Genomic DNA, 57,671 nt, shown 5'->3' on the forward strand with positions numbered 1-57,671 from the left:
ACGACCAACACAAACGATACCTAAGGCGGGTCACTTCTCGGTGGAAATGCCGGGTCAGCTCTCAGTGGAAATCAACACAACAGGGCCCCTTAAAGCGATGCTGCCATCCGCATGCTCAGACCATATGGTCAGAGAGATAGAAAATCGTTTTCTCAAGGGATGCTCGATCCCGACAAAACTGGTTCAGGGTCTCGAGAAAAATCGATGAAGCGTGCTTCGGCAACAGATATTTGACCGCGGTCGATAATGTGCCGCTTGGCCCCACATCGATAAATATGCAATCCTGTCGAGCGACAAGGTTGCGGATGGTCGATTTGAAATCCACCGGCTGGCGGATGACGTTCCACAAATGCGTCTCATCGATGCGCTTGATCTCATGCCCTTTTTGCGCGGAGATGATAGGTATCCTTGGCGAGGCGAAATTGAATGATCCGCCCATCTGGAGAAAAAATGGCTTCAACGGTTCGACGACCGGCGAATGAAAGGCAAAGTTGACCGCCAGACGCTGCGTGACAACGCCGGCGCCGTCGAGATAGGCCTGCAGCCTCGTGATCTCTTCCGCCAGTCCGCTTACCACGAAATTGGTGTCGAAGTTCCGGCCGGAAATACTGCAACGGGCAAAGGCATCCGGGTGATCGTGAAGAATGCCTTCATCGCCAAGGATCGCCAGCATCCCTCCTGCCGGGCTCTTGCTTGTCAAAAGCGCCGCGAACTCCACCGAGAGCCGAATGCCCTCCTCCAGCGACAGGGCATCTGCGACGACGGAGCTTGTCAGCTCGCCCAGGCTGTAGCCTAAGAGATAGTCGGGAGATATTCCGGCTTCGCGCAAAAGCCTCGCCAGACAAAACTCGATGGAAAGCAGGGCCGGGTTGGTGAGGAGAATATCGTCGAAACGTTCCGTCCGGTCATGGTCGCCATAGAGTGTCGCCGTCAGGGACCGGCCAGTCGCGTCTTTGACCAGGGTGTCGCAATGGTCCATCCATAGCCTGAACCGGGGATGATGTTCATAGAGCTCGCGCCCCATTTGAAAATATTGCGAGCCCTGGCCGGAAAACATAAAAACAATCGGCTTTCGCATGATGCTACCCGAACCGGTCTATGCGTTCACCGGCACGATTTCGTTCAAATCGAAATAGCCGTTGTAACCCTTCATGTAGATTGCGGCGCGATGGCCAAAGAGAACGACGGCCTCGGTTCGTGTTTCAAGCTCGTCATAGTCATGAAGCGTGCACCGGACCTTTGTGCCGACGGGATATCGGGCGTTCCAGGCGCCGACCATATTGTTTGCGTCGCGGGGCGGGCGATTGCCGGAGGTATCTTGAACATGAACAGCCGAAACCGGCTTGGGTTCAATGTTAGCCCGGCGGTCGACGACCAGACTGGTGTCCTTCGGGATATGACGAAGCATCTTGGTCAACACCTCGCCGTGGCCGACTTCCTCGAACGTCATCGGCTCATCGGCATCGGCGCATGCCATCAGATATTGAATGCTGTCACACCAGAGCACACTGCCGGCAAGCTGGGCCGCAAGCGTGTCTGCGATATCCTGGTTCTTGTGAGGTCTAGCCGTGACGTTTGCAATCGCCGGGATCGCCAGCGGCGAGAATGTAAATTCGCCCAGGAATCTCCTGAACTGTTCGCTGCTCGGCTTCATCAAACGCGAATGAAACGCGCCGCTGGTGTTGAGCGGGTGATACATCATGTTTCCCTGCTGGAAAAATGCCTGCGCCCGCTCAATTTCATCGGCCCGACCGGAGATTACGATCTGCTGTGGGGTGTTGTAGTTCGCAACATCGATATTGTGCAGCGCATTGTCCCGCAGAATGGCGGCGACTTCCGCTTTCGTCGCATTCAGGATCGCCGCCATCCGGCCTTCGGGCGCCTGGGCCATCAGCTCGCCACGCTTCTTGACCAGCCTAAGGCCGGTTTCAAAATCAAAGCATTCCGCCGCCAGAAGCGCATTATATTCCCCCAGGCTGTGGCCCGCTACATAGTCTGGCTTGCGTCCGGTTTCATCCAGCTTCCGATAGTAGGACAGAGCGTTGACGACATAGAGCGCAGGCTGCGTGAACTGCGTCTGGTTCAGTTCACGCTGCGGATTCTCCAGGCACAGGGTCTTGATGGAATAGCCAAGAATATCATCGGCCTTTTGCGTCAGCTCTTTGAACGCATCAAACAGCTCGCCACCCATTCCTTTGGCCTGCGATCCTTGACCGGGGAATATAAATGCTTTCATAGGACACTCCTGTTCAAGATATCCGAGTGATTTCACTCATTGTTCATAAATGCAGAGCAACTGCTTTCTTGAAATACGCTGCTCTGAAGGGTAGCCGAACGCATTGTTGGTATATTCGATATTTTCTACTGTGACGCCGCGATTGACATGGCTGTGACCATAGACATGCAAATGCCTGCTGGCCTGTAATTGGCGGGCCTGCCTGTCCAGGCCAATGCTTCCTAAAACCGGATAGATGTAGCGGTAATGTGCGGGAATATAATCGGGCATCAAATCAATGCGCGGTACAAAATGCGAGAATGAAATAACCACTTCATTCTGCACCGACAGCACGGATTGATTGAGGTTCAAAAAATGAGCGGTGACATCTTCCGCGCTCATCTTGTCGGGCCAGAGGCACGCACGAAAATCGACCCATGTTTGCAGTAATTGTTCGCCCGGCGATCCGAAGGAATAGTCATACCAGCCCAATAACGGCACAATCGACAAAGGCCCGAAATGGTGGGCCTCCGTGCAAATGTCGTGCTCTCTCGCGAGTTGGCCCAGAAAACGAAATTTATCGAAGGACGTCATGCCTTGGTTTCGCGTTACCCATAGGTCATGATTGCCCGGGACAAAAAACACTTTCAGGAACTTGCGCCGCAGCGCAATAAAGCACCATTCCACCAGCCTTATTTCATCTGAAATATCGCCCGCCAGGATCAGGATATCGGACTGGTAATCGACATCGGACAAGTTTGAGAGCCAAAGCCTGTTCTCTTCATAGTCCAGATGGACATCGGACACCGCAAAAACTCGCATCGCGTCTATCGCTCACATTCTATCAGGCTATTGAAAATAAATGGATTTCTCACATTGTAGCCTTTGAATATGTTTCTCCATTTTCGATTTGAAAGAGCGTCACAACTTTTTTGTTTTCAAGAACCTTGAATTGCCCGGAAAAAACCGACCCCACACCGAAATGCGTTCCGAGCTGCTGGTTGACCTCGAATAGAACTGTCCCCTGTCCCCAATCGATGTGCGTCAGAGAAATGGCCGGAAAGTCGAAATAGAATTTGACGTGAGGATAGGCCGCTTTGAAGAAGCTTTCCTTCATCGAAAAGATCAGCGTGAAGACGATATCCGGTCGTGGAGATCCCGTGAGCAGAAACATCTCGTTCTGATTGACCACGGCTTTCTGGATATTGTTCCTTGTCTCCTCACTGACAACGTCTTCAACGTCGAGCCCTATAGCAAACAGATTGTCGGATCTTGCCGTTACCGCCAGAGCGTAGGCGTGACAATGGCTGATCGATCCGACGATGCCCGCCGGCCAGACCGGGCTACGTCCCTCACCGATACCGATGATGCCATCCGGCACCTCCCATGGCGCCAGTGACTGATGGGCGCAATAGCGCCCGGCAATGAACTCGGACTTCCGCTTCACGACGGCATTTTGGATGAATGTCTCATAGTCGGCGTTCAGGCGAGGGATTAACGCATCCGAATAGTGATTGGCGTCGAAATCCGCTTGGAAGACGGAGAGCGCCGGATTGGCAAACCAGGAAACCGGATTGGCGTTGGAAAGGAATTTATCCATGCAGCAGTTCCCGAATAGTGGACATGACAAGTGCTTCACTCTGATCCGGATGGATGAACAGATGATCGCCTGGGAAAACCGGCATCGAGAAGGAACCGGTGCTGAGCGTTTGCCAGGCTTGCATATCGCCGTATGAAACCTGCCGGTCATTTTCGCCGTGACACGCCACGAAGGGGATCGATAAGGGAACGATGGCGGCGGGGTCGAACGTGCTCACCGTTCGCATGATCGCGACGATGGCGTGCAATTGTGCCGCGATGAAATCTGGTGGTAAATCAATTAGCCCCATCTCCCTTGTTCTCTGGTGATGCAGCGCAATGATTTTTCCGACCAGGGCATCGTTGGCCGGGTCGAGTATCTCGCTCAAGGTCGGGATGTGATGAATCCCACCCTTTTCATAGTCCTGCGCAGCCATCCTGATCACCGGATTGGGCGTGATCGTCGGCGCCGTGAACGCGCTGACGATCAGTTTTTCCGGCAAGGGCTGCTTCGATTTTTGCAGATGCAGCGCCCACGCATAGGCAATCAACGCACCCGAGCTATGTCCGAACAGGGCAAAGGGATGATGCAGTTCCTCCCCCAAGATCGAGGTTAGTGTTTCAGCGATTTCAGCAGCCGATTCAAGGGGACGTTCATCAATCCGGTCGCCATGACCGGGCATTTCAACCGGTACGACCTGAATATGATCCGGGAATTGCCCGACCCAGTTCTTGAATACGACCGGCGAGGAAAGGTGCCCGTAAGGGAAACAGTAGAGGCGCAATCCGGTGGAGCCTCCGGCTTTACCCCGAATCCATTTATCCCTGTCGCGGGAATAGGGCTTTAGCGTCCGCCGCACCTGACGAACATGTTGATGATATTGCTGGAAATCTCTGTTCCGGTCGTTTTCGCGATCCTGCTCGTGGCCCGCTTCGCCGATCATGCCCAGGAGGTCGTCGACGGTCACGTTGAACAGGTCGTGGACGGGCTTGTTGATCTTGTCCATCATCGCCCGGATCCGCATCATCATCAGCGAATCCATACCCAATTCCGGCAAAGGCACGTTCGTCCTGACTTTTTCCGGACTCGTATCCAGCCTGTCGGCGATGAATTGCAGCAGTACCTCTGGCCCGGTTTCCTGAAGCAGGTTCTCCGAGGCCGCATGCGGCTCAGCCTTGTGCGCTATTTTCTGCAGCCGCGCGGTCTGGCAATCGATAGAGACATGGTTGTCGGAATCGTAGACGGTCCATGAGGTGGAAAAGTGACTGGCCTCTGCATCGCCCACCGACAGCAGTCGGTTATGCAGACCATATGTCTTGTCCCGACTTAACGGCCTGTAGATGGTGATACCTTTCAAGGCGGTCGTCATGTATGGCGCACCCGCGGACGCCTCAAGCATCATGAAAGCGGGCTGGATGACGGCATCGAGAAATCCGGGATGAGCGCCCAGCCTGTAAGCTGCGGGGTCAAAGCTCGGGGATAGGGCCGAATAGGCTTCCGAAGAATAGAGGCGGCTGTCTTCAATGGCCCGCGCAAACCCTCTTCCTGGCATTCCCATGGCTTCGTAGCGCCGGTAAAATTCTTCGTTGCTTATGTGGGCCAGTACCGACTTGCCTTGGTTCGTATTCACGAAAGATGGGGGAACCACATCGATTTTCGGATCGACCGTCGCCTGCGCAGCCAGTCCCCAGCCAGCTTTTACCGTCGCATACCTAAAATAGATATCCGCCTGGTATAGACGGCTATCCGATGATCTGACGATGATCTGGATCTCGGTGCTGACCTGCTGCGATATCTGCAACGGCTGCAAAAAAGCCAAGTGATCGATAAAGATCGCGCAGGCATTAAAGTGATCTGAGAAAACCTTGTAGAGGGCCTCGATATAGAAGCCGATATGGAAGTTTCCAGTATCCTCGATGCCGGTCAGTTGCCATCTATCGATTGTGAATGCGGCACGGAAGAGATCGGTGGGAGAGTCGATGCGTTGATAAGCCAGGAAGGCTTGCTGGTCTTTCGCGGCTGGCTTGTCTGACGGCGATTGTGGCGCGGCGGATCGATCGACCCAATAGGAATCGAGATTGAAATCGTAGAGCGGATAGTCTTTGAGGGCATGCACATCCGCCATGCCTGCCGGGGCGCTCGCCAGCAAAGTAAACCCATTCAGCCCGCCAAAGCCAAAGGAACTGACGCCGGCGGTTCGCACCTCCTCGGTCCACTCGACCGGCTGCTCCGGTAGCAGGAATGCATAATTGTCCATCTTCAGCAGCGGGTTCACCCTATTGAGATGATTGTTCCCCGGAACCTTGCCGTGGTAAATGCACAATGAGGCCTTGATGATGCTGGCGATACCTGCCGCGGGTTCCAGATGCCCGATGTTCGTCTTCAAGCAGCCAAGAATGCAGGGCGTTTGCGGATCCCTTTGCTTGCCGACAACATTTCCCAGAGCCTCGATTTCTACCGGATCACCCAAGTAGGTTCCCGTCCCGTGGGTTTCGATGTAACCCAGCATTTCCGGCCGAATATTGGCGTCAGCGCAGGCTCTTTGGATCACCGCTTCCTGTGCCAGACCATTGGGTGCTGTCAGCCCGTTGCTTCTACCGTCTTGATTGATGCTACAGCTTTTGATGACCGAATAGATTTTGCCGCCGGAGTATCGATCGTCCGCCAAACGCCGAAGCACGATGACGCCCACCCCCTCCCCCGGCACATATCCATCCGCCCGCTCGTCAAACGTTTTGCATTTTCCATCTCCGGACAACATATTCGCATGTTGCAGCAGCTTGGTGGCTTCCATATTGAGATTGAGGCTCACAGCCCCCACCAACGCGTAGTCGATCCGGCCTTCGTTCAGATACCGGCAAGCAATATCAAGGCTGGCCAGGGAGGAGGAGCAAGCCGAGTCCACCACAAAACTCGGCCCCTCTAGATCATAGTGATATGAAATTCTGTTTGCCGAGATGGAGCCGGCGTTCCCTGTAGCCATGAACAGGCTGTTTTCGGGATTATACTGGCGACCCATCGCGAGATACTGACTTGGATACTGGGAGATGAATACGCCGGTATTTTTGAAGTTCGCATGTTGCCGAATGCCGGCATCGGTCAGCGCCTGATGCACATTCATCAGTAGCAATCGCTGCTGGGGATCCATACATCTCGCTTCTCTCGGGGAAATATTGAATAAATCCGGATCGAATAAATCAATGTCGTCCAGGTAACCGCCATAGATATTCTCGATACCCACATCGAGTTCACGTTCATCCAACCCCAACAGGGTAAGCCTTGAACGGGGATAGTGGCTGACGCCATCGAACTGGTCCAGTAACCGTTCCCAAAACAGCGGCAAATTGGCTGCGCCGGGGAACTGGCAGGCCATGCCAATAATGGCGATGTCCCGATTGTTCGCTTTCACGCCGGATGCCAATACTTCCAGCCGGGCGTTGAGATCGTTAATCGTGATCAGGGCGTCTTGTAGCAGACTGTCTTTATTCATTATGCCGGCCTCTATTCGGTATGAGCAAGCAATTGTTCAGAGCGTCGCATGGCTGCCTGCAGTTCACGCGCGACCGAGAAGCCTGGATCTTCGGTCTTGGTATCCTTCTCCCGGCGTGCCGGCATCTGAGAGGACAGGTATTTGGCCAGTTTGGAAATTGTCGGATAGCGGAAGGTGAGCGAAGGCGAAATGTCCACGGACAGTTCTACGGACAACTCCTTGAAATACTGAATAGAATTGATCGAATCCAGGCCGAGGTCGGACAGGTTTTCCTCCGGTGATACCACTTCGAATTCCATCATCGCGGCCAGTTTTTCACTGAGGTACGTGACCAATTGCTCGCGGGTCATCTGCCCTTGCCGGATTGACGGCGCTTCGCTGTGGAGCTTCCCGACGTCTATTCCTTTGTCATCCCCCGTTTCCTTGGCAAACACAGGCGGCTGCGCCTTCGGTGCAGATCGCTGATCCATCGCTCGGACATAATCCGCAAAGAATGGCAGCTTGCCGAGAAGCCCGTTTGCCCGGGAGAACTTTTCCCAATCGACGTGGAAGACGGTGCTCGAGGGGATAGATCGCGCCAGTACAGCCTCCAGAATTCCGATAGCAGACGCTGGAGACAGCATGTGGATGCCCACGGCGTCCATGAACGCTTTGTGACCATGCGCGACTGCCATGCCGACTTCATCCCAGTCTGACCAATGGATCAGCTGAACGGGCTTCCGCCGCTGCCTGCGCAACTCCGCCAGGGCATCCAAAGATGCGTTGGATGCGGCATAGGCCCCAAGACCATTGACCTGCATCCCTTCAATGGCAGCCGTGGATGAAAACAGGCAGAAATAACGTAATGGATCTTCGGCAGTGATTTTGTCCAGCGCATATGCCCCGAAGAACTTGGGGCGAAGGACCTCCATGAGCGTGTCTTCGCTCATGTCGCCGAGGGGGATGGCATCCGTTGTCGTGCCTGCGAGATGAAAGACACCGGTTATTGGTTGCTGGAGCCTGCCTCTCACGGCCTCGAAAGCCTCCGCAAGCTGAGCGGACTGGTGAATATCCACCTGCATGTAATGGACGACCACACCCTGCCGGCCGAGTTTGTCGATCAAAGCCTGGATGGCGAGCGGAGCCTCGAGATCGGGATGTTGCAGGATTGCCGTGGCCGGCTTTCTGCCAATGACGATCAGCTCAGTGGTTCCCTTGTCGATCAACCATTGCAGGACCTTGAAACCAATCCCGCCAAAGCCTCCCGAAATCACCATGCAGCCGGAGGCATCCAACTCGTGCTCACCGTCAGCAAGCGCCAGCGGGATCAATCGCTGCACCTGGCGTTCTTGTCCATGGAACGCGACTTCCGTTTCATCGCTTCGGCTTCTTATTTCAGCATGGATCTGAGCCATCGTCTCCTTGCCGAGCCGATCCACCTGGATGATCGAGGCCTGAAATTCCGGATATTCGTAGCGCAGGAAGCTGAAATACTTGGACAGAAGCGCCTGGACGGGATCTTGCATCACGGACAGGAAAACCACTTTCGGAGGCGTCTCGACCAGATTGTTGATCAGAAACGTCATCCACCGATGGAGCTTGTGACTTTCCCACTGCAGATGTCGTTCCAGATCCTCGCCGCTGCAGGTTTCCATATCGATCCTGGACGGCACATAGACGATGCCGCCGATGCCGCCGGAGCGGATCTGTTCCCGCAGGATCTCATAGTCGAGCTGCTCTTTGCCGAGAACGATGTCATAACGACCCTCGGGCTGAACATCGTCCGCGATCAGGCAACTGCGGACCTTTGCATCGCCCCAACGGCGCGTTTCGAAGACAGCCGGATCTTCGGCAATCACCAGGAGAGTATCGACCGGGATCTGTGACCGTGTCGTGCCGCTATCCAGCGCCATGTCACGCCACTGAACGTCAAACATGGCGTCCTTGAGCATCACCCCAGCCGAAATATCCTGCCGGACCGGCTCGCGGTTTGCGGCAGTTTTTTTCAGGGAGTCCTGAGCGATCCAGTAGCGCTTCCTGGCGAAGGCATAAGCCGGCAGCGGCACGCATCGCAGGCCCGCATCATCCTCATAGAGATGCTCCCATGGGATGTTGGTCCCGTTGACCCAGAGCAGCGCCAGCTTTTCGGCCCGCCCCTTTTTCAGCAATGTGCGCAGATAGTCGCGGTCTTCCTCCGTACTCAGATCGAGATCAAAACCGCTGCTCTGCTTGATGGAGGTCTCGTACCAAGCTCGACCGGCTGGGCCGCCGGCATCCTGTTCAATATAGGCTTTCAGGGCTGCCAGCAGTTCTGTTTTTCCGGCTGCGACGAAAGCTAGACGATGAGAGAACACGGCGCGGCGGGTTTGCAACGTATAGGCGATTTCTTCGAACTGCCATTCCTGCTCCGTTCCGTCCAGCAGCCACTGGTACAGATTGGTAGCCAGATGCACCAGCTGTCCCGGCACATGGGCCGAAAGCGGAATCACCAAGGGCATGCCTGAATGGGGAGCGTCGGACTGACGATGATGCTCGGGCGCCTCTCCCACTATGACATGCACATTCACCCCGCCGGCGCCGAACGAACTGATACCGGCATATCGGGGATATGCCTCACCCTCCTGTACCGGCTGAGGCCAGGCCGATTTCTCCTGCTGCACGTAAAACGCGGTGCGTTCGAAATCGATGTTCGGATTGAGCTGGTCATGCAATAGGGACGGCACCAAGGTCTTATGCTGTAGCTGCAGGACCGTCTTCGTGAGCTGCGCGATGCCGGCGGCTGCTTCGCCATGTCCGATATTCGACTTCACCGAGCCGATGGCGCAATATTGCGTCTTGTCGGTATACTGCGAATAAACATCCATAAGCCCCTGGATTTCGATCGGATCGCCGAGCGCCGTGCCGGTGCCGTGGGCCTCGACATAGCTGATGTGTTCAGGGCTGATATCAGCCTGCCGGAGCGCCGCTTCGATGGCCTTTGACTGGGCGACGGGATTGGGCACCGTATAGCCCTGGGTCTTGCCATCGTGACTGACGCCAGTTCCCTTGATGATCGCCAGAATGGAGTCTCCATCGGCTATCGCCTGCGAATAAGGTTTCAACAATACAATTCCGACCCCTTCGCTTGGCACATATCCATCACCATTGGCGGCGAAGGCATGGCAACGGCCGTCGCTCGAGGCGAAACTGGTGGCGCAAAGGGTGATGTATTTGCTCGGGTGAAGGGACAGGTTAACGCCACCGGCGAGAGCAACGTCGCACTCTGCCCGCTTAAGGCTTTCGCACGCCTGGTGAATGGCCAGCAGCGACGAAGAGCAGGCGGTATCGACGGTAAAGCTGGGGCCGGTAAAATTGAAGAAGTACGAAACCCGATTGGCAATGGAGAATGTTTGCGAATTCGCCAGATAGGTCGGAGTTTCCGCAGCTTCGGCCATGATCAACTGATAATTATTGAACGTAACACCGGCGAAGACACCAATGTTTCGCGCTTTTCGCTGCCACTGTGCACCGATATATCCAGCCGTTTCCAGGCACTCCCAGGCAGTTTCGAGGAAAATCCGCTCCTGCGGGTCCATGAAACGCGCATCCTGGGGAGAGAGCTTGAAAAAGCCGGCATCGAATTGATCGACATCATCGATAAACCCGCCCCATTTGCAGTAGAGTGCATCCGGCCTGCCCTTGGCCGGGTGAAATAACGGGCGATAGTCAAATCGCTCTTGCGGGATTTCGCGAATACTATCTTTTCCCTCGGAAAGATTCTGCCAGAAGGCTTTCAGATTCTTCGCGCCCGGATATCGGCCGCTCATCCCTATGATCGCGATATCTTCATCCGCCGATGGCTGATGGCGGGACCGCTGCGGAGACTGCGCTACCGGTTTGGAAGATACCTGATCGGCTGCTGCGACGACGGATGGAGCCGGTCGTGACGTTTCTGGGCCTGCGTGTTCGATATGCCTCGCATGTTTGGCGCTTAGATAGCCAGCTAACGAAGAAAGCGTCTTGTATTTGAAAAACAGGGTGGCATCCGTATTCCCTGTCCATTTTTCCAGATGCTTGTTTAACTCCGCAATGAGGATTGAATCCAATCCCAGTTCCTCAAAATCGGCGTCCGCATCGATCCTGTGCGCGGGAATTTTGGTCGCTTCGGAAACCATCCCGGTCAAAACCGCCAACGTACGCTTGTGCAAATCCGGTGTGCCCGGAACCGCAACGGCGTCAGGCTTGCGTACTGGTGATGCAACCGCCGCCTGTGACACAGAAATTGCCACGGCCGGAGGATGATCGGATGATACTGGTTCAAGCCAGTACCGCTCGCCGACGAACGGATAAACCGGCAGCCGAATACGGCTTGGTTTCGGCTCGCCGTACAATCTCCGCCATTCGACCGGTTGACCGTTTACCCATAATTTCAGCAATTCGACCGAAGCTGCCGGACTTGTCCATTGCCCGATCAGCCGGTCCAGTTCGTAGGCATCGACCCCGCTGGATAGATCGCGAAGGTTTCCCTTCACGACCCCTCTATGGAGACCAGCAGGCTGGGCTTGCTCGTCGAGGCAGGCCTGAAGCATCCGCTTCAATTCCTCTTTCGAGCGAACCACGAAGCCCAGGCGCTCCTTCATCGCTTCGCGGCCCACCTGCAGGGTGTAGGCGATATCCGTCAGCGATTCCGACGTGTCCCGCATGATGAAATCGAGAAGATCGCCGGCTCTTGCCCTGAGCCGGTCTTTCGTCTTCGCCGACAGCACGATCAGATGCGGACCGGCTTCCTCATCCCGCGCGACCTGATGGACTGGCTGCTCGCCAACATATTCCTCAAGCACGACATGGGCGTAGACGCCTGAAAAGCCGAAGGAACTCACGCCTGCCCTTCTCGGATGGCCGAGCGGCATCTCCCAGGGAATGTTCTCCTTGTTGATATAGAGAGCCGAATTGTTGAGCTGAATATAAGGGTTGAGTTCCTCGTAAAACGGCATCGCGGGAATTTCTCTGGCACGCATCTGCGCGACCGCCTTGATGATACCCACGATCCCGGCCGAACCTTCGGTATGCCCGAGATGCGCCTTCGCGGACCCCAGAGCGCAAAAGCCGGTTTGCGGCGTGAATTCCTGAAAGGCTTGTGTAAGCGCCGATACTTCAATGGGATCGCCCAACTTGGTGCCGGTGCCATGCGCCTCGATATAGCCGAGGGTCGATGGATCTATTCCGGCATTCTTCCAGGCGGAAACGATGACGTTTTTCTCTCCCGATACGCTGGGCGCGGTGATCGAAGGGGTGAATCCGCCATGCAAGGCAGCCGAGCCTTTGACGATCGCATAGATCCGATCACCATCCTGAATGGCCTTCGCAAGTGGTTTCAGCAGGATGCTCGCGATGGTTTCGCCGGGCACATAACCGTCCGCCCTGGCATCGAAACTATAGCTTCGGCCCGTGGGAGATAATGCGCCGATACTCGAGAAATACCGGTAGTGATGGGAGGACAACAATAGGTTCACGCCCCCGACGAAGGCCATTTGGCATTCCTCGCGCTGCAGCGAATGGCAAGCCTCATGCAAGGCGACCAGCGATGCGGAGCAGGCGGTATTGAAGGCGAGGCTTGGTCCGGTCAGGTTCAGCAGGAACGATACGCGGTTGGCGATCACGGTCGGCGCGTTGCCGACGCCCTGATGCGGGTTGATCGGTCCGTTTAGCTCGGCGATCCTGTCCATATAGTCATGCGAGCACACCCCGACGAAAACACCGGTTTTGCTGCCGCGGATCTCATTGATGAGGCCGGCGTCCTCGCCGCAACGGTAGACGCTTTGCAAAAGCAGCCGCATTTGCGGGTCCATCCATTCCGCCTCCTTGGGCGAAATGTTGAAGAATTCGGCATCGAAGCGATCCACGCCGTCAATGAAACTGCCCCACTTGCAGTAGGTCTTGTTCGCAGCTTCCCTGTCTTCCTCAAACCAGGGCCTGTAGTCCCAGTGATCTCGAGGGATTTCTCTCATCATGTCCTTGCGGGTTCTGATAGCCTCCCAGAAGGCATCGACGCTCGCAGCCTCCGGGAAGCGCCCGTCCATTCCGACAATGGCAATATCCTGGAAACGTCCGGGGTGTTCGGATGGAACATGAGGCGGGCGCGGATCGAAGCCGGTCTCCACGGGCGCTGACGAACGGGGCGGTTCGACGGGTCCGAACGCGGCCGGTGGCGCGGCGTCGGCCGCAGTCGACAAATGTCCGGCAATCACATCGCGATGTTCCCGATCAAGATAGGCGGCGAACGCATTGATCGTCGAATATTCGAAAAATACGGTGGGCATCAGCTCCAGCCCGTATTTCTGGTTCAGATCCCTGACGAAATCCATCAGCACGATGGAGTCGAACCCATACTGACTGAACTCGACATCCAGCTCCAGCTTATCGGCGGCAAGCTGGATCGTCGCGGCAACTTCCTCGACAAGCAACGTCTGGATCTCGCGCAAGCGGCTGGTTTTGACGGCGCCTTTCTCTTTCGCCGCACCTGCGGAGATGGCGAGAGGGACCGTCGGAGGCGCTTCGACATGCGAAATAAACTTTCTCAGTTTGTCGGCAGCACCATGAAGGACCAGCAACTGCCCGTATCCTGAGTTGAGCCCCTGGTAAAATGCCGTCAGTCCGTCGGCGGCCGGCAGGGGCCACGCCCCCATTGTCTGGCGCATCAGTGCCTTGTGGGTATCGCTCAAAGCCATGCCGCCCTCTTCCCAAAGCGGCCAGTTCAGCGAAAGGGTTCGGCCAGATCGCTTCCCCTCCAGCGCCAGCTCGTTCCGATGGGCTGCAAACGCATCCATGAACGCGTTGCCAGTGGCATAGTCAGCCTGTCCCGGATTGCCAAAAGCGGCACTGATCGATGAGAACAGCACCAGAAAATCCAGGCCGAGGTCGCGTGTGGCCAGATCGAGATTGAACGTACCGGTCACCTTCGCCGCGAGAATCGCTTCGAAACCGGCCGAGGTTTTCTTGCCGATCAGATCGTCCGAGATAATGCCGGCGCTGTGAATGATGCCGTTGAGCTGCCGATATTGCTTGCCGATATGGTCGACAAGTGCGTGGACCTGCCCAATGTCGGAGACGTCCGATTGCAGATAATCGATGCGATCGGACTGCCGCTGCAATGCGGCCAGCTGCGCCTGCTTTTCGAGACTCAATCCGCTACGCCCGGTCAAGATCACTCTGGCATTGGCCGTTTGCCGAAGGATGTCTCTGGCGAAAATCAACCCGATGCCGCCGAATCCACCGGTGATTAGATAGACGCCCTGATCCTTAAGCGGACTATCGGACAAGGCATGGCGCGGCTGCACTTCTTCCCAATCCAGCACCATGCGCTGCGCCTGCCTGTACTTTATCACCGCATCCTGCGGTGCGTTCCGACCGGCTTGCAACTGCTCCGCCAGATCCTGTGCCTCGCCCCCCGGCGGTGTCAGCACGATCTGCCCGCAAATGAACGGATGCTCCAGCGCCGCCGTTTTCAGCAGGCCCGACAATCCCGTGAGCACGCGACCTTCCTGATCGTCGGGAGCCACGACCTGAAGCAGCACCTTTCCGTCCGGCTTGTGAGCGACGATCGATCGGATCAGTTCGAAGCACGACAGAGCGTATCGCGTAAAGCGCTCAGCCAGATCATGTTGCGGCGACGACAGGATCAGGCACTGCGCATCAGGCAACAATGCCTGCAAATGCGCCGTATCTGTCTCCGGCATATCGCAAAGCACGAGATGACGCCGGGCATAGGAACGGGTCTCCTGCCCTGTTGCCAGTGACGTTGCACGCCACGTCGGCATGAGCACGAGACCGGCAGCTTTTTCCGATGGCTGGGCCGACATCGCGGCTTCGTCGTTGAGACGCCGGAAGGAAAATCCCTGAAGACGAGCATGGACCCGACCTTGCATATCGGTCAGGTCGACGTCCAGCTTGATGACGTTTCCGTCCTTTTGATAGTCCGACGCGTAACGCACCCAAGCATACATATTGCTGGTGCACGGACCGTAGATACTGATGGTTTCAAGTGCGAACGGCAGCGAAGGGCCACCGGAGTGCTGCTTGCTGTCGGCAATGAGCAAGCAGGCGGCCTGCAAAGCACTTTCCATCAAGCTGGGGTGCAGGACATAGTCGCTTTGGCTATCCGCCACGACCGCCGGCAACGCCAGTTTGGCGAGAACATGGGTATCGCTCCGGTATAATCCGGTGACGCCCCGATAGGATGGCCCATGGAAAATTTCAACGCGCCTGAATGTGGCATAGAAATCCTCCATATCGATGCCGCTCGGCTGCATCTGGGCGAGCTGCTCCTGCAGCCTCAGTGCTTCCGGCTCCGCTCCAGCGACAATCAAAGCCCTCCCGCGGCAATGAACCGTTTTGCGCTCCGCTTCCTGGCCATAAATCTCGAAATCGATTTGCCCATGCTGCGCAGGGGACAGGACAACGGTGATCTGTTTGGGTGTTTCGACGACGATAGGCTGTATCCAGACGACGTTCTTGAGCTGAACGAAACTGCCTTCACGCCAGGTTCCGCCCGCATGTTCAACGGCAGCCCTGACAAGCTCCAGATGCGCGACGCCGGGCAGAATGACTTTGCCCTGTATTTGATGATCGGCCAGGAAGAACTCCCGCCCGCTGAATGTCGAACTGTAGCTTTGACGTCCAATATCCGAGATGTCGGTGTGCAGCAGCGGGTGAAGCGCAGCCGCCTTGGGGGCAGAGACCACCGGCTGCGGCGCGTCTTCGGCAACTCGCCAATATCTCTCCTTGGCAAAGGGGTAGGTCGGCAATGCCATTCGGTATGGCGGGTGGTCGCCATGGAGCAACGGCCAGTCGACCGTTCCACCCGCGACCCACATCTGCGCCAATTTTTTCAATTCCCGTTTCGATATCCATTTCTGGATCATGTCCCGGGCATCTTCATCCGCGAGGAAGAGCTTCAAATGATCGGGCGGGTTCTTGATATCCGCATAAAGATGATCACCTTCAGCCTGGCCATCGCTCACGAAACGGGTGAGGTTCTCGATCAGCTTCGCCACGGTGCCGACGACGAAGACGACCCTGTGCCTCATGGCCTCGCGCCCAGTCTGGAACGTGTAGGCGATCCGCTGCAAATCGGCCGGGCGGACATCACCCTTGCCGACGAATGCCAGCAGTTTCCGCGCATATGCTTTCAGCCGCTCGGCATTGGCCGCCGAAAGTGGGATCAAAACCTGGTTGCCGTCGTCATATGCAGCAGACGTTTCCGCTTGCGGGTAATCCTCGATCACGAGATGCACATTGGTGCCGCTGTGACCGAAGGAATTGAGCGCGGCCAGCCGGCGCTTGCCATGTTCGGCGGCCCAGGGCCTCGTCTGGCTGACGACGTGAAAGGCGGTCTTCTCCAGCTCGATCAGCGGGTTGAGTTCCTTGAAGTGCATCAGGCCCGGCAGCTGACCATGCTTCATGGACAGCAGCACCTTGATCAGACCGATGACACCTGCTGCCGCCGACGTATGTCCGATGTGGGATTTGGCGCTGCCCAGTCCGCAATAATCTCGTTCCGCGGTGAATTTCCTGAACGCGCGCACCAGGGCATTTGCCTCGATCGGGTCGCCGAGCCTCGTTCCCGTACCATGCAGCTCCACATAGCTGATATCCGCCGGGTCGATCTGATAGCGCTGATAGACACGGGTGATGAGCTCTTCCTGCGCGGCGCCGTTCGGCGCGGTGATCCCGTTGCTGGCACCATCCTGATTGATGCCGGAACCCTTGATCACGCCGTAAATGTGATCCCTGTCGGCGATGGCGTCCTGAAGACGTTTGAGGACGACCATCCCCACGCCTTCCGACAAGACCGTGCCGTCGCCGGACGCATCCAGCGTATGGCAGCGCCCGCGGGGAGAGAGCATTTCGATCTCGGATGTGCTGACGAGCGCCAGGCGGTCGAGAGCCGCATGCACGCCACCCGCAAGCGCCATGTCCGTTTCATGATTACGCAGGCTTTCGCAAGCGAGGTGAATGGCAACGCCCGAGGATGAGCAGCCTGTATTGACGGCAAGTGCCGGGCCCTTCAGGTTCAGGTAGTATGACAAGCGGGAGGCGACGATGGCCTCGGAGGCGCCGGTAAAATTGCTTGCCGCATATCGCACGGGCTCGGCGCCGACAAAAATGCCAATCTGCAGATCCGACAGAGTTTTCGGGTTGTATCCGGCATCTTCCAACCCTTTCCAGCTTTCCTGCAGGATCAGGCGCTGATGCGGGTTCATCGATTCCGCTTCACGGGGCGAAAGAGAGAAAAATAGCGGATCGAAAGAGGCTCGGTCCTTCAGAACGCCGCCCCACTGGCAATAGGTCTTGCCCGGCTGTCTGGTCTCGCTGAAATACCGCTGCCGATCGAGATACTCTTCCGGCAGCTCAATGACACCGTCATGACCGTCGATGAGATTCTGCCAGAAGCTTTCGACATCTTCGGCCTCGGGAAATTGTCCCGCTATCCCGATGATCGCAATATCATCGCGCGTGACCGGAGCATTCCGAACCTGCCTTGCCTGCGAAGCATCCGGTTCCGGCGCTCGCCCTTCCTGGCCGTTCGAAGATGGCGGCACAAAAGGTTGGGGAGGCGTTGTGGGCGCCGCATGATCCATGTCGTTCTGAGTATCGTCGACAGCTTCCCTGTCATCTGCATCGGCCGTTTCCGCCGAGGTCTGCCTCAGTCGCTCCGCAATCTCATTCTGGTGGTTTTGCAGGATGTATTTCGTCAGGCGATCGACCGTCGAATAGTCGAAGATGATCGCTGTATTGAGCTCGATCGCCAACACGTCCTTAAGCCGGTTGACGAAATTCACGCCCAGTATCGAGTCGACGCCATAGTCGGCGAAGGGCACATCCTTCTTGATGCTGTCCCCCGACACTTTCAGCGCTTCGGCCAGAGCGCTCAGTACATAGGCTTCGACATCCGTTCCGGAAACCGCGGCCGAAGCGGGATTCTCGGTGGCCTTCGCCGGCACGGGCTGTCGCTGAGGCTCAACCTTGGCAATGGGCGGACGCGCGCTTGCCGCGCCTTTCTCCGATCGCGGCATCATCCTTTGCCGAATGACCCCGTCGCTTTCGGCGACCAGTACCTGCTGTCCGAGCCGACCGGCGTCCGGTTCGGGAATAAAGACGGACCCGAAGCCCTCCTGACGAAAAACAGACTGCCAGCTTTCGACATCAAGCAGAGGCGAACCATGAATGCGCAACGCCTCATCTTCGTAGCGCCACCATCCGTCCAGAAGACCAAATGTCAGCGTGCCGAAGATCGATTTCTCGGTGAGCTCGTTTAGCAGCAGGATGCCGTTTTTCTTCATCACCGCCTTGGCGTTGCGAAGAGTCTCCGTGATATTCTTTGTGGCATGCAGCACATTGGTGGCGATCACGATGTCATACGCGCCGAGATCGATGTTCTGTTGTGCGGGGGGCTCTTCGACGTTCCAGAGCTTGGACGTCAGGAACGGGTACTTCGTTCCATACTGCGTCTTGCCATGAACCAGGAAAGCATTGGAAATATCGGTATAGCAATATTCGCGGATATGGGACTGAAACGCGGCTATGTGGGGAAGAACGATCGCCGCCGTCCCGCCGGTACCCGCCCCGATCTCGATGATGCGGATACCGCCTTCAGGCCGCTGGGCCACCAGCAAGGCAAGATAGGCTTTTGCCGTTTCGGCAACCTGCATATTGAAATAATCGGCCCGCTCGTTGTGCTTGTATATGTTTTCAACTTTTTCCAGCGATGCATTGGGAAAAATGACATCCGTCGCCAAGATGACGCCACGCAGGATGTCCGGCAGATGTTGCAGGCAGTCATCGATCAGTTGGACAACCGCCCGGCTTTGCGGGTCCTGAAGATAAGCGGCCTTGCGCGTCTCCCACGATGCCAGGAACGCCCGCTCGGACTCGATGCCGTCGAAAGGTCTGTGATCGGACAGCCGCACCTGGCCATGCTCGTGGCGCACATAGCCACGCTGCTCCAGGATTTCCAGGCAGCACTCCTTCCACCAGCGGGCATATTTGTCGAGCACCCCTGCCCTTGCGCGCAGATCTTCAACCGACCCGGATGAAGTGGTCGGCTCGGTGAAGACACCGAGTTGGCGGATCTGCAGGAACAAGCGTTTCGATATCCATTGATCCAGTTCCTCGAAGGGATTCGGTTTTGAGAGAATATCCGCTTTAAGCTTGCTCATAATATTCTTCCTTCAAACGGGCAAACAGAGATGGGTTCGCTTGAGACGAGAGATAGCTGACCTCGTTCTCCCTCAGACCCATCATTTCCTGTAGGGGCTGCGACGCAGGCATGCAGAGCAGTTGGCTCGTGCCGCCCTTTTGCAAATGGCTGACAAATCGGTCGAAGAATTGCGTGCCGACCTGATCCTGGATCAGACCGAACCTCGCGGATAACGGGCCCTCGAGCGGCGTCCCCTTGACGGTCGCCTCCCAGTATCCCCAGTTGATGATCCCCACGGGAAAGCGGCTTCGATGACGCTGCGATCTGGCTGCAGCATCGGCAAAGGTAATTCCGGTTGCGTAGCCAACACTGTCCTTTGCGGACAGGAAGGAAAAGGACTGAACCGATGAGAAGTAGCAAAGGAAGTCCAGCGGCTCGTTTTCCAGCGCTGCGTAGAAATGACGACTGCCGGTAATCTTGACATCCAGAATGTCCGCGAATTCCTGTTCGGTCGTTCCGGAAATCGAATTCTCGGGATGAAACACGAGACTGGAAAAGATCGCGCCGTTGAGGACCGCGTATTTCTGTTTCACTTTATCGATGGCTTGCCTCAGCGAATCCGCCTGGGTCACGTCCGCCTGAACGTACCAGGGAGTGGTCCCCCTCTCCTGAAAGAGTGCCAGCTTCTTCTGTAGGGACGGATCATTTTCCGCACTGCGGCCCAACCACACCACTTTGGCACGATACCGCTCGATCAAGTGACGGGTGATGATCTGACCGACGGTTCCCGAACCGCCGGCAATCAGATAGACCCCGCCGTCTCTCAACCCCGGCGACTTGCTTTCCGTGTCCCACTGCCATTTCAGGAAGGACTGCTGATAACGGCGACCCGACTTGATTTTGACCGCCGTTCCACGGTCGGACGGTAACTCGTCGAGCATCAACTTCAATGCGGCCTTCCGTGTCTCGTCGCCCGCAAGGTCGCTGCGCGACAGGTCGACATTTCTGACCAGAAAGCGGCGGTCTCCCTGAGCGATCGCATAGGCCAGCCCCGTCAGGCCGCCCCCGTCAGAGTCGTTTTGCGTATCGTCAGGCTGATGATTGTCCAGCGTCAGGATAAAGCAGTCCGTTACCGTGCCTGCCTCATTGAGTTGTTGCAGTGTTTTCACCAGGCGCAACAACTGGATTTCATCAGCGGCCGAATGCTGGATCTGCAGATTGCCGTCTGCGGACGGCTGCGTTTTCGGAACGGCCGCCACAAAGAGGATGCAATCGGGCGTCGGCTCACTCTTGAGGCACAGACGAAAGCCCTCAGGATCATCGACGTCACAAGACCATTCCGTATCCGATATGCGCCCTGTAGTTTGACCGAGACGGATCTGCGTTACGTTTGCGTCGGGATGTTTTCTCCGGCACTCAGCCAGAATATCTTTCTCGAGCTGAAGGATGGATTCTCCATGCACGAGCAAAATACGTTTGAGCATCCGGTCCTGCCGGACAGACCGAGAGGCAGGCTGTTCATTCCATACCGGACGATAGCTGAGTTGATCCCAGGACAGATCGTCGAAGCCATCAGGTTGCACAACTGTCGTTTGCTCGACTATCGGCGATGGTTTGAGCGTCATTGACTGCTGTAGCTTTGACAGCAGACTGCCATGTCCGGAGGGTTGACCACTCCCGGAGGAGCTGACGTTGCCTTCGGGCGTCCAGTATCGGTCGCGGGCAAAAGGATAAGCCGGCAAACTGATGCGATAGGGCCTGTCATCGCTATACAGCTTGTTCCAGTCCGGGTTGAGGCCCTTCACCCACAGGTCAAGCAGCTTCGGATACTTCCGCTGCGCGATCCACCGCTCGATGGTTTCCTGCAGATCGGCATCGCCGGAGAACAGTGCGATGGTCTCGTCGTTCCTCTTCGCCTGCCCTTGCCAGAGATCTTCCAGATCCTGCTCCCCGGCCAACCAGGCCCCGAGCTTCTCCGATAGTTGCTCGGTGGAGTTGGCCAGAATGCCCAGACGCTCCTCCATGGCCTCTCTGCCGACCTGGAGCGTATAGGCCACGTCAGACAGCGCCAGTCCCGGATTTTCGGCGATAAAGGCCTGGAGATTTTCAGCCATTTCCCGCAGGCGAGGTTCATTCCTTGCCGAGAGAACGACGACGCTCGGGGTATGGTGCGATGCGGCCGCCTGCCGGTTCTCCCGTCCGCTGTCGAGATATTCCTCCAGAATGAGGTGCGCGTTGGAACCGCCCGCGCCAAAAGACGATATGCCGGCAATTCTCGGTATCGACTGGCCGTCGATCACCGGGTTCTCCCAGTCTCTCAGCGATTGATTGACCACGAACGGCGTCCGGTCGAAATCGATATTCGGGTTCAATACTGCCGAGTGTAGCGAGGGGGCGATCTTGCGATGCTTCATTTGCAGCAGAACTTTTGTCAGTCCTGCAATGCCCGCTGCTGACTCACCGTGACCGATGTTGGATTTGGCGGAACCAACGAAGCAGAATCCGGTATCCTTCGTATGTTGGCCGAATGCCTTGGTCAGTCCGGCGATCTCGATGGGGTCTCCGAGCTTCGTCCCCGTACCATGCGCCTCTATGTAGCTGATGTGCCTTGGATTGGTGCCGGATTCCGCCAACGCCCGGCGAATGGCGGCGGTCTGCGCCTGCGGATTGGGCACGGTGTAGCCGTTGGTTTTACCCCCGTGGTTGAGAGCACTGCCCTTGATGACGCCGTAGATATGATCCTGATCCTTTTGCGCTTCCGACAAGCGCTTCAGCACGACCACGCCCACGCCTTCTGCGGGAATATAGCCATCACCGCCCACCCCGAAACTCTGGCACCGTCCTTCGCTGGAGATAAATTGGCCGGCGCTGAGCATCAGGTATTTGTTGGGGTGAACGGTGGTATTCACGCCGCCGGCGATTGCAAGGCTGGTTCGCCTTTGCTTCAAATCCTGGCAAGCCAGATGGATTGCCGTCAGGGAGGAAGAACACATCGTATCCAGCGTCATGCTCGGACCATGAAGGTTCAAGACGTAGGAAACCCGGTTGGCGATACTGGCCAGGCTAACCGCAAAGCCCATGCGGTTTCCGCGCAAACTGGCTTCAGCCCCGAAGAGCTGATACTCGCCATACATCACGCCGACATAGACCCCGACCTGCCCCGCCAGATCCTGCTCGTCGGCGACTTGCAGGCCGGCCCGAGTGTAACCCGCGTCTTCCACCGCCATCCAGGCATGTTGCAGGAACAGGCGCTCCTGAGGGTCGGTATATTCAGCTTCCCTCGGCGACATGTTGAAGAAGAAGGGATCGAACTCATCGACACCCTCGATAAATCCGCCCCATTTGCTGAAGTGGTATCCGATCTGGCTGCGATCTTCGCTGAAATACTGTCGCCAGTCCCAGCGCTCCTTGGGCACTTCGGTAATGCAGTCCTTCCCAGCGCTCAGGTTCTGCCAGTAATCATGGATATCGAAAGCCTGGGGATAGCGGCCGCTCAAGCCGATGATGGCAATCGGCTCGTCGGCAGCGGCTGGTGGCGACGTGATTATCGCAGGCGCATTGTGTTGCAGCGGACGCCTGCCCGACACAGACAGCGGCGCCGTTCTTGTTTGAGCGTCGGAGATAGGAGCTGCCGCTGCGGGGCTTTCCTTCTGCTTCTCTGCCGGCTGACGATCTGCGGGCGCAAACAGGCCGGCAAGCTTATCTGCATGTGAGGTCGTAAAATACTCAGCCAACTCGCGAATGCTCTGATATTCGAACAATAGCGTCTTCGACAAAGCCCCGAAGGTTTTCTCCAACTGATTGGTCAAATTGACCGTCAGGATTGAATCGATCCCGTATTGCTCAAGCGGCGCCTGCGGATCAATGCGAGAGGCGGGCAGCTTCAATAGCGCCGACAGTTGCTTGGCCAGGAAGTCCTGGGTTTTTTCCAGCAGGCTGTCGGGTGCCGGTATCATCGACGGTGCCGGTGGAGCCGCGGGTGTCCGCTCCTCTTCCTCTGGCACCGGCTGAGATAGCGTCTCCTCACTGAACAGCAGCTGACGGATCTGCGGCAGATCGCCTTCCATCACCCCGACCTGCGCACTGCCCGAACCCAGGCTCCGGTAGAATGAAAGCAATCCAATATCGGTCTGCATGGGATGCATGCCGGTATTCTCGCGGATCCGTTGGAGAATTGCCGGGTCCACCGTCATCCCACCGTCCTGCCAAACGGGCCAATTGATGGACAGGGTCTTCCCGCGTCTTTCCTGATCGGCCACGAGCTTGTTCCGGTAAGCGGCAAACTGATCCATGAACCCATTGGCTGCGGCATAATCGGCCTGGCCCATGCTGCCGATCGCGGATGCCTGAGAGGAAAACAGCACCATGAAATCCAGATCGAGATGCCGGCTCGCCTGATCGAGATACCATGTACCTGTCACTTTCGGTGCGAGGATCTGGCGGAATTCCTCCGCCGTTTTGTTCAGGATAAACTGGTCGGCAATCATTCCGGCGCAATGAAGAATGCCGTTCAGACGTTTGTGCTGGCCCTCGATGGTCCCTATCAAAGCGGTCATCTGCTCCGCATTGCAGAGATCGAGCTGCCTGTAGTCGATTGCTTCCCTTCGGGAAGATAGAGCCTCGAGCCGGATTCTCTGCTCCTCCGTCAACGGAGAGCGCCCGGTCAAAATGACATGGGCATTCGGAACTTGCCTGAGAATTTCCCGCGTGAAGATCATACCCAGGCCGCCCAGCCCGCCAATGATCAGGTAGACGCCCTGATCCTGAAAGACGACGCGGGAGTCTGTCTCCGCCGACTGCATCTCCCGCCAGCGCTGCACATGCCGTACACTATCCTGATAGCGGACAACCGTTCCCGATGGCACGGCCTGGTTTTCCCGCAGCCGGTCCGCCAGATGTTCGGTGCCAACCTTGGGATCGATGATGATCATCTGGCCGCATATCAGCGGATTTTCCAACGCCGCCGTTTTCAGCAGTCCGGACAGGCCGGCAAACACCGTCTGCGCGGGGTGATCGGGGACGACGATCTGAATGAGGACTTTGCCGCGAGGCCTGCCTTTTAGGATGCCCTGAACCTGTTCAAAGCAAGCCAGCGCATGCTGGCTGTAGCGCTCCGCAATATCGTGGCCCTGCGTGGCCTGAAGCTGCTGGCAGCGGCTGCCGGACAGTCGCGCCTCAAGACCAGCGGGGTCGATGGCGGGCATTTCGCACAGAATGACATGGTAATCGTTCAAGGACGCCTTGCCTGCCGGAACCGGGCGCGGCTCCCATGCCGGCACGGTAAGCAGGCTTTCCGTTCGTGCGGATGCCACGCCGGCATTCAAGCCGGCACCGAGGGCCCTGAATAAAAGCCCCTGGATCTGCACGCAAAGCTGTCCATCCTGATCCATCAGGTCTATGTCCAGTTTCGCAACCTTGTCCCTGGCCCTGCTTCCTTCGGCGAACCGCACCCAGGCCATCATCTCGCTGGTGCATGGCGACAAGACACGCAGAGCTTCCAGGGCGAAGGGCAGCGAGACCTGGTTCGAGACCTCGGAAATGTCCGCAAGCAGGTTGATGGATGCCTGCAACGCGCTGTCCATCAGGCTTGGATGCAGCTCATAGTCCTGATGGCCGCCTTCGACGCTGGAAGGCAAAGTCAGCCGGGCTAGGCATTGCCGATCTCCAAATTGGATGGAAGCGATCCCTCGATGGGCAGGCCCATAGTTCACACCGGCTCCGGTAAAGGCCGAATAGATATCGGCGGCATCGAGATGTCCGGATTTCATCTCGGTTTGCAGTTGCCGGATATCCGGTGAGGACGACTCCGTCCGATGGCCGAGCGCGGCTTTTCCTTGGCTGTGGAGAATTCTTTCCTCCCCCTCCAGGCTGTAGACTTCGTAGCCTACAAGGTCCTGGCCGTCCGGAGACGGCATGACGGACAGATCGATCGAAACCTGTTTGCTGGCTGCGACCGTCAGGGGCTTCAACCAAACGATATCCAGCAATTCCAGAACGGCGGCTTCAGGCCGATCAGGCAAGGCTTGCATGACGGCGGCGCGAACCATTTCCAGATACGCCACGGCCGGCAGGATTTTCTGCCCGTTGATCTGATGATCTCTAAGAAAGAATTCCTCGCCGCTGAAGACGGAGCTATAACGCTGCTGCGCCAGATCGGAGGTATTCCGGTGCAATAGCGGATGCAGGACCTCGGTCAGCAATCCGGCTTTCACTGGACGAGGCTCCACCGCCGCATCGACCCAATGCCGCTCCCTTGCGAAAGGATAGGTCGGCAACGGAATTCGCTTCGATTCCCGTGCAAACAGCTCCTGGAAATCCAGCTCATATCCCTGGACATAGAGTTCTGCGATCGTGGCGAGATGTTCCAGATAGCGAACTTCGCCAGCCGTATGCCGGCATTCCTGAATGCACTGATTTCCGTATTTTTTCAGCGATCCCTGCTCGCGGACCTTGCCTTCCGGGAGAACCGAGGAATAAACGCGGCTGTCCCTGGCGGCCTTTCCTGCTGTCGCCAGCCATTGCTCCAGCAGTTGAACCAGCTCCGCCTGGCTGCGCGCGATGCAGGCAAAGCGGTGGATGAGATGCATGCGACCGACAAACAGGGTATGGCTCATGTCGTTCATCGACACGCCCGGGGTCTGCTTGCAGAGGGCCAGCAGATTGCCCACCTGTTGTTTCAGCTGCTCCGCTGTGCGTGCGGAAAGCACCACCAGATAACCGGGCGCTTCGATGGCCGCGGGAGGCGCCTCCGGCATCTCCTCGATCACCATATGGGCATTGGTGCCGCTAATACCGAAAGAGCTGATGGCGGCGCGACGGCGCTGATCGTCAGCCACATGCCAATCCGACAACTCCGTGCAGGGATAGAACGGGCTGGACGCGAAATCGATGGCGGGGTTCGCTTCCTGAAAATGCAGAAGCGCCGGAATTTGGCGATGTTTCAGAGCCATCAGCACTTTCAGAACGCTGGCGATACCGGCGGCCAAAGTGGCATGGCCGATATTGGCTTTGACCGAACCGATCGCGCAATATTGCGTCTTGTCGGTATAGTGCCGGAACGCATCGGTCAGGGCTTTGAATTCGACCGGGTCCCCCATTCGCGTGCCGGTCCCATGCGCTTCGACGAGCTGGATGGTCTCGGGGTCGATCTGGAACTGCTCGTAGACGGAGAGTTCGAGACGCTGCTGTGATTGTGCGCTCGGGGCGGTAATCCCGTTCGTGCTGCCATCCTGATTCATTCCGCTGCCGGCGATCACGCCATGAATGGTATCGCCATCCTCCAGCGCGTCCTGCAAGCGCTTCAGGACAACGACGCCGACACCTTCTCCTGGCACAAAGCCATTGGCTCCGGCGTCAAAAGCACGGCATTTGCCTTCAAGGGAAAGCATGCCGGCGCGATTGGTGACCTGATGATAGTCGGGCTTCAGCTGTAGAAACACGCCCCCCGCCAGGGACATGTCGGTTTCCCGCGCCCAAAGGCTCTGGCAGGCGAGATGAATCGAAACCAGCGAACTGGAGCAAGCCGTATCGACCGAAATCGCGGGCCCCAGAAGGTTGAGATAATAGGCGATCCGGGCCGGAATTATCGATGGAGCATTGCCCCAGAAAGCCTGCGCGGGCGGCTCCTCCGAAAAGAACTGGGCATATTCCGAACGGCTGCAACCGGCAAAAACACCGCAGCGTTTCTTATCCATGCCTTTACCGGCATAACCGGCATATTCCAGCGCCGTCCAGCACTCCTCCAGGAATATGCGCTGCTGCGGATCCATATACATGGCTTCCAGCGGCGAAATCCGGAAGAAGGCCGGATCGAACAGATCGACGGACTCCACGAAGCTGCCCCTGCTGCAATAGGTGGTTTCCGCACTGCCGGGGCTAATGCATTCGGTTTTATCCCAGCGGGAGATCTCCTTGACCAGATCCTTGCCGTCTCTCAGATTTTGCCAGAATGCATCGACCGATTCCGAATCTGCAAAACGTCCGCTCATCCCGATGATGGCAATGGGATCGTGTTTGAAACCATCTGTGCGATCTGTCGCGGACTTGGAGCCGGCGCTAAGGGCCGGACGCCGCAAATCCACCGCCTCGCCTGCCGGCGCCGGTATGTCCTTGGCCCTCATTTGCGCGGCCGTGTGCCGCGTTTCTGTCAACCGTGCTCTGACCGTTGCACCCCAGACCGACAACACATGGCCACTGAGCTTCTCGACAGAGCCGTAATCAAACAGATGATTGGTTTCGAGCTTCACCTCAAGGATGGCATTGACGGATTGGACGAGCTCCGCGCCCAAGATCGAGTCGATGCCGTAGTCCGCAAAGGATGCATCGTAGTCGATGAGATTCGGATCGATTTCCAGCGCGGCGGACAATTTCTCCGTGATGATCCCTTGCACATGATCGGCCATCATCTGCTCGGTGACGGCTGGGGAATCCAGCCATTCGCGGCGGCCTCGCCTGTCTTCTGGCATTTCCAATGTTGACTGCGGGACCGACTCAGCGGTGAGAGTACGGGATTCTAGCGCCGGCTGACGGGCCGAATATCCGGCGATATCTCGCCTCGGGCCACTGTCCGCATATTCGAAATGATACTGCTCCGGATTGAACGTTCGCCACTGCTTCAGTTCCTCGAACGTACCGGGGAAAACCGCGACATTCTCACCCTGTTTGGTCTGATACCAGGATGAACATCCGCTCGAGAATGATCCCGCCTGATTTCGCTCCCTGACGAACGCCACGAATTTTTCGGTCTCCGCTTCCTTGGCCTCAATCGACGTCACATGGTTGGCTTCGCAGTAACGGATGATCTCCACGAAGTTCTCGCAGCTATGCTCATATATCGCCGTGATCGAGGTCGCGTTGGTGCCCGAGTTCGGCCCTGAGGCCAGAAAGAAATTGGGGAAGTGAGAGACGGCAATGCCGGCATGGCTTTTGGGGAAGTCCCCGAAGTACTCGTTCAGCTCCAGGCGGTTTCGTCCCCGGATCGTGATCCTCGGTTTGAAATCGTGCAGATCATAGCCGGTGGCCAGCAGGATGATATCGAATGCTTCCGCATCTTTTTCCGTCTCGATACCGGTGGCGGTAATTCGGGCGGCGGGTACGGTTTTCAGCTCGACATTGTCGGCGCGGATCTGGTGGTGATAGGTGTGCGACATGCAGGGCCTGCTGCATCCGGGCGAGTAGTCCGGCACCATGTCGATCTCGCGCAACCACTGATAAAACGAGCGCCAGTCGTCATTCATATCGCGGGAAAAATATCGCTCGATCTGCGTGTCGGGATGAAAAGGATTGATCTGAACGGGATCATTGGAAATGGCGTAGAACTCATCCGCCGTTGCCAGGTATTCACCTCGATGCTTCAGCCAGAATTGATAGTCGCTGCCGAGCTTTTCCTGAGTCTTCTTGCCATAAGTCGCTCTGGGATAGATATATTTGGGCGAGCGGGCGTAGACGACCAACCTTTCCGCGACGGGCTGCAATGTTTCCACCAGCTGGATTTGCGTCGTACCGTTGCCGATGATGGCGATCCGCTTGCCGGCGAAATCCCAGTCTTCTGCTTGGCAGTCGAGCGCATGCAATAGGGAACCCTGGAATTCGTCCATGCCTGGAATATCCGGTATATTCCCAACATGCCCCTGACCTTCATTGGCCGCGTGAATATAATATTTGGCCGCTATCGTTTCTTCATTCTCGAAGGTCAGCAGCCATTGCCCGGCCTCTTCCTGCCAGCTGGCTTCCCTGATTTTCGTGTTGAACGTGATATGTGAGTACAGATCGTATTTTCGGGCGATCCCTTGCAGATATTTCAGGATGTCGGGCTGCTTGGCCCAGATGTCGCCGGTGAAGTGTTCAAACGAATAGGCATAGGCGAGCATGGGGATATCGCAGCCGCATCCGGGCCAGCGATTGACGAACCAGACACCGCCGACATCCTCATTCTTCTCGATGATCCTGAAGGGGATATTGGCCTTCTTCAGGAACACCCCCATGCAGAGACCGAACAGCCCCGCCCCGCCAATGACCACCAGTGGGGGGTGGCCAGAAGCCACGGCCGATTTGCCTGACGATGACGGCATGATCGCTTTGCCGCCAAGGAGCGCATCGTCCAGATCGGCCCCGCGGATTGCGTATGCGTGGCTCTCCGGGGCATTCCGCAACCTGTACGTCTCTCCCGCGAATGGATAGGCGGGCAGGCCGATGCGCCGCGGCCGATCGTCCCCATAGAGACGCTGCCAGTCCAGATCGAACCCCTTGACCCACAGCTCCAGCAGTTCCGGCAATCTCCTGGCGGCAAGCCATTCCCTCACGGCTGCCAGGGTCTCCTTGTCGCGAGCGAGAGCCCTGACATGGTGCGGATCGGGTTTGGCGCCCCCCCGGAAGAGGTTTCCAATATCCTTCGCATCATCGAGATAGGCACGCAGTTTTGCCTGCAACTCACCAAACGAGCCGACAATCAAGCCCAGACGGTAAGCCATGGCATCCCTGCCGGTTTGCAGGGTGTAAGCCACATCGGTCAGCCTCACTTTGTTTTCGTCACCACCACCCGCTTCCAGCCGGTCGGTAAAGTGCAGCAGGTCGCGAACCTTCTGCCGCAGCTGTTCCGCTGTCCGCGCCGACAAGGCGATGGCCACCTCGGCGTGCTGGTTAGGCCCGGGGCCGGCTTCCCGGATGTTTTCGGCGGGCAGATATTCCTCGATCACCACATGGGCATTGGTGCCGCTGCGACCGAAGGCGCTGACTGCCCCCATCCGGGGCTTGCCAGCCGTGCGCTGCCATTTCCGGCTCGTCCTGTTGACGTGGAGGGAAGCATCTGTCCGGTTGAAATGAGGGTTTTCCTCCTCGCAATGCAGGCTGGCCGGAATTTGACGATGCCGGATGCTTTGCAGCAGACTGACCACGCTGACCAGGCCGGAGGCGGCCATCGTGTGGCCCAGATTGGCCTTGCAACTGGTGATGGCGCAATCGCTGCGCCCAGTTTTCAAGCCCGGCTGCCGTGCGCGCAGTCTTTTGAACGCATCATGCAGAGCATTGACCTCGACCGGGTCTCCCAGCTTGGTTCCCGTCCCGTGAGCGACGATATGCCCGAGATCATTGATGTCGATCTTATGGTCCGTGTAGATCCGCTCGATCAGCTCGGCCTGCATCTTGCCGTTGGGAGCGGTGACACCGTTGGTCTTGCCGTCAAAATTGATGCCGCTGGCTCTGAGGACACCATGAACCGGATTCCCGTCCGCAATCGCCGCAGCCAGCGGCTTCAGCATCAGAACCACAACCGCCTCTCCAACCCCGATGCCATCGGCATTCGCTGCAAAGCTGCGGCACTGCCCGTCCGGCGACAGCATGCCGGCCCGGCTCATCGTGATATAGCTATGGGGCGACAGCGTCAGCGCAACGCTTGCGACCAGCGCCGTATCGCATTCGCCCTGGCGCAGGCTCATAACGGCCTGATGCAGGGCGACCAGCCCGGATGAGCAAGCTGTATTGGTGACGATTGCCGGACCATGAAGATCCAGAAAATAGGAAAGACGTGAAGCGATCATGGCGGCACCGCCGGTGGTGATCCCACGCCATCCATTGAGCATCTCGTGCTGGCTTTCCTCCATCCCGACGAAGACGGCCGTTCTCGATCCCCTGATCGATTGCGGCGAAAGACCGGCGTCCTCGATTGCCCGATAGGATTCCATCAGCAGCAATTGCTGGGCGGGGTCCATATCCTGCGCCTCTCGGGGAGAGATATCGAAGAACAGCGCGTCGAACCGCTCGATATCCCGGATGAAACCGCCCCGGTTGGTGGTGATTTTATTATCGGAGTCGCCGGGAGCGATAAAGTAATCGCGCCAGTTCCAGCGGGTTTCAGGAATGTCCGTAATGGCGTTCCTGCCATCGGACAGGAGCATCCATAATTCATCGACCGTGTCGGCATCGGGAAAACGACCCGCCATCCCGATAATGGCGATAGGTTCCTGTTGCTGCGTTCCAACCTGGACCGACGCATCCCGTTGACGGACGGAGCGGCGTTCAATCGGATCAACGGTTATGGCACAGGGCGGATCAGCATCCGGATTCCGATCGGCCGCGGGCGCCGGACGATAGAACGCCTGCAAATGATCCCGGTGCTGGGTGACGAAATAGTCGCTGAGCTGATCTATCGAGATGTAGCTGAAAAACAGAGCCGGCGTGATCTCTATCGCAAAGTGCGCGGTCAGCTGCTGCGCAAGCTCGGTCAGATTGATGGAGTCCAGACCATATTCGGCCAGGTGAACGCTTTCCTCCAGTCTGTCGACGGCAATCTTGTAGCCGGCTGAAATCAGCCTTTTCAGATCTGTGGCGACGATTGCTTTCAACTCGTCATCCGGCACGTCCGTCGTCTTTGCGGCATTGGCTTCGGGATGAGCGACAACCGGGATATCGAGGCTTAACGCAACCTGGCGGTTGGGGGTCCTTTCATAGAAACGTTGCAGCGTGGATGTGATCCGGCGTGCGTCGCCGATCATGACCAACGACTGAGTGGAACCCGCTTGTACCAGGTCACACCATAGGGGAATACCATCTCGGGCGGACAGGGCTTTCTGACCGCTCGTCTTCAGATAAAAATCGGCGCGCTCCTTGTGCCGAGCGCCCATTCCCCCTTCCGCGCCGTCCCATAGCGGCCAGTTTATGACAATCGTCTTTCCGCGGAAGCGTGCGTTTTGTTCGCGATAGTCTCCGTAGCCCATCTGGAAACGGTTCGCGATGGCATAATCGCAACCACCGAAATCTCCGAGCAACGCAGCGGACGATGAGAAATAGCAGATGAAATCCAAGGGCTGCTGGCCAAATACCTGATCCAGCAACAGGGTACCGATCGTTTTCGGCCCCATCACCTGACGAACATCACCTGCAGATTTCTCGAAAAACGCCTTGTCGGATTCGACGCCTGCGGCATGGATTACGCCCGCCAATTCAAATGGCAAGCGGAGAGCCAGAGAGGTCAGCCCCTGTTCGTCGCGGACATCCACTGATTCATAAACCACCTCGCGGGCCCCGAGCTGTTTTAGCTCATTGAGCTGCTTCCGAATGGCATCGGAAAGGGGTCGTCTTCCGACAAGGATCAATTTCGCCTGGTAATGGCTGGCCAGATGGCGGGCAAAGGTGAAGCCCAAAGCGCCCACTCCACCGGTAATCAGGTATCCGCCATGTTGTTTCAATGCTGCCGCTTGAACGTTTTGCGCCACATCAACGGCCCGAACCGAAAGCCTGCAGGCTTGCTCACCTCTGAGCCACATCACGCTCTCGCGGCTCGACAGGGCAATCACCTGCTTCAAACCGATCGAGGTACTCTCACTGTAGACAATCGAAATGTCGGTTGCCGGATAATGCGGTTTCAAAGAGCGCTGGAACCCGATCCAGGCGTAGTCCCAGCATGAATCCAGGGATTGATGATCGTAGTGCCCCAGCAGCGTCAGTTGGGATATCTGGCTGGCAAACGGCCTTATGGCTTTGAATAACGTGAATAATTCATGGATTCCCGCCTCGGCTTTGCCTTTTGACCAAGCATAGACAACAGACGAGGCTTCCTCCGCCTCGCCGACGAGCCGACGGAATAAGGTTTGCAGCTGCACTTCGTCATTGGCACGGCAACAATACAAACGATCGGACAACTTTTGAAAGCGGTCGCCCCGGACGACGTATATTACGTCGCCGACAGGTGCGGCATTTGCGTCCGCTGCCTGCTCCTTCAGCCAATTCTCATCCGAGAAGACGATCGTCCGATGCGCATGGGAAGCATGAATATCCACCTCGGTTTCCGAGGTATCCAATGGCACTTCTTGCCAGTATTCCTGAAAAATGAGGGTCTCAGCCGATGCATCGCGATTCCTGTCGCCATCGATGGCGCCGGCGCCAGCTATTGCCTGTGTCTCGACGCTATTCGTCAGAGAACCCAACCTGACCTTGCCGAGAAACTGCTCCTTTTCATCGTCTGACAATGCTTCGAATTGCCGGATCACTTCATTCCGGTCGATCTTTTTCGAAAAGACGTCTTTCAGAATATTGTCGATGAGCGAAAAGTTGGTTGTCATCTTATTGCCTATCTGAACCAGAAACAGTGAATGAAGATAAACAGGCGCTAGGAGGCGCTTATTGTGTCCAGCAAGTCTTCAAGTTCGCGACGCAAGCGTCGCTTTTTATCCCCGTCCGAAGACGCGGACTGATCCGATGAATTGAATGATGGAGACGGTGGTAGAGGAGGCGGACTTGAGTGGACCCAATACCGTTCCATTGCGAACGGGTAGGTAGGCGCACTGACCTTTGGCGGCATGTCGTCGCCATAGAGATGCTTCCAGGCAATATCCTGGCCCGTCACCCACCGTGCGAGGATAGCCTCGTAGTCGCCATCCGCATATAAACGTGCCAGCGGGCGTTCCGGATTGGCGTCGGTACCGGCAACAGAGTTCGAGCCCGAACCCCAATGGATACCGTCCGCATTCTGCCACTCAGTCAGCAGCAGTCCGAGTTTACTTTTCATGTCATCGACCGAATAGGCGACAAATCCCAGCCGATGTTTCATCTGGTCCCTTCCTGTCTGTAGCGTGCAGGCGAGCTTGACCAGATCGGCGTGGGTGAAGACACCCTCGGCCGAATGGCGGGTGACCACCTGCGACAGCTTTTCCGCAGAGGCTTTCAGCCGGTCCTGATATTTGGCCGACAGGACGATCATGACGGGTGGCTCTTTGCCCGGGGTCGCGGCTGCCGACTCCTGCGCAGGGATATATTCCTCGAGCACCACATGGGCGTTCACCCCGCCGAAACCGAACGAGCTGACACCGGCGCGCAACGGTATCTCGTTGCCTTCGGCATCGGTGAACCGCTCCCATTTCCGGGTTTCCCTGACGATGTGGAATGGGCTGCCCTGCAGGTTGATGAGCGGATTCACCTCATCGCAATGCAGGCTCGGCACCAGGGTCTTATGCTTCATCTGCAACAGCACCTTGGCGACGCCGGCAACACCCGCGGCAAGCTCCAGATGGCCGATGTTGGTCTTGACCGATCCGATACCGCAGCGGGCCGCATCCCCGTTGGAAGCCGCCGCATAGGCGTTCAATTCCTTGAACGCTTCCTGCATGCTGTTGACTTCGATCGGATCACCAAGCGGCGTACCGGTGCCATGCGCCTCGATATAGCCGATGGTTCGCGGATCGACATTCGCCTGGGTCAAGGCCGCAACCAGCAGATCTTTCTGTGCCTTGGGATTTGGCGACGTCAAGGTGTTGCCCCGTCCGCCGTGATTGATCGCGGTCGACTTGATCACACCGTAGATGTGATCCTTGTCTGCTTCGGCTCGCGACAATTGCTTGAGTATGAGAATGCCGACGCCTTCTCCTCGAACATAGCCATCCGCCTGACCGGAGAAGGTCTTGCAGCGGCCATCCTTGGCCAGCATACCCGCCTTGCTGAAACTGATATGGACCTGGGGAGAGAACATGCCCTGAACGCCCCCGACGATCGCGATATCGGCCTCGCCGCTCCTGATGGAGCTCACGCCCCGGTGCATCGCAACAAGGGATGAAGAGCAGGCGGTATCGACAGGCTCGCTCGGACCATGAAGGTTAAGAAGATGGCTGATGCGGCCGGGCGCGATCGAAGACACGGTGCCGATGACCGTCTGCCCGCCGATCTCGGCGCCGGAACTTGCCAATAAGTCCGCATAGCCGCTATTGCCGACGCCGACGAACACGGCCGTCTTGCTTCCGGAGAGGCTTGCGGGCGCATATCCCGCATCTTCAATTGCCGTCCACACATGGGTCATGAGCAGGCGGTGGCAGGGATCCATCAGCTCGGCATCCTTGGGCGATATCCCAAAGAACAACGGGTCGAAGTCGCCACTGCCGGCAATGAAACCGCCCCACTTTCTGTCAGTCTTATTCTTTTCGGTGGCCGGGTTGCCGTAAAACTCCTTCCAGCTCCAGCGCTCAGCCGGGATTTCGCTGATGCAATCGCGTCCCTCCGCCAGGTTCTGCCAGAACTCATCCAGATCCTCCGCCATCGGGAATTTTCCGCTCATTCCGATGATCGCGATGTCTTCGACAGACGCTTCCCGCTTTTGCGTGTGTTCGACGCCGTCATCCGAAAAGCGGGTCCGATACGGCGCCGAAAGCCGAGGCAGCGGCGTCACCGGAGCAATCCCATGCCCGTCGGTAACGGCCTCATGATGGTCAGGCCGAGCAGTGGTCAGCGCGCCGTCGATCCCGTCTTGTTCGCCCGCAAGGCCCTGAAGGAGGCTCGCATGCTCTTCAAGCAGGTACGCCGCTAGGCTGCTGATGCTGTTATATTCGAAGAAAACCGTCGGCGAGATCGCATCGGCGCTTCCCGGCTTCAGCTTGTACAAGACATTGAGTTTATTACTGAATGTGGTGAAGGAAATCGAATCGAAGCCATAGACGCCGAACGGTTTGTCCTCGTCGATTTCGGCAGGCCGCATCTGAATCTGTTCGGCGGCGATCGCCTTAATCTGCGTCAGCAAAAGCTTACGCATATCCTGCGCATTGAGAGGCGCGGAGGCCGGGCCTCGGCGGCTGTCTAGGTTGGAGGCTTGCGCGGGCAATTGAGCTTCCTGCTTCAGGTAGCTGGCTTTCATTTTCGTCCTGTCGCCTTCCAGCACGACAACCTGCGCCTCTTCGGTATTCAGGGCCTGATGGAATGCCCGGACCCCCGACGCAGTCTGCAAGGGGGCCACGCCCGTGCCATCCCATATCGCGTTCTGGTGTTCCTCATCGGTCTGCATGCCGCCTTCTTTCCAAAGGGGCCAGTCGATCGAGACCGTCTTGCCGCGTCGCTTGCCCAGCTTGCGCAGGCTGTTCCGATAGAGGGCAAAAGCATCGAGGAAGGTATTGGCGGCGGCATAATCCGCCTGTCCGATACTGCCGAACACGCCGGATACCGAAGAAAACAGCGCGATGAAATCGAGGGGTTCATCCCGGGTGACGTGATCGAGAGCAAGCACTCCGCTGACTTTCGGGGCGAATACCGCCTGAATGTCGTGGGCAGTTTTGTTCACGATCAGGGCATCGCGCAGCAGGCCGGCGCAATGCAGAATGCCGTTGAGCGCGCCGAATTGCTGTTTGATCCGCTCGAACACCTGCCTGGCGCCAGCGGGCGAGCTGATATCCGCCTGCCAGTAGGCGACCAGGCTGCCGTCATGGCAAAGCGCGTCGAGGGCCTGTTGCTGTTCCGCGCTGATCGTCGTGCGCCCGGTCAGGATGATCTTCATCCGCTTACCTTGCAGCAGCAGGTCTTTCGCGAAAATCATCGCCAGCTTTCCCGAACCGCCGGTGATCCAATAGACGCCGTCCTGCCTGATCAATTCGGCGGAATCGCTTGCCGGCGGAGCAATCTCGACAAGGCGCTTGGCCCGACGCTGAAGATCAGCGGTGTAGTGCACATGGACGTGGCTGAAATCGCTCCCGATCTCGCGCCTCACAAGCGCGGCGAGCGCATCGGACGACCGTCCTTCCATGCGCTCGATCGAGACCAGCCTGCCCCTGAACTTTCTGCTTTCCTGCCGCGCGGTGGTGAACAAGCCGTTCAGGGCGGAATGGAAACAAGCGTCCTCGCCGCCCGGCGCCAACACCAGCAGGGTGAGCCTGCTCCCCCAGTTTTGCTGGATCAGATCGAAGCAAAGCTGGAAATTTTCCAGGATGTTTCGCCCGAGAACGGAAGCATCCTGTTCATCCTCTGCCGCGCGGGGCAGGTACAGGACCTGGCATCGGGGCGAGATATCGGCGGCGTTGATCACCCCCTGATCGACACCCGCCAAAATGACGATTTGTGTTTCATCGGATGGTTCATGCTTGCTGTCGGCAACCACGTCGATCGGCTGGTCGGCCCAGGCGGCGGAGAGATACAGCATCTCCAGCCGTTTCTGTCCGGCTGCCTTGCCCACATTGAAATCGGCGGTGGCGAGCTTTCTGGCGCAGAACTCTCGAATGGAAACACACACGTTTCCGGCCTCATCGACGATGTCGATATCGTATTTGACGACGGTGCCCCCAGGCTTTCCTCCCGCACTGAAACGGACATGTGCATATCCATTGAGCGGGGTCTTTTGATAGACATCGATGCGTTTGACGAAGAAGGGGAGGTAGCCGCCGGTCTCGCCGGGCTGCAGGATCAGGCTGTCGGTTATCTGAAACGCGGCATCCATGATGCTGGGATGAAGATGGTATGCATCGGCATCGGGGAACCTGTGTTCCGGCAGCCGCAATTTCGCCAATGCCTGGTTCTCGTCTTTCCAGACGGTCTCGATCACCCGGAAACTCTTGCCGTAATCGGCCCCGAGACCGTCAAGGACGGAATAGAACTGGGGTTGCGAAAGGCTGGGACCGCAAACCGCCCTGATCGCCTTGATATCTATCGTCTCAATGCGGCGGTCCGGTCTCTCCTCATATGTCAGGAACCCCTGACTATGGATCATAGGCGCGGACGGATCGCCGCCTTCGCTGAAGACTTCGTAGCGAATATGCTCCGCCTGCGGAGCAAGGTTCACGGAGATCCGGCAGTCGCCATCGTCCACGATGATCGGCTGCATCCACACGATATCGTTCAGCGACGTGATAGCCCGCTTGGCGGATGCCTGCGCCGCAAACAGCGTCATTTCCAGATAGGCCACGCCGGGAAGGATTTTTCGTCCTTTCAGCACGTGTTCGGCCAGGAAGAATTCCCTACCGTGAAACGCGGAGGTAAATTGCTGCCGATAAAAATCGGAGACGTTCCGGTGTACCAGCGGATGCAGGGCGTGCTCGCGGAGCGGAGTGAGGGCCTTCGGGACGTGCTGCTTGTGATGATACCGCTGCTGCGCGAATTGATAGGTAGGAAGCGATACGCGGCGTGGACGATACCCCTTGTGGAGTAATCGCCACTCCACCGGGACCCCCTTGGCCCAGATTTTCGCCAGCTGACGCAGCTTGCCCTTCTGGAGCCACATTCCGATCAATTCGCCGGCATCATCGTCTCTTTCGATTAGATCGAGCACGCCATCCTTGTGGCCCATGTCCCCCTGAAAAATACCTTGTACGTTTTGATCGTCCCGAACGAAACGAGACAGGCCGTCGATCAGTTCTTCGACACTGGACACGACAAAGGCCACCCGGCTTTCCATCGCCTTCCGGCCCACCTGCAACGTGTACGCCACCTCGGTCAGATCAGGCTTTTCATGCTCGTCATTCTGAAGGAAGGTGAGTAGCGCCTGGGCGTAGGCACGGAGCCTGTCCTTGTTTTTCGCGGACAGGGGAATGACGGTTAGGACCGGAGCCGGATATCCGGGCCTGGGATCGGTTCTACTCCGATATTCCTCCAGAATGGCATGAGCGTTCGAGCCGCCTATGCCGAAAGAACTCAGCGCCGCCCGTGCCGGGAAATCCCCCTCGCTCCATGCCGCGTCCTCTTGCTGGACATAGAATGGAGAGCGCTCGAAGTCGATTTGCGGGTTCGGATGGCTGTAATTGATCTGCGCCGGAAACTTTTGATGGTGCAGGCTCAACGCCAGCTTCATGCAGCCCGCCAGACCAGCAACAGTATCCAGATGACCAATATTGGGTTTGACCGAACCGATACCGCAGAACTGCCGTTTGTCGGTATGGCGTTCAAACGCCTCCCTGAGAGCCGCCACTTCGATCGGATCGCCGAGGGCTGTCCCGGTCCCGTGCGCTTCCACATAACGAATGGATTCGGGATTGATGCGGGTTTGCTCCAGAACGTGCTGGATGACGGATGCCTGGCCCGTGACGCTTGGAGCATAAAAGCCGGCCTTGTCATCGCCGTCATTGTTGATTGCGATACCGCGAAGCAGACAATAGATGTTGTCGTTGTCCCTGACGGCATCGACGGCGCGCTTGACCATGATCACGCCGATACCTTCGCCGGCGATCATGCCGTCGGCCTTGGCGTCGAAGGTCTTGCAATGGCCGTCACTTGAGAAATTCAGGCCGGGCTGATGGATGTAGCCTGCCTCGAAAGTGCTGAATAACGTCGCGCCGCCCACAAGTGCATAATCGACATCGCCCGACTGAAGCGCCTGATTGGCTAGGTAGAGACCGCTCAGCGAGGAAGAGCAATTGGTGTGCACGAACATGCTCGGCCCCTTCAGCCCGAGCTGATAGGAAATCATCGTCGGAATGCTGCCGCCCTGGGCAAAAATCCAGGATACGTAGTCTTCGGCATTTTCCATGACCGCGGCCTGCTCGAGACCCATTTGGGAGAGCGAATTATAGAGATTGTTGCTGGCCGACATGAACACGCCGGTTCTTGGAATAGCGTCCGTCGTGTAGCCGGCATCCTCGATCACCTTCCAGGAATGAAGCAGCAACTGACGAAATTGCGGGTCCATCAAAGCCGCATTGCCATGGGAAATCCGGAAAAAGTCCGGATCGAAATAGTCTTTCCCCTCCAGATTGAGGGCCACGGGAACATAGGCCGGATTGTCCAGAATATCGGCGTCGGAAACGGATTGCGCGGCTTCGTCTGCGGCAAGGAATGTGACACTCTCCTTGCCCTCTACCAGATTCTTCCAGAATTGCCGGTGGTCCTGCGCGCCGGGGAAATGACACGAGATGCCGATAATCGCCAGGCTCGTCTGATAGTATTCGGGAAGGTCTCCCTGAGCGTTCAGTTGCTCGCTGGAAACGAAGGAAACAATCGCATCCGGCGCCTTGTTCACCGCAGCGCCATTCTCCGTCGTCAATGTCTCGAAATACTGGCTGATCTTCTCGACGCTCGGATATTTGAACAGATCCGTAACGGTAAACGGGCGCTGGAATTTCGCGGCGATCCGGTCTGCAAGAATGGTCGCCGAAACGGAATTCCCACCAAGTTCGATAAAGGTGTCGCCAGCCTCAATCCCCTCGACGCCAAGAACCGAACGCCAGATTTCCAGCAACGCCTGTTCCAGATCCGATCGCGATTGCGGCCGCGCCAGCTGGACGTCTTTGTGCAAATGGATATCTCGGTCCATCAATGCCCGCCGGTCGATCTTGCCGTTCAGCGTCATGGGCATCCGGTCGAGAGAAACAAAGAAGGCCGGGATCATGTAGCCGGGCAGTCCATCTTTCAAAAATGCCTTGAAGTCGGGAGCTTGCCGGGCCGGACGGTCTTGCCGGGCAGGAACGTAGAAGGCGATCAGGCGCTTCACGTCCCCGCGATCCTGAAGGATGACGACGCTTTCCTGTACGGCCGGATGCTTGCTGAGGTGACTTTCTATTTCGTCCAGCTCGATACGGAAGCCATTGAGCTTTACCTGGAAATCAATGCGCCCGAGATATTCAAGCTCCCCGTTGGACATCCAACGAGCCAGATCGCCGGTGCGGTAAAGTTTTGTGCCGGGCCCAAACGGATTGTCGATGAACTTTTCGGCAGTGAGCTCGGGTCGGTTCCAATAGCCCAAGGCCAGCCCATCTCCGGCAATACAGAGCTCTCCGGGCACGCCGACCGGATTGAGGCGGTTGAACCTGTCAAGCACATAGACCTGGGTGTTGGCTATCGGCCTGCCGATGCTCGCAGGCTCGTCCCCTTTCAGCTGTTTGACGGTCGACCAGATGGTGGTTTCCGTCGGACCGAAGAGATTCCAGAGATCACTGTCGGTATCATGGAAGCGCTGCCTCAATGACGTCGGCAAGGCCTCGCCACCGCAAAGAATCTTGATTTTCTCTTCGTTACGCCAGCCCGCATGAAACAGCATGTTCCATGTCGACGGCGTGGCTTGCATGATGGTCGGTTTCGTCTGCTGCAGCAGTTGTTTCAGCTTTTCGGCATGCTGAACGGTGGCGGTATCCGCGATGTGGCACTGACCGCCGACGATCAGAGGCAGGAACAGTTCGAGACCGGCAATATCGAAACTATAGGTGGTGACGGCCAGCAATCTGTCATCCCTGGTCATGCCGGGAGCCTTGGCAACGGACAGCAGGAAATTGGTGAGGGCCCGATGCGGGATCATGACCCCTTTCGGCCGGCCGGTGCTTCCGGAGGTATACATGATATAGGCCAGTGCCGGGGCAGTCGGGTCCCCAACCTCACGCGGGGCAACCGGCTGCTGCGCCGGCCATGGTTCATCCAATGCGATGATCCTGGCCTTGGATGGAGCGTCCTCCGCCTGCGTGGCGTTCAGCAATTGCGATACCTTGGGCTTCAAGGCTGTCTGCGTCAGGACGATATCGGCCTGGCTGTCTTCCAGAATATATTTCAGGCGGGTTTCCGGAAACGCCGGATCGAGCGGAATATAGGTCATGCCCGCCCGGAGAATCCCCAGCAAGCCGGCTACCATCTCGATCGAGCGTTCGACGCAAATGGCGACGCGCGCGTTGGAATGGCTCGCCTGCGCCTGCAGCCATGCCGCAATCTCCGACACTCTGTCGGACAGTTCCTCGTACGTGCATGAGCGATCCCCGTGAACCAGCGCGGTCGCCGCCGGCGCTTCCCGCACCTGTGCTTCGAATAGCTCGTCCACGGTTTTCGTGGCGGGATAGTCGATGGCGGTATCGTTCCAGTCACGAAGCAGGACTTGCTCTTCCGCCCCCGACAGCGACGAATATTCGTCCAGAGGTATGGCCGGCGCGGCCATTACCGCTTGCGCCAGATGGACGTAGTGATCAGCCATGCGCTCGATCGCATCTGCGTCATAGCGCCCGGACTGATATTTCCAGTGCAGGGCAAATCGCTCTTTTTCCTCGACGACTTCCAGAACCAGCTCGTACTCGCCTTCCTGCCGGATCCCATCGACCCATTGGAAGAGATGGTCCCAGCGGGCCATATCCTTCAGAATGTCCTGGTAGATGAATGCCGTTTGAAAGATGGGTGCGGTCTCTGCCGAACCGCCCGCCCCCAACGCCTGAACCAGGGCTGGAAAGGGGTAATGATGGATCATCCCATCGAGCATGGTCGCCTGAAGGGCATTCAGGAACGCTTCGAAAGTCTCACCGGCCCTGACGTGACTGCGCACTGGAACCATATTGACGAGGAAGCCGATGACATCGTGGTAACGGCCCTGATTTCTCTCGTTGACAGGCATTCCGACGATCAGATCATCCTGGCCGGAGTAGCGGCTCAGCAGAAGTTTAAACAGCCCCAGGAGGACGGTCGATTCGTAGATCCGGTGGGTTTCGGAAAAGCGTTTGATTTGCGCGCTCAGCTCGCGAGACAAGACACGGGTGTGGCTGGCACCGGCAAAAGGATTGTCCTGCAAATGTCGCGCAGGCGTGGCCGGCAGGTTCAACGCCGGCAATGGTTCCGCGAGCTTCGTCTTCCAGTAGGCCAAGCGCGTCTGGCCCTCGTCGCTCGTCAGAAGAGCGTTCTGCTCGCGAACGAAATCGTCATGCGTGGCGGACAGGGCAAGCAGCTCCGGTTCACGGCCCGCACACAATGCCTGATAGGCATTGAACAGCGTATCCATCATCAGCAGGATCGAATGGCCATCGAAAACAATGTGATGAACATTGATGAGAACGATGGTGTCTTCATCCGACAGCGAAAAGAGGAAAGTTTTGAACAACGGTCCCTGGTCGAGATCGAAGGCTTGCTTCGCCGTTTCGGAAAGCACCGCGCGGACCTGTTCCGGTTGATATCCGTGCAGATCCGCCTGATGGAACACAAGCTCGCGATCCGGCAGCTCGGCATGGCTCAGCGTGCCGCCGGACGCCTCAAATACCGCGCTCAGGATGGGATGCTGTCTGACGAGAAACCTGCACGCTTTCCGGAAAAGCCTGATATCGAGATGGCGGACGCGGAAGCAGACGGGGACATTGTAGGCGTTCATCTTCGCGAAACGCCTTTGCAGGGCCCACAATCCCTTCTGCCCTTCGGAGAGCAGCTTGCCTGGCGGCCGGGCTGTGTCTTGCGGCCCGGTGCCTTTCGGTTGTAACGATGCTGGCGAGGCTCCGTCCGACGGTATCCCCGGCTGGCGTTCGCCAAGCATGATCCGATCACATGCGTCGGCATTCTGGGCTGCCAGATAATCCGCCAGCGTCGCGATCGTGGCGTATTCGAACAGCAGAGCCGGGGAAAGCTGTATCTTCGGGCCCTTCCCAAGCGCGCTGATCAGTGCAACCACACCTGCCGAGCTCAGCCCCTGGTCGAAGAAGCGCTCCTCAAGCTCCACCTGGTAAATGTCGACGTTCAGCTGCTCGGCAACGACCTGCCGCAAGAGCAGCTCGACTTTTTCCCTGCCGCTCAAACCCGCCTCATCCGGGTCCGGCAGCCGGATCACGGACGACACCAGCTTGCTCTCGGTGGCGGCGATCCGGGCCGGCTGCGCCATCTCTTTCCGATGCTCCCGGCCAGCCTGGTTCTCGAATTGCCGGGCCTCGGCGCCGCCGAGCTGGCCATTGATCCAGTATCTTTCCCTGGCGAAGGGATAGGTGGGCAGGCTGACACGTCTCGGTTTCACGGACCCCCAGACCGTTTCCCAATCGACCGGAAAGCCCTTCACCCAGGCCTCCAGTATCTCCGGATACCGGCGATCCCGGGTCCAGCGCGCAATCTCATCCGCAAGTGCCTTGATCGATGGCGACGATGAAGACCGGCCCGTCTTGACCTGCCCGCGATGGACGTCAGCGAGCGGATCGGGGTCTGTCAGAAATACGCCCAGCATTTGCTTCAGCGCCTGCACGGATTCGGCAATGAACCCGAGCCGCTCGGCCTGTGCCTTGCGGCCGACCTGCAACGTGTAGGCCAGGCTGGCCAGGAGTTGACGCTCCGCGTCATACGTTTGATAAAGCGGCTCGGAGTCGAGATAGGCCAGCAGGCTTTCCGCATATGCCCGCAGGCGATCCGGATTCCGGGCGGAGAGCACGATCATCACCGGGCCGTCGAAATGCTTGAGCTGACGATCCGCCTCCGGTCCGGCGACATACTCCTCGACAATCACATGTGCGTTCGAGCCCGTGGCGCCGAAGGCGCTCAGACCGGCACGCCGCGGATGGCACCGCTCGCGGCCTCCATCAGATGGCGAAGGCTCCTCCCATGGCCGAGTTTCCCGCTGGAGATAGAAGGGCGAATTTTCCAGATCGATATAGGCGTTGACCGGATTGGCATGGAGGGAAGGAACAAGTGTCTTGTGATGAAGCTGCAGGACGATTTTGCTGAGCCCGCTGATGCCGGCCGCCGATTCCGCATGCCCGATATTCGATTTGACCGAGCCGATCGCGCAGAATTGCCGGTCGCTGGTGTGACGGCCAAAGGCCTTTATCAGCCCCTGAATCTCGATCGGATCGCCAAGTGCCGTTCCGGTGCCATGCGCCTCGAGATAGCTGATGCTTCGCGGATCTATGCCATTCTGCTCCAGGCATTGTGTCACCACATCGGCCTGCGCGACGGGGCTCGGCACATGCATGCCGTTCGCTTTTCCGGTGTGATTGACCGCGCTGCCCTTGATCACTGCATAGATATGATCCCCGTCTGCCTCCGCGCGGCGCAAAGGTTTCAGCAAGACGGCTCCGACGCCTTCGGCGGAGACGTAGCCGTCCCCGCCTTCACCGAAGGACCGGCATGTGCCATCGGAGGCATGCATGTCTTCCAGGCCGTAGCTCAGATATTTGTTGGGATGCAGGGAGAGATTGACCCCGCCGGCCAGGGCAACTTCGCTCTCGCCTTTCCGCAAACTGTCGACCGCCAGGTGCAGAGCCGTCAGCGAGGCGGAGCACACCGTATCGATTGCCATGGAGGGGCCATGAAAATCACAAAAATAGGAGACGCGATTGGCGATCGGCGCAAGGCTCAGGGATATAGGCAGCGGGTAGCCCTGATTATTGGCTTCCGCCGCGATAAAGCTATAGTCATTGTGCATGACGCCCACGAAGACGCCGACGGCCTTGCGCCTATTCGGCCCGACCGGCACAACGATATTGTCGGGCGTATAACCCGCATCTTCTAGCGCCTCCCAGCTCGCTTCGAGGAAAAGGCGCTCCTGGGGGTCCATGGTTTCCGCCTCCCCCGGCGATATCTTGAAAAAGGGCGCGTCAAAGCAGTCGACGTCGTCGACGAACCCTCCCCACTTCGACATCTGCCGGCCGGAAACGGAACGCAGCCCTTCGAGCAGTTGCCAATCCCAGCGCGTCTCCGGGATCGTGGAGACCGTGTGCTTGCCCGCCTTCAGATTGGACCAGAATTCGCGCAGGTTCTTCGCGCCGGGATAACGCCCGGACATGCCGATGATCGCGATATCCGTCAGATCCTGAGAAGCAGGCACACCGGGGCTTCTCACCCCCTCGGACGCCGTCGGCTCGGATGGTCCGGACGAGGGTGACGAGGGCGGCAGTTCGAACCGATCGAAACCGGCTTCGAGCAAGTGCTCCGACAGGGCCGCGACGTTGGTATATTCAAAAAGCAAGGTTGGTGAGAGTTGGGTGGACAGCCTCTCCTCGAGCGCCGATACGACATGCAGCAGACCGGACGAATTCAGGCCCATGTCGTAGAAGCTCACGGCCGGATCGATATCATCAGTCGCACCGCCCAGAACCGAAGCAACCGCTTCCTTCACGGACTGTTGGGCAACATTCACTGCGGGAAAATGCGTCCCAACGGAGATTTTCTCTCGGTTGTCTTTCGGTCCCGTATCGGTTTTGGACTGCCTTTCAGGATCGATGAAGCCCGCATCCCGAACCAACTTCACCGCGAAGCGGTTCAGCTCGGCGACTTTCAGACCGGCCTGATTGAAGAACGTCAAATCCATTGAAAGCAGTTCGCTGTTCCGGCTGACGGAATCATTCGTCACCCGGACAAAACACATGTCGGAAAAGCATTCGGAGGCACGAAAGGAATCGTAGACCAGCGGTAGGAACAGGCGGTCTTCGTCGTCGCCCAAAGCCGGGAAAGATGAGAGGGCGCCCACGGCACCGCCATCGACCAGCGTCGGATGGAACATGAATTCATCCGCATAGGCCGGCACGGCTGTCGGCAGGGAAACCTGAACAACCTGTTCCGCATCGTGACCATAGATCACGCCCGATGCCTTCATCAGACCGGAATGAACGAGTTCGCGCTCACTCAATCGACGATAGACGTCCTCAAGCGACGTCTGTGTTTTTGCACGCGACCTGACGGAATCAATGTCCAGACGCGTCTGAAAGCTGATCGGCTGACAACGATGCATCTCCGCCGTGACGTAGATTTTCGGCTCGCCGGCGGGCCGCTCGCCCTTTCCTCGACTCCGTCCCTCGATACGGATGCGCCACCCCCCCACTCCATTCTCAATGCAGCCGATGGTCAGTTGAATACTCTCTCGACCACCAACACGCAGAGGGGCATAGATCACCAGCTTTCGCAGCTCGAGTTGCGTATGCAGAAACCCCTTTTCCCGGAAAAACTGATAGATGAAATCGATATAGGCCAGCCCAGAAAGAACCCTTTGTCCATAGACATTATGGTGCTTTAGCAAGGGATGGTCGCCGGTGATGTAAAACTGCTTTTCCATTACAATTCTCCCGCCGTCAGGGCTTACGCTGTCTCAGGTAACAGCGTTCCCCACCAATTTTTGTCCGCACCGGTATTCCCGGTTGCAAGGGGCTGTTGGCGAAGGTCTCTTCGATGCAGCGGCGGCGGTACAGTCGGTTGACGTCGGGCAATTTGCGATTCGGAAGCTTCCCATTCCTCGAGGATGAGATGCGCATTGGTGCCGCCATCGGCAAAACAGCTGAGCGCGGCAACCCTCGGCATGCGGAACCAGGGTTCATTCGTCCGATGGAAGAAGAATGGCGAGTTATCGATCGAGTAGTGGGTCATCGAATTGGTTCCCGACAGGAAAGGAACATGCTGTTTGTGCTTCAGCATCAGAGCCAGTTTGATCAGGCCGGCGATACCCTCGGCGCACAAAGGGTGTCCGATATTGGGTTTGATGGAACCAAGACCGCAAGGATCCTGACCGGAGGAGCGATAGACAGCCTCCATCGCCTTTAACTCCAGCAAGTCAGTGACCTCCGAGCCAGACCCATTGGCCTCGATGAAACTGATGTCGCCCGGCGCCTTGCCGCTTTTTGCCAAAGCCGCCTGCATCACCGCCTTTTGCGCCTGGATGCTCGGCGTGGTCGGACCCGCGGTGCGCCCGTCATTGTTGATGGCCAGCGCCTTGATCACGGCATAAATCGTATCGCCGTCCTTTTCCGCCTGCGCTCTGGTCTTCAACAGGACCAAACCGGCGCCTTCTCCCAGCACCACGCCTGCAGCTCGCTGGTCGAAGATATGGAAAGCCGGCTCAGGACTTAACAGGTTACGCTGCTGGAAGATGCGATGCGGTAGGTCATCCGTCAGCAGGTTAACGCCACCGACCACGGCAAATCTATTCTCCCCGCTGCGCAGACCCTCGATCGCAGAATGCATGGCGACCAGGGCCGACGAGCATGCCGTATCGATCACCAGACTGGGGCCTCTCAGATCGAAGAAGTGAGAGACGTTCGCCGCCATGTAGTTCTGGCCCCATACGACGATCGGGCTTTTCGCCTGGCGGATGATCGCGTCCGGGTCCTGCACTCGGCTCCGGGCGCCCAGATAAACCCCCGTTTCCGTTCCTTTCATTTCCGCCATGGAATATCCGGCATGGCTGAAAAGATTAAGCGTCTCCTCCAGTACCAGCAGCGCTTGTGGGTCCATCAGCCGGGCATCTGCTTCAGCGATCTGGAAGAAGTCCGGATCGAACCGCGTCACCGACTCCAGCAATCCGGCATGAAACGAGGACGTGTACCCCCAGCGCTCCCGCGGAACACTGGCAATGGCATTGCGGCCTTCGGACAACAAACGCCAATAGGCATGCAGATCGCGGGCGCCGGGGAAACGGCAAGACATGCCGATGATCGCGATATCGGTCGGCTGAGCATCCGCCGCAGGCCCGGCCTGCACTCCAGACGCGCTGCTGCGCCGCGGTAGGGCGGGTCCACCAACCGACACCTCGCCGTTTGGCTCCGTTGACGGGGAGGCCACCTCCAAGGGAACCGCGGCTGCATTCCCGATACCCAGGACTTTTCGCAGCGGCTCGTCATGGGTGCGAATGAGCCACGCGGCAAGCGCGTCTATGGTCGAGTAGTCGAAGAGGGCGGAAGGGTCCATCGGCTGCGCCAGCGTCTTGCCGATGGTCCGAGTAAACTGAGACAGGAGAATGGAATCCACGCCATAGTGATGGAAATCCGTGTCCGCCTGGACCGTTCCGGCGGGAATTTCCAGCTCGCTGCAAAACAGCGCCGTGAGCCAGACCCGCACGGTCTCCAAAGATATCTCGGGCCTGGTCTGTATCGATAACGCTTCCCTTGCAGCGGACCGGCCGGCCGACGCCCCGGTACCGGCTTCCACGATCTTGCGGTTCATCAATTGCCCGGGCTTCCATTGCTCGGGATTGATCACCGCCGGCAGAACCACTGGCGCCATGCGGGCGGATAGCACCTGATCCAGGAGTTGCAGCCCTTCCCGATGCGTATGGCTGCGCAGGCCCGTGGACGCATAGGCCGTGCTCTTCAGCTCGCCCTTTTCCGATTCTCCCCAATGAGGCCATTGAACACTGATGATCGGGAGATCGTTCATCTGTGCGCATGCCACGTAGTCCATGTAGGCATTGGCCATGGCATAATCGCTCTGGCTGGCGCCGAGTGAGGGAATGATGCCGGCGACGGATGAAAACAGGATCACGCAGCGCAAGGGGTCGGTCGCAACCTGTGACAGGATCAGATCCAGTCCGGAGATTTTGGGAGACAGCACCCGACGGAAGCCGGCGACGGATTTCCGGACGAAGGCCGGGGTATCCATATCCATCATGCCCGCGCAATGGATCAGTCCGGCGATGGGCCCCATATGCCGGCGCACATGGGCCAGACTTTCCCGGATCGCCGATTCATCCGTCAGCGGAATGGACATTACCTGCACATCGACGCCCTGTTCCACCAGCGCCAGTATCTCGGACATCTGCCGGGCGCGCGGATGGTTTTGCGCTATGCAATCAGGCCATTCATGCCGTGGAGGCCAGTTTTCTTGTCCCGAAAGCAGCAGCCGTCTGACGCCATAATGCTTGGCAATGTGCTGGGCGCACAGCAAACCCAGCCCGCGCGTTCCACCGGTGATCCACACCACCTCCTGGGCGGAAAACGCCGGTCTTGCGCCATCGGAAGTCGCTATGGTTTCCCGAAGCACCGCTTTATATCGCTGACCGTTGCGATAGCAGATCTCGGCCATCTGATCCCGGATGCGGAATTCCTCGGCAATCTGCCTAGCCAGCGCATGTCCGGCGATATCTGGATCGGCATCCATATGGCGGCTTTGTAAGGCCGAGTATTCGCTCTGCAACATTCGATACAGGCCGACACGGGAGGCGCCGGACAAGTTGACGGCAGAGTTGCCATGTATTTCAAGCCCGTGAGAGACGCAGAGCAACATGCGTTGCTCTTCAGGCTTTTCCGCAACGAGCCGCCGCAGCCATTCCAGCCATTCCAGGGACTCGTGCCGCTCCTGGCCGCATCCGATCAGGTCGATGCAGCCGGCAAAACCGGAGGGAGACGACCCTGACTGTTTCAGCAATACATCGATATCCTCTGGATGGAGAATCTCGCTTTCGGGAAGGATCCGGAGCAATTCCCTGGCCAGGGCTTGCGTTTCCCGGGTCGCCAGGATCGCGACCCTCTTGCCGACCGAAGGATGCGGATTGGCAGAGGCAGGCTCCCATTGTTTCGTCAAATAGCGAAAGTTCGCGTGCTCGGGGTATACTGCCGCGATCGGTTCGGAAATCGCCCTTTCCTGCTGCCCTGCTCGCTGCGACGAACGGTTGGCCTCTTCAGATGCCGACTTTTGGACAGCGTCGCCCGAAGCCATGTTTGAGGGCATGTTCTGCCAGTATCTCTCCCTGGCGAAAGGATAGGTGGGCAGACTTATCCGGCGAGGTTTGCCGCTCGGAAGATCGTCATAAAGCTGATGCCAGTCGATCTTGAGGCCTCTGACCCAAACCGCAAGCAGCTTCGAATATCTGCGCTTGTGCATCCATAGCCCGACCGTCGTTCCGATATCTTCATCTTCGGAAAAGAGCGCAAGGACGTCATCATGCTTCTTCGTCTGTCCACGATAGATATTTGCCGCGTCACGTCCGGCCAACACCGCCTTGCACGTCTCGATGAGATCCGCCCTTGTTTCGACGATCAGACCGATCCGCTCTTCCATTTCCATACGGCCCGTCTGCAGGGTGTAGGCAAGGTCCGCAAGGCTCAAGGATTCATGGTCGGTGACGTAGGCAAGCAGCTGCTCCATCATCATCTGAAGCCGTGCCTTGTTTCGCGCGGAGAGCACGATCAGGTAGGGCCCTTTTTCCTCGCCGGAGCGCGTAGGGCGGCGGTCGTTATAGGCTTCGAGAACAATGTGGGCATTGGTGCCGCTATAGCCGAATGAGCTTACCGCCGCCCGGCGTTTTTCTCCGGCGCCCACGTCCCACGGCTTGCATTCGGTATTGATGAGGAACGGCGAGTTCGCCAGACTGATGTGCTCATTCACCTGCTCGACATGCAGGGTCGGCGGCAGCTGGCGATGCTGGAACGCCATCAGCATCTTGATCATTCCGGCGACGCCCGCGGCCGCCAGAGTGTGGCCGACATTGCTCTTTACGGAGCCCAGCGCGCAGAATGCCTGTCGATCCGTATAGGATTGAAAGGTTTCGATCAGCGCATCGACCTCGATCGGATCTCCCAGCTTCGTCCCGGTTCCATGCATCTCCACATATTGGAGCCCGGACGGATTAATGCCGAACTTGTCGTAAACGTCCCGCTGCAACCGGATCTGAGCATCCTGGTTCGGCGCCGTGATGCCGTTCGTGCTTCCATCCTGGTTGACGCCCCATGCCCGGACCAGACCGTAGATGATATCGCCATCCCTTTCCGCATCCGCCAGCCGCTTCAAGGCGACGACGCCGACCCCTTCCCCGGGGACAAAGCCATTGGCGCGCTGGTCGAGGGTAAAGCAGCGCCCGTCATTCGAGAGCATGCCCGCCTTGCTCGCCATGATATGGATGGCGGGGCCGGTCAGGACCGAAACGCCTCCGGCAAGCGCAAGATCGCTGTCGCCCAGGAGCAGGCTGTTGCAGGCCTGCGCAACGGCGACCAAAGAGGCGGAGCATGCAGTGTCGATGGTAAGGCACGGCCCTTGCAAATTTAGGAAGTAGGCAATCCGGGCAGCAAGGATCGAAGGGCTTGCGCCGATGAACCGCTGGGCATTGATGCCGGAGGCCATCTGGTCCTGCCCATAATTGCCGTAGCCCACGAAGACGCCGCAGCGGCTGCCAGAGATCTTATCGGTGGCATAACCGGCATCTTCCAGGCAGCTCCATGCTTCCTCAAGAAACAGTCGCTGCTGAGGGTCCATGTGCCGGGCCTCCAGCGGCGAGATGTGGAAGAACATCGGATCAAAGCAATCCGCGTCGTCCAGGGCACCCATGAACCGGCAATTCGTCTTTCCTGGCGTCTCCTGATTATCGTCGTAGTAGTCGGCCATGGACCAGCGATTTTCCGGTACCTCGCCAATGCAATCCCGCTTGTTCCTTATCGCCTCCCAGAACTCGGATTTATTGCGGGATTGCGGAAACCGGCAGGACATGCCGATAATCGCAATGTCGGTTTCATTCCCGCGGGAATAGGGCTTGGCAGTTGAAGCCGGCGTAGGATGCGGCGTTTCCTTTTGTAGCGGTCGCGATACGGCGACATCAGCCTGATTGTTGAATAGGCCCTGTTTCTTTCCTTCATCCAGCAGATAGCGCGTGAACGTCCGCAAAGTGGGATAGGAGAAGAGTTTGGCAGCTGGAACCAGAAGACCAAACGTTTCGCTGATCCGGTTCATCCAGCTCACGCCGATGGCGGAGTTCAAGCCGAGATCGAAAAACTTCGTTTCATCCTGGATTTCAGCGTCCTGGATTCCCAGTTCCTCGGCCAGCATCCTTTTGATGGCTCTGGATAGGGTATCCGGCTGCATCTGGATCGAGCGGCCTTTATTCGCAGCATCATAAGCCACGGATGGTCTCTCGGCGCGCAACACAGCAGCCCCATACTCAGCGAACGGCTTGACGGCAATCAGGCCAACATGCTCGAAACCGCCGGCCATTTTGACGCCATTCACCTCAACAGCCAGGCCCTCGAACCCGACCTTTTCCACGTCGAAACCCGCGGCGACGGCTTCCCGGCTAAGAATGTCCGGATCGATCAGATTGATCGACCCAACACCTTTCAACGCTTCCATGGCATGGCTGCCGGAATCCCACGCATGAGCGGCACCCGCTCCGCTTCGCTGTGAAAAGAAGCTTTCGAGATCCTCTATGTATCCCGGCCACAAATCCCCTGCCTCTTTCGCCGCTTCGTAGTCGCTCAACTTCGCGGCCCAGTGCGGAAAGTAAGGCGTATCGCAGGTTACGAATAATTTGCCGCCGGGCTGGAGCCATCGGAACAACTTGGCCATGGTCTCCTGAAGCGCCTGGGGATTGAGGAAATGCAGCACGCGACCGGCATGAATTGCCGCAAAGCGGTTTTCATCGAGATCAAGCGCCGGCAGCATGCCTTGCTGGGTCGAGATCCTGCTTCTGGCTTCGCCACGCACCTGTTCCGTCAGGATTTCCAGATGCCGGGGGTCCATGTCGACGGCGAAAACGCGGGCTCCCCGTTCGAGCGCCGACAAGGACGCCCCTCCGTAGGCGCAACCGAGATCGAGGACCTCCCCTTCGCATTGTCCAGCATAGTCGACGAAGGATTCCGAGCAGGCGAGCAGTTGCTTCGTCATCGTGCCGGTGCCGTTCAGGGTCGGGATCATACCCTTCACCTCACCCGGCATGGCGGCAGACGCCACTTTGGCTTGCGACGATTGCGGCGTGGTCACGCCATCCGGCGCCTGAACCCAGTATCGAGCCCTTGAGAAAGGAAATGTCGGCAGGACAATCTTTTTCGGTTTGGAGGCATCATGCAGATTGCCCCAATCGAATACCCGTCCCCGCAGCCAGAGCTGCGCCAACTCCCTGAGATCGGCCCGCGCAAGCGCCGCCTTGTCGAGGCTGCTGGCCTCCTCCTCGGATGCGCCCCACCAGCAATCATCCGGCGAACTTCTGCCGTTGACCACTTGTCGCAACTTGTCGAGGAGATCCGGCAGGCTTTTGGCCAGAAGCGCCATGCGATTTGCGAGGGGCTCTCGCCCAACCTGAAGGGTATGGGCGATGTCGGCTAGCTCGACGGCATCGAATCCGTAATGTCTATATTCCTTGGTTTCAAGATAGCGAAGAAGGCGCCCCGCCATGGGAACGAGCTGATCCGCTTTTCGCGCCGACAGAACGATGAGTTCCTCACGGTCTCCCGACCGCGGTGGCCTGCTGTCCGACGGAAGATGCTCTTCCAGGACCAGATGTCCGGTTACGCCGCCAAAGCCAAAATTGTGGACCCCTATCCGTCGCGGAACCTGTCTGCCTTGCACCCATTTTGACGGCCAGGGCTGGTGATCGCTCAAGACCTCGCAGGAGAACGGCTCGTCGTCCGGTTCCCAGTTCAGCGCCTTGAAATTCTCCACCTTGATCAGCTGGTTGTTCTTCAGCGACAGCAGGGCCTTGATCAGGGCGATGACCCCGGATGCGCCGGCGAAATGTCCCACATGGCCTTTTATCGTGCCGATGGGAACCGGTGTGGCTTGATTTGAAAAGACCTGGTGATAGGCTTTGAGTTCGACCATATCCGCCACCGGATTGGCCGTTCCCTGCCCTTCGATGTAATCGATGTCCTTCGGTTGCAGACGTGCTTGCTGCAATGCTTCCTCAATCACCTCACGATGCGAGACCGGATTGGGGAAGGTCAGGATCACGCCCTGTCCGCCATGTCGGACCGACATGCCTTTGATGACACCGTAAATATGGTCGCCGTCCCGCTGCGCGGATGCGAGGGGTTTCAACAGGACCAGACCCAGGCCATCGCTGAAGAAATGACCCGTGGCGTCCCGGTCGAACGGTTTGACGTGGTCCTCGCCGGTAAACAGTCCGAGCTTGCGGTTGCAGATAAAAACGTCCGGCGCCAGGATAAGATTTACGCCGCCCGCCAAAGCCACCTCGGCATCGCCATTCTGCAAGCTTCTCACGGCGCCGTGCAGCGCCGTAAACGAGCTTGAGCACGCCGTATCGACCGCTAGCGTCGGACCCTTCCAGCCAAAATAATGTGAGATCCGGTTGACCAGCATCGCATGGCTGTTTCCGGTATTCAGATATCCATCGACCGGATTGCCCATCGAGCGGATCTTGTTCGCATAATCCTGCCGCTCGACGCCGACGAAGCATCCGACTTTCTGTCCGAATAGGGCACTTTTGGCATAGCCCGCATTTTCCAGGGTTTCCCAGGTCGCCTCCAGCAACAGGCGTTGCTGCGGGTCCATCAGGATTGCTTCTCGCGGAGACAGCTTGAAATGCAGGGGATCGAAATGGCCGATATCGTCGATGAAGGCGCCACGGTGACAATCCGTTTTGTCCGCCTGCTCCGGATCGCCGTCATAGGCTTGCCACGACCAGCGATCTTCGGGGATCGATGAAACGGGTGATTTATCCTCGAGCAGATTGCGCCAAAATTCACTCAGATCCTGCGCACCGGGCAATTTGCCGCCCAGCCCGATGATGGCGATATCCCGCGTGTCGGAAACAGGCTGAATAGACGCCGGCATTGGATCTTGTTCTGCCGATCTTCCTACTGCTTCATGATGAGCTGCGGACGATTCCGGAGGTTTCGTCTCCTGCTTCGGCAATCGCTGATACATGAAAGCGCTGAGCGACTTCAGCGTCGCATGCTCCATAAAGGTCGCAGGCGCCAGACGAATGCCGTATTCGTCCAGAATCTTTTGGGAGAAGGCCGTCAGGGTGACAGAGCTGAAGCCATAATTGCTGAGATTCTGTTCCAGCCCGATCTCTTGCGGGTCCAGCTTCAGCGTTCTTGCCAGCAGGCGCTTGACCTCGTCCGAGAACACCGCCTCGGCCACGACGCCGTCATTGCTTTCACCCGCGACAGCACCATCATCGGTCGCCTGCAGCTCTTCGTGCGCCGGCTTGATGAACTGCGTATCCCATGACAGCACGATGGGGTCACCGCGATAATTCTGCGCCTGTCGGTGGTCTTCGGCGGTAATCTCCTGACGCGCCGCCAGGTCGCGCATGACCTCATCGCCCAGGCCGGCCAGCAAGCGATATTTCACCCTCTGCAATGCCGGGTCCTGATCATCCTGCGGAATGAAGGACCGCTGGATGGATCTGGAGAGTATAGTCTGCGCCTCCGGGGCGGCGTGAGGGCCACGCAAACGGTACATTGGCGGGAAAGACGGCGTATTCAGGCAGCGCCAGAACGCCCCGAACTCCTGTTCCGGTCTCGGCAATAGGCCCAGTTTCAATCCAATGATGACATTGGATAGCGGCGCGACGACGATATCCCGCTTGTCGATGCGATGCTCAAGCTCTTCCCGGCTGAACTGATAGTGGCCGGAGATGACCTGCGCGTACCAGCGCGCCACCATTTCGAGATACGGCAGCGTGCCCGTCGTTCCCACGTTTTGAATGCCGTATGCATTCACAAGGCTCGGGTTGCGACGGTAGAACAGCCCCATCGCGAAATCGTCTTGCATCGAGAACTGCTTTACGTGCTCGAAAGACCTCGCATCATCATAGCCGGTGCACATGACCACCATATCGAGGTCTTTGACTTCCGTGCCGGACGTCTCGAATACGCATCCGCTCGCGGTAAATCGCGCTATGTCTTCAACAAAGGTCTGGATCGCTCCATCCGCCACGCGCTGGATGACGCCGTCGTTGATATGCACAAAAGGATTGGCCCTGAAATCTCTGACACCCGGAAACAGGCCGCTTTTCTGATAAGCGGCGTAATAATCCGGCATCGAGTTTTTCAGACGCTCCATGATAACGCTGTTATCCGGCGATATCAGCAGGTTGGCTGGAGAGATGAAGTCATTCGGCAGGTAGCCGACCATGCGCGGCAGGACGAATTTCAACGAGCGCATCGACCAATAGACGGTGCGGGCGACATGGCTGGCTTCCTCGGCAATATCCATGCCGCTGACACCATTGCCAATCACCAGAACACGTTTGCCCTCGAAGATGCGATTGTCATAATACTGCCCCGAATGCAGCACTTGCCCCCGGAAATCGCGGAGGCCTTCCACTGCGGGGAAGGCGGGATGATGATAGCGGCCATGGCACAGGGCGACACCATCGAAGTGATCGACCTGGTGTTCGCCGCCCTGCCTCACCTCCACGCGCCACTGTCCGCCTGCTTCGCTGACGGCCAGGACCTTGCTGCCGTAATGAATCCTTCGCTTCAGATCGAATTTTTCCGCATAGGCCTCCAGATAGTCGCGCACCTGTTTGGCGCCCGGAAACAGCCCCTGTTCGGCATTCGGCGGAAAATCGGAGAAGAAACTGGTGTCGGCGGAATTCTGGAAACGCGTGCTCTTGTAAACACCGGAGCCCTTATGCTCTCTTAAATTCCACACGCCGCCGAAAGTATCCGCGGCCTCATAGACGACAGGTTCATGTCCCTCTTCCAGCAGCGATTTGGCCATGACCAATCCGGCCGGACCGGCTCCGACAACGCAAATACGCTTTTTCATATCGGCTTGTTTCATCGGGACATTGATCTCCGCGGCCGCTGTATTTTCCCGGCCTGCCCAATATGCCCGCCGTTCGAACGGATAGGTGGGCAGAGCCACTTTGCTGACCTTGCCATCTCGTTCAAAGCCGGCCCAGAGAACTTCGGCGCCATCGATCCAGGCACGCGCGATCGCCTCAAAATCCCGGCTGGACCAGGCTCCGGCGAAATCGCTTTCGGATGCATCACGATGGACAGGCTTTTCGGGAGCCGTGCCGGACAGAACCATTGATGCCTGGGAGCTGATGCCGCCGATGAAGCTTCCCAGCCCCTGCACCAGTTCATCCGGATTACGTGCCAGAATGACCAGGCGCTCCCTCATCGCCTCGCGGCCAACCTGAAGCGTGTAGGCCAGATCACGCAAAGCAGTCCGTGGGTGAGCCTGAACGAAGGTCCGCAAGTTTTCGGCCATCACCTTCAGCCGGTCTTTGCTCCTCGCCGAAAGAATGATGATTTCCGGTGACGTGCCCGGCGCCTGTGCAACCGATCGCACGCTTTCTTGCGCCGAGGGATATTCTTCCAGAACAAGATGGGCGCTGGCGCCAAAGCCATAGCTATTTATGCTTGCCCTGCGAGGCAGAGCCTGCCCCCTGTCGTCGTTTCGC

9 protein-coding genes and 1 pseudogene (1 of these 10 running past the window's edge) are annotated in these 57,671 nt (G+C 57.8%); all 10 read right to left on the reverse strand.

Features of this window, described 5'->3' with window-relative positions; all coding sequences use genetic code 11:
- Positions 1-115 precede the first annotated feature (115 nt).
- A complete protein-coding gene (locus AB6803_RS16825; protein ID WP_371109964.1) occupies positions 116-1,078 on the reverse strand; it encodes an acyltransferase domain-containing protein in 963 nt (320 codons plus the stop codon).
- 18 nt (positions 1,079-1,096) lie between these two features.
- On the reverse strand, positions 1,097-2,272 hold the full coding sequence (gene fabD / locus AB6803_RS16830) for an ACP S-malonyltransferase (RefSeq protein WP_371109965.1): 1,176 nt from the start codon (positions 2,270-2,272) through the stop codon (positions 1,097-1,099).
- Positions 2,273-3,037 (reverse strand): metallophosphoesterase, encoded by a 765-nt coding sequence (locus AB6803_RS16835; protein WP_371109966.1) that lies wholly within the window; start codon positions 3,035-3,037, stop codon positions 2,273-2,275.
- Positions 3,038-3,086: 49 nt separating this feature from the next.
- Positions 3,087-3,815 (reverse strand): 4'-phosphopantetheinyl transferase, encoded by a 729-nt coding sequence (locus AB6803_RS16840; RefSeq protein WP_371109968.1) that lies wholly within the window; start codon positions 3,813-3,815, stop codon positions 3,087-3,089.
- Positions 3,808-7,284: an alpha/beta fold hydrolase gene (locus tag AB6803_RS16845; RefSeq protein WP_371109969.1), complete on the reverse strand. Its 3,477-nt coding sequence runs from the start codon at positions 7,282-7,284 to the stop codon at positions 3,808-3,810. Before AB6803_RS16845 ends, AB6803_RS16840 begins: the two co-directional genes overlap by 8 nt.
- An 11-nt stretch (positions 7,285-7,295) precedes the next feature.
- Positions 7,296-16,295 carry an SDR family NAD(P)-dependent oxidoreductase gene (locus AB6803_RS16850; protein ID WP_371110243.1) on the reverse strand — a complete coding sequence of 3,000 codons (9,000 nt, stop codon included), beginning with the start codon at positions 16,293-16,295 and terminating at the stop codon, positions 7,296-7,298.
- A gap of 21 nt (positions 16,296-16,316) precedes the next feature.
- Positions 16,317-19,460: pseudogene (locus tag AB6803_RS16855) on the reverse strand (beta-ketoacyl synthase N-terminal-like domain-containing protein); the annotation flags it as partial.
- A complete protein-coding gene (locus AB6803_RS16860) occupies positions 19,447-33,495 on the reverse strand; it encodes an SDR family NAD(P)-dependent oxidoreductase (RefSeq protein WP_371109970.1) in 14,049 nt (4,682 codons plus the stop codon). The pseudogene AB6803_RS16855 and the gene AB6803_RS16860, both read right to left, overlap by 14 nt.
- A gap of 47 nt (positions 33,496-33,542) precedes the next feature.
- The gene (locus AB6803_RS16865; protein ID WP_371110244.1) at positions 33,543-46,874 is read right to left on the reverse strand and encodes an amino acid adenylation domain-containing protein; all 13,332 of its coding nucleotides are present in this window, start codon (positions 46,872-46,874) and stop codon (positions 33,543-33,545) included.
- 17 nt (positions 46,875-46,891) lie between these two features.
- Positions 46,892-57,671 carry the 3' portion of an amino acid adenylation domain-containing protein gene (locus AB6803_RS16870; RefSeq protein WP_371109971.1) on the reverse strand. 3,788 nt of this gene lie beyond the right edge of the window, so 10,780 of the gene's 14,568 nt are visible here — the last part of the coding sequence; its start codon lies off the right edge, out of view; its stop codon occupies positions 46,892-46,894.

Source organism: Rhizobium sp. RCC_161_2 (genome assembly GCF_041355235.1).
In the GTDB taxonomy this organism is placed as follows: Bacteria; Pseudomonadota; Alphaproteobacteria; order Rhizobiales; family Rhizobiaceae; genus Rhizobium.

Bases quoted from the DNA above. Each gene is read 5' to 3' on its own strand.
- AB6803_RS16825 (WP_371109964.1), bottom strand. From the start codon at position 1,078: ATGCGAAAGCCGATTGTTTTTATGTTTTCCGGCCAGGGCTCGCAATAT.
- AB6803_RS16835 (WP_371109966.1), bottom strand. From the start codon at position 3,037: ATGCGAGTTTTTGCGGTGTCCGATGTCCATCTGGACTATGAAGAGAAC.
- AB6803_RS16840 (WP_371109968.1), bottom strand. From the start codon at position 3,815: ATGGATAAATTCCTTTCCAACGCCAATCCGGTTTCCTGGTTTGCCAAT.
- AB6803_RS16845 (WP_371109969.1), bottom strand. From the start codon at position 7,284: ATGAATAAAGACAGTCTGCTACAAGACGCCCTGATCACGATTAACGAT.
- AB6803_RS16860 (WP_371109970.1), bottom strand. From the start codon at position 33,495: ATGACAACCAACTTTTCGCTCATCGACAATATTCTGAAAGACGTCTTT.